Annotated in this window: 51 protein-coding genes and 1 pseudogene (1 of these 52 cut by a window edge); 14 read left to right on the top strand and 38 right to left on the bottom strand. The window is 46.3% G+C overall.

Annotated features, from left to right (window positions below; genetic code table 11):
- Positions 1 to 130: the 5' end (the start) of an NADP-dependent isocitrate dehydrogenase gene (locus tag J4N45_RS12730; protein ID WP_252011668.1), read on the bottom strand. Its footprint begins 2,093 nt before the window's first position; the window shows 130 of its 2,223 coding nt (coding positions 1–130); the start codon lies at positions 128 to 130; its stop codon lies beyond the left edge, outside the window.
- A 312-nt stretch (positions 131 to 442) separates the two neighbouring features.
- Here J4N45_RS12730 and J4N45_RS12725 point away from each other — a divergent pair, with 312 nt between their 5' ends.
- Positions 443 to 1,144: a pseudouridine synthase gene (locus J4N45_RS12725; protein ID WP_252011667.1), complete on the top strand. Its 702-nt coding sequence runs from the start codon at positions 443 to 445 to the stop codon at positions 1,142 to 1,144.
- Positions 1,145 to 1,190: 46 nt separating this feature from the next.
- On the opposite strand, the pseudogene J4N45_RS12720 reads toward J4N45_RS12725, so the two are convergent.
- The 7 genes and pseudogenes from J4N45_RS12720 to J4N45_RS12690 all read right to left on the bottom strand — a co-directional run.
- Positions 1,191 to 2,030: pseudogene (locus tag J4N45_RS12720) on the bottom strand (IS3 family transposase); the annotation flags it as partial.
- Positions 2,030 to 2,533 carry a helix-turn-helix domain-containing protein gene (locus tag J4N45_RS12715; RefSeq protein WP_252011666.1) on the bottom strand — a complete coding sequence of 168 codons (504 nt, stop codon included), beginning with the start codon at positions 2,531 to 2,533 and terminating at the stop codon, positions 2,030 to 2,032. The gene J4N45_RS12715 and the pseudogene J4N45_RS12720, both read right to left, overlap by 1 nt.
- Before the next feature lie 71 nt (positions 2,534 to 2,604).
- Positions 2,605 to 3,357, bottom strand: coding sequence for a 3-deoxy-manno-octulosonate cytidylyltransferase (gene kdsB, locus J4N45_RS12710; protein ID WP_234495534.1), 753 nt, complete (start codon positions 3,355 to 3,357; stop codon positions 2,605 to 2,607).
- Positions 3,358 to 3,537, bottom strand: a complete 180-nt coding sequence (locus J4N45_RS12705) for a Trm112 family protein (RefSeq protein WP_006075338.1) — start codon at positions 3,535 to 3,537, stop codon at positions 3,358 to 3,360. It lies immediately after the preceding gene.
- Entirely contained in the window at positions 3,518 to 4,540 is a 1,023-nt protein-coding gene (lpxK, locus tag J4N45_RS12700; protein WP_252011665.1) for a tetraacyldisaccharide 4'-kinase, read from the bottom strand. Before lpxK ends, J4N45_RS12705 begins: the two co-directional genes overlap by 20 nt.
- The gene (gene msbA, locus J4N45_RS12695; protein WP_252011664.1) at positions 4,540 to 6,291 is read right to left on the bottom strand and encodes a lipid A ABC transporter ATP-binding protein/permease MsbA; all 1,752 of its coding nucleotides are present in this window, start codon (positions 6,289 to 6,291) and stop codon (positions 4,540 to 4,542) included. Before msbA ends, lpxK begins: the two co-directional genes overlap by 1 nt.
- Positions 6,292 to 6,322: 31 nt before the next feature.
- Positions 6,323 to 8,602, bottom strand: a complete 2,280-nt coding sequence (locus J4N45_RS12690; protein WP_252011663.1) for a DNA internalization-related competence protein ComEC/Rec2 — start codon at positions 8,600 to 8,602, stop codon at positions 6,323 to 6,325.
- 8 nt (positions 8,603 to 8,610) lie between these two features.
- On the opposite strand from J4N45_RS12690, the gene J4N45_RS12685 reads away from it, so the two are divergent.
- Positions 8,611 to 9,120 (top strand): DUF2062 domain-containing protein, encoded by a 510-nt coding sequence (locus J4N45_RS12685; protein WP_042476794.1) that lies wholly within the window; start codon positions 8,611 to 8,613, stop codon positions 9,118 to 9,120.
- 177 nt (positions 9,121 to 9,297) lie between these two features.
- Here J4N45_RS12685 and lolE read toward each other — a convergent pair whose 3' ends face one another.
- The 3 genes from lolE to lolC are packed head-to-tail and all read right to left on the bottom strand — an operon-like array spanning position 9,298 to position 12,447.
- Complete coding sequence (lolE, locus tag J4N45_RS12680) at positions 9,298 to 10,536, bottom strand: lipoprotein-releasing ABC transporter permease subunit LolE (RefSeq protein WP_286036876.1); 1,239 nt, start codon at positions 10,534 to 10,536, stop codon at positions 9,298 to 9,300.
- A 14-nt stretch (positions 10,537 to 10,550) separates the two neighbouring features.
- On the bottom strand, positions 10,551 to 11,246 hold the full coding sequence (gene lolD, locus J4N45_RS12675) for a lipoprotein-releasing ABC transporter ATP-binding protein LolD (protein WP_042476787.1): 696 nt from the start codon (positions 11,244 to 11,246) through the stop codon (positions 10,551 to 10,553).
- Positions 11,239 to 12,447 carry a lipoprotein-releasing ABC transporter permease subunit LolC gene (gene lolC / locus J4N45_RS12670; RefSeq protein ID WP_252011662.1) on the bottom strand — a complete coding sequence of 403 codons (1,209 nt, stop codon included), beginning with the start codon at positions 12,445 to 12,447 and terminating at the stop codon, positions 11,239 to 11,241. The genes lolD and lolC overlap by 8 nt, the downstream gene beginning before the upstream one ends.
- A gap of 175 nt (positions 12,448 to 12,622) precedes the next feature.
- Between lolC and J4N45_RS12665 the strand changes: the two genes are divergently transcribed.
- The 4 genes from J4N45_RS12665 to J4N45_RS12650 all read left to right on the top strand — a co-directional run bounded on the left by J4N45_RS12665 (position 12,623) and on the right by J4N45_RS12650 (position 18,224).
- Complete coding sequence (locus tag J4N45_RS12665) at positions 12,623 to 13,192, top strand: PilZ domain-containing protein (protein ID WP_252011661.1); 570 nt, start codon at positions 12,623 to 12,625, stop codon at positions 13,190 to 13,192.
- 6 nt (positions 13,193 to 13,198) lie between these two features.
- Positions 13,199 to 16,654: a transcription-repair coupling factor gene (gene mfd, locus J4N45_RS12660; protein ID WP_252011660.1), complete on the top strand. Its 3,456-nt coding sequence runs from the start codon at positions 13,199 to 13,201 to the stop codon at positions 16,652 to 16,654.
- A gap of 127 nt (positions 16,655 to 16,781) precedes the next feature.
- On the top strand, positions 16,782 to 17,594 hold the full coding sequence (locus tag J4N45_RS12655) for a peptidoglycan binding protein CsiV (RefSeq protein ID WP_252011659.1): 813 nt from the start codon (positions 16,782 to 16,784) through the stop codon (positions 17,592 to 17,594).
- Positions 17,595 to 17,669: 75 nt separating this feature from the next.
- A complete protein-coding gene (locus J4N45_RS12650) occupies positions 17,670 to 18,224 on the top strand; it encodes a GNAT family N-acetyltransferase (protein WP_252011658.1) in 555 nt (184 codons plus the stop codon).
- Between the two features lie 92 nt (positions 18,225 to 18,316).
- Here J4N45_RS12650 and ptsG read toward each other — a convergent pair whose 3' ends face one another.
- The 14 genes from ptsG to yceD form a co-directional block, all read right to left on the bottom strand.
- Positions 18,317 to 19,750 carry a PTS glucose transporter subunit IIBC gene (gene ptsG, locus J4N45_RS12645; RefSeq protein ID WP_252011657.1) on the bottom strand — a complete coding sequence of 478 codons (1,434 nt, stop codon included), beginning with the start codon at positions 19,748 to 19,750 and terminating at the stop codon, positions 18,317 to 18,319.
- Between the two features lie 454 nt (positions 19,751 to 20,204).
- Positions 20,205 to 20,972: a TatD family hydrolase gene (locus J4N45_RS12640; protein WP_252011656.1), complete on the bottom strand. Its 768-nt coding sequence runs from the start codon at positions 20,970 to 20,972 to the stop codon at positions 20,205 to 20,207.
- Between the two features lie 114 nt (positions 20,973 to 21,086).
- Positions 21,087 to 22,049, bottom strand: a complete 963-nt coding sequence (gene holB / locus J4N45_RS12635; protein WP_252011655.1) for a DNA polymerase III subunit delta' — start codon at positions 22,047 to 22,049, stop codon at positions 21,087 to 21,089.
- A gap of 8 nt (positions 22,050 to 22,057) precedes the next feature.
- Positions 22,058 to 22,690 carry a dTMP kinase gene (gene tmk, locus J4N45_RS12630; RefSeq protein ID WP_252011654.1) on the bottom strand — a complete coding sequence of 211 codons (633 nt, stop codon included), beginning with the start codon at positions 22,688 to 22,690 and terminating at the stop codon, positions 22,058 to 22,060.
- Entirely contained in the window at positions 22,687 to 23,703 is a 1,017-nt protein-coding gene (gene mltG / locus J4N45_RS12625; RefSeq protein WP_252011653.1) for an endolytic transglycosylase MltG, read from the bottom strand. Before mltG ends, tmk begins: the two co-directional genes overlap by 4 nt.
- Positions 23,697 to 24,503 carry an aminodeoxychorismate lyase gene (pabC, locus tag J4N45_RS12620; protein ID WP_252011652.1) on the bottom strand — a complete coding sequence of 269 codons (807 nt, stop codon included), beginning with the start codon at positions 24,501 to 24,503 and terminating at the stop codon, positions 23,697 to 23,699. The genes mltG and pabC overlap by 7 nt, the downstream gene beginning before the upstream one ends.
- A gap of 82 nt (positions 24,504 to 24,585) precedes the next feature.
- A complete protein-coding gene (gene fabF, locus J4N45_RS12615; RefSeq protein WP_042476763.1) occupies positions 24,586 to 25,827 on the bottom strand; it encodes a beta-ketoacyl-ACP synthase II in 1,242 nt (413 codons plus the stop codon).
- Between the two features lie 95 nt (positions 25,828 to 25,922).
- Complete coding sequence (gene acpP, locus J4N45_RS12610) at positions 25,923 to 26,156, bottom strand: acyl carrier protein (RefSeq protein WP_004406112.1); 234 nt, start codon at positions 26,154 to 26,156, stop codon at positions 25,923 to 25,925.
- 162 nt (positions 26,157 to 26,318) lie between these two features.
- Positions 26,319 to 27,053, bottom strand: a complete 735-nt coding sequence (gene fabG / locus J4N45_RS12605) for a 3-oxoacyl-ACP reductase FabG (protein ID WP_234496057.1) — start codon at positions 27,051 to 27,053, stop codon at positions 26,319 to 26,321.
- A 17-nt stretch (positions 27,054 to 27,070) separates the two neighbouring features.
- Positions 27,071 to 27,994 carry an ACP S-malonyltransferase gene (gene fabD, locus J4N45_RS12600; RefSeq protein WP_128648594.1) on the bottom strand — a complete coding sequence of 308 codons (924 nt, stop codon included), beginning with the start codon at positions 27,992 to 27,994 and terminating at the stop codon, positions 27,071 to 27,073.
- Positions 27,995 to 28,051: 57 nt separating this feature from the next.
- Positions 28,052 to 29,002, bottom strand: a complete 951-nt coding sequence (locus J4N45_RS12595) for a beta-ketoacyl-ACP synthase III (protein WP_042476757.1) — start codon at positions 29,000 to 29,002, stop codon at positions 28,052 to 28,054.
- 5 nt (positions 29,003 to 29,007) lie between these two features.
- On the bottom strand, positions 29,008 to 30,033 hold the full coding sequence (plsX, locus tag J4N45_RS12590) for a phosphate acyltransferase PlsX (protein ID WP_042476754.1): 1,026 nt from the start codon (positions 30,031 to 30,033) through the stop codon (positions 29,008 to 29,010).
- Positions 30,034 to 30,042: 9 nt separating this feature from the next.
- Entirely contained in the window at positions 30,043 to 30,213 is a 171-nt protein-coding gene (rpmF, locus tag J4N45_RS12585; RefSeq protein ID WP_031493499.1) for a 50S ribosomal protein L32, read from the bottom strand.
- 43 nt (positions 30,214 to 30,256) lie between these two features.
- Complete coding sequence (yceD, locus tag J4N45_RS12580) at positions 30,257 to 30,784, bottom strand: 23S rRNA accumulation protein YceD (RefSeq protein ID WP_112460434.1); 528 nt, start codon at positions 30,782 to 30,784, stop codon at positions 30,257 to 30,259.
- Between the two features lie 135 nt (positions 30,785 to 30,919).
- Between yceD and J4N45_RS12575 the strand changes: the two genes are divergently transcribed.
- The gene (locus J4N45_RS12575; protein WP_252011651.1) at positions 30,920 to 31,504 is read left to right on the top strand and encodes a Maf family protein; all 585 of its coding nucleotides are present in this window, start codon (positions 30,920 to 30,922) and stop codon (positions 31,502 to 31,504) included.
- Between the two features lie 73 nt (positions 31,505 to 31,577).
- On the opposite strand, the gene rluC is transcribed toward J4N45_RS12575, so the two are convergent.
- A complete protein-coding gene (rluC, locus tag J4N45_RS12570) occupies positions 31,578 to 32,525 on the bottom strand; it encodes a 23S rRNA pseudouridine(955/2504/2580) synthase RluC (protein WP_252011650.1) in 948 nt (315 codons plus the stop codon).
- 616 nt (positions 32,526 to 33,141) lie between these two features.
- On the opposite strand from rluC, the gene rne reads away from it, so the two are divergent.
- Positions 33,142 to 36,141, top strand: a complete 3,000-nt coding sequence (rne, locus tag J4N45_RS12565) for a ribonuclease E (protein WP_252011649.1) — start codon at positions 33,142 to 33,144, stop codon at positions 36,139 to 36,141.
- A 299-nt stretch (positions 36,142 to 36,440) separates the two neighbouring features.
- The gene (locus tag J4N45_RS12560; RefSeq protein WP_252011648.1) at positions 36,441 to 38,000 is read left to right on the top strand and encodes a SulP family inorganic anion transporter; all 1,560 of its coding nucleotides are present in this window, start codon (positions 36,441 to 36,443) and stop codon (positions 37,998 to 38,000) included.
- 53 nt (positions 38,001 to 38,053) lie between these two features.
- Here J4N45_RS12560 and J4N45_RS12555 read toward each other — a convergent pair whose 3' ends face one another.
- Entirely contained in the window at positions 38,054 to 38,338 is a 285-nt protein-coding gene (locus tag J4N45_RS12555; protein WP_252011647.1) for a YeaC family protein, read from the bottom strand.
- Positions 38,339 to 38,523: 185 nt separating this feature from the next.
- Here J4N45_RS12555 and J4N45_RS12550 point away from each other — a divergent pair, with 185 nt between their 5' ends.
- Complete coding sequence (locus J4N45_RS12550; protein ID WP_252011646.1) at positions 38,524 to 39,336, top strand: DUF2989 domain-containing protein; 813 nt, start codon at positions 38,524 to 38,526, stop codon at positions 39,334 to 39,336.
- A 101-nt stretch (positions 39,337 to 39,437) separates the two neighbouring features.
- On the opposite strand, the gene J4N45_RS12545 is transcribed toward J4N45_RS12550, so the two are convergent.
- The 7 genes from J4N45_RS12545 to hinT form a co-directional block, all read right to left on the bottom strand.
- Positions 39,438 to 40,727, bottom strand: a complete 1,290-nt coding sequence (locus J4N45_RS12545; protein ID WP_252011645.1) for an NAD(P)/FAD-dependent oxidoreductase — start codon at positions 40,725 to 40,727, stop codon at positions 39,438 to 39,440.
- Between the two features lie 411 nt (positions 40,728 to 41,138).
- A complete protein-coding gene (gene ycfP / locus J4N45_RS12540) occupies positions 41,139 to 41,681 on the bottom strand; it encodes an alpha/beta hydrolase YcfP (protein ID WP_252011644.1) in 543 nt (180 codons plus the stop codon).
- 116 nt (positions 41,682 to 41,797) lie between these two features.
- A complete protein-coding gene (locus tag J4N45_RS12535) occupies positions 41,798 to 42,610 on the bottom strand; it encodes a phosphotransferase (RefSeq protein WP_252011643.1) in 813 nt (270 codons plus the stop codon).
- Between the two features lie 52 nt (positions 42,611 to 42,662).
- The gene (gene lpoB, locus J4N45_RS12530; protein WP_042476725.1) at positions 42,663 to 43,253 is read right to left on the bottom strand and encodes a penicillin-binding protein activator LpoB; all 591 of its coding nucleotides are present in this window, start codon (positions 43,251 to 43,253) and stop codon (positions 42,663 to 42,665) included.
- Positions 43,254 to 43,293: 40 nt separating this feature from the next.
- Entirely contained in the window at positions 43,294 to 43,686 is a 393-nt protein-coding gene (locus J4N45_RS12525) for a YcfL family putative periplasmic lipoprotein (protein ID WP_042476720.1), read from the bottom strand.
- The gene (locus J4N45_RS12520; RefSeq protein ID WP_252011642.1) at positions 43,686 to 45,083 is read right to left on the bottom strand and encodes a COG3014 family protein; all 1,398 of its coding nucleotides are present in this window, start codon (positions 45,081 to 45,083) and stop codon (positions 43,686 to 43,688) included. Before J4N45_RS12520 ends, J4N45_RS12525 begins: the two co-directional genes overlap by 1 nt.
- Before the next feature lie 115 nt (positions 45,084 to 45,198).
- Positions 45,199 to 45,549 (bottom strand): purine nucleoside phosphoramidase, encoded by a 351-nt coding sequence (gene hinT, locus J4N45_RS12515; RefSeq protein WP_252011641.1) that lies wholly within the window; start codon positions 45,547 to 45,549, stop codon positions 45,199 to 45,201.
- A gap of 396 nt (positions 45,550 to 45,945) precedes the next feature.
- Between hinT and J4N45_RS12510 the strand changes: the two genes are divergently transcribed.
- Together J4N45_RS12510 and J4N45_RS12505 are read left to right on the top strand one after the other, a co-directional pair.
- The gene (locus J4N45_RS12510; protein WP_252011640.1) at positions 45,946 to 47,937 is read left to right on the top strand and encodes a methyl-accepting chemotaxis protein; all 1,992 of its coding nucleotides are present in this window, start codon (positions 45,946 to 45,948) and stop codon (positions 47,935 to 47,937) included.
- 198 nt (positions 47,938 to 48,135) lie between these two features.
- A complete protein-coding gene (locus J4N45_RS12505; RefSeq protein WP_252011639.1) occupies positions 48,136 to 49,308 on the top strand; it encodes a DUF1887 family protein in 1,173 nt (390 codons plus the stop codon).
- A 67-nt stretch (positions 49,309 to 49,375) separates the two neighbouring features.
- On the opposite strand, the gene J4N45_RS12500 is transcribed toward J4N45_RS12505, so the two are convergent.
- Positions 49,376 to 50,620, bottom strand: coding sequence for an MFS transporter (locus J4N45_RS12500; protein WP_252011638.1), 1,245 nt, complete (start codon positions 50,618 to 50,620; stop codon positions 49,376 to 49,378).
- Between the two features lie 354 nt (positions 50,621 to 50,974).
- Here J4N45_RS12500 and J4N45_RS12495 point away from each other — a divergent pair, with 354 nt between their 5' ends.
- Positions 50,975 to 51,856, top strand: a complete 882-nt coding sequence (locus J4N45_RS12495) for a LysR family transcriptional regulator (RefSeq protein WP_252011637.1) — start codon at positions 50,975 to 50,977, stop codon at positions 51,854 to 51,856.
- A 72-nt stretch (positions 51,857 to 51,928) separates the two neighbouring features.
- Here the strand turns inward: J4N45_RS12495 and J4N45_RS12490 are convergent, their stop codons facing one another.
- From J4N45_RS12490 to J4N45_RS12480, 3 genes are all read right to left on the bottom strand, one after another.
- A complete protein-coding gene (locus J4N45_RS12490; RefSeq protein WP_038229549.1) occupies positions 51,929 to 53,305 on the bottom strand; it encodes an aldehyde dehydrogenase in 1,377 nt (458 codons plus the stop codon).
- 98 nt (positions 53,306 to 53,403) lie between these two features.
- A complete protein-coding gene (gene buk / locus J4N45_RS12485; RefSeq protein WP_234495507.1) occupies positions 53,404 to 54,468 on the bottom strand; it encodes a butyrate kinase in 1,065 nt (354 codons plus the stop codon).
- A 37-nt stretch (positions 54,469 to 54,505) separates the two neighbouring features.
- Positions 54,506 to 55,441: a bifunctional enoyl-CoA hydratase/phosphate acetyltransferase gene (locus J4N45_RS12480; RefSeq protein ID WP_042476694.1), complete on the bottom strand. Its 936-nt coding sequence runs from the start codon at positions 55,439 to 55,441 to the stop codon at positions 54,506 to 54,508.
- A gap of 678 nt (positions 55,442 to 56,119) precedes the next feature.
- On the opposite strand from J4N45_RS12480, the gene J4N45_RS12475 reads away from it, so the two are divergent.
- Positions 56,120 to 57,640, top strand: coding sequence for a diaminopimelate decarboxylase family protein (locus J4N45_RS12475; RefSeq protein ID WP_252011636.1), 1,521 nt, complete (start codon positions 56,120 to 56,122; stop codon positions 57,638 to 57,640).
- Positions 57,641 to 57,671 lie beyond the last annotated feature (31 nt).

The raw sequence follows: 57,671 nt of genomic DNA, 5'->3' as shown, positions 1-57,671 counted from the left end.
TATCTCTTGTTTCAACATCAATACCTGAAGACGCGGTGAATGACTGAATGATCGGTAGCAATGAATATGTTGCCAGCGCTGGCGCTTCATCAGTAATGGTATAGATGATTGTCGGCTTTTCTGTAGGCATGAAATTTCCCTATCGTTCTAATCGGGCTGAGCACCCTTTATCAATTAACGCCTCCATTTGGACGGCGTAAACGTTTTGACTGGACACCAATTCGAAAGCAAACCTAAGGCAACTGCAGATGAAAACTCATCGTTTTGGCGTAGTTTTGTTCAGTCAAACGAAATCCTAAGCACTTATAATTAAACAAAATTGGTCAATTAGTCTATTATCTTGTGCGTTATTCCTGTTTTTGAGCGCGCTCATGATAGCTCAAAACACCCGTAGACAAAACTAAACCACACAGTTCGTTTACATTTTTGCAAGGTAGTTAACATGACGATTAAAACAACGCGTAAGGGTTCCCAGCGAGTTTCGCGTTCTTCATCGAGTCAATTCAAACAAAAAAGTCATGGTCAAAGGGCGAATCAAAAACGTCGTTCAGGCAACCCAAAGCGGACCGAAAAGAAGCGACCTGCCCCGAGTGAAAGAAAAGTGATTCTGTTCAATAAGCCCTACGACACCTTAAGTCAATTTACTGATGGCGAGGGAAGAAAAACGCTCGCAGACTACATCCCGATAAAAGATGTTTACGCCGCAGGCCGGCTTGATCGCGATAGCGAAGGTTTAATGGTGCTGACCAACGATGGCGTCTTGCAGGCAAGACTGACGCAACCTCAATCAAAGTCTGAAAAGACCTATTGGGTGCAAGTCGACGGTGATCCATCCGAAACAGAGTTAGACAAGCTAAGAAGTGGCGTGACGCTGAAAGATGGGCCGACACTTCCTGCCAAAGTCGAGCGCATGGACGCCCCTATGGTTTGGGAGCGACACCCTCCTGTGCGTTTTCGCGCTAATATCCCAACGACTTGGCTAAGTGTCACTATCATTGAAGGGCGAAATCGTCAGGTGCGCCGTATGACCGCACATATTGGTTTCCCGACTCTTAGATTAATTCGCGCGAAAATGGGGCGGTTCAGCCTAGATGAGTTGCAACCTGGCGAATGGAAAGAGATCCCAGTTACGCAGCTAGACTAAAAAAACGCCGCTGATTTGAACTGACCCCATAAAGTTGGACTCATTTCTAAGCGGCTGCTAAGGCTTGATTTCGATATGCTATCGGACTCAGGCCTTTTAACTTCAGCTTAATTCGTTCGTTATTGTAATAGTCTATGTATTCTCTAATTCTTTCAATCAGTTCATCTGCACTTTTAAAGACTTCGTTATGATACATCTCTGTCTTGAGTATTCCGAAGAAGTTCTCAGCAACCGCATTGTCTAAGCAATTCCCTTTTCTAGACATACTTTGAGCGAGCCCTTTCTTCTTGAGATGGTTTTGATACGCCTTATTTTGATACTGCCAGCCTTGGTCTGAATGCACGATGGGATTCTCATGCTTTTTAAGTGTCTTTATCGCCTTTTTTATCATGTCAGTGACCAAGGGTAATGCTGCTGACTTACGCACCTCATAACTCACGACTTCTTGGTTGAATAAGTCGATAACGGGTGACAGATAAACCTTCTGACCATCGACTTTAAACTCGGTCACATCCGTTACCCACTTTTGGTTCGGTTTGTTGGCATTGAATTCTCTTTTTAATAAGTCCGAAGCGATCCGCCCAACTTCGCCTTTGTATGATTTGTATCTCTTGGGCCTGACCTTGGACCTAAGACCAAGCTCAATCATAAGACGTTGAACTCGTTTATGGTTAATCACCATGCCTGCCTTCCTCAAGGTGCATGTGATTCTGCGATATCCATAGCGCCCTTTGTGTTGCTGATAGATATCACGTATTTGCCTTTTTAAACTCGATTCAGAGTATGACTCCTGTGTTGTATTACGATGATAGTAATACACACTTCGGGCTAACCCAGTAGCTTTGAGTAAATGGTGCAAGCGGTACTTTGCCTTGAGCTCATCGACTACGAGTGTCTTTGCTTTGCTTTTTTCTTTTTGGCTTGAGCCAAGGCCTCTAACTTTTTTAGGACAGCATTCTCTGCACGTAAATACTCAAGTTCCTCTCTTAGTTCTTTCTCTGTCATCTGCTCAGATGGCTTAGGTTTAAGAGAGTGGTTTGTCATGCAAGGTCTGCCTTTTTTCTGTGGTTTAAGCCGGGATATACCCTGCTGAGCATAAAGCTTTTGCCATTGAAATAGTATCCCTGGAGACGATAAATCAAAGTAAGCACTGGTATATCTTAAGGACCAGTTATTAATACGCATAGTCTTTAGAACTTCTAGTTTAAAGTCTTGACTATAGGGAGCTTGCTCGTGACGAAAGCTATTTTCCCCATGAATTTGATAAACCGACACCCAATAACGAATTTGGTCTGACGATACTCCGAATTTAAGGGCAAGAGCTCTTGACCCCTCGTGTTGTGCATACTTAGCCAATTTTAGCTTGAATGCTCTGTGGTGTTTGGACATAAAAAGACCCCCAGTAATTGGAATGTCCAACTATTGGGGGTCAGTTCAGATTCCAGCGGCGTTTTCAAACATTACTTCGACAAAAGTGCTCGCACTTTATCAAGATCTTCTGGCGTATCGACACCTGCAGGGGGCGCCTCTTTTGCCAGTTCGACGTGAATACGCTCACCATACCAAAGCACACGGAGCTGCTCTAGAGATTCAATCTTCTCAAGCGCACTTGGCGCCCAATTGATGTAGGTGTTGATAAAGCCTGCTCGATACGCATAAATGCCAATATGGCGCATTAGAGGGCTTGCCGCAGTTGACTTCGGCTCTGAGGCATACGCGTCTCGATCCCAGGGAATCGTGGCACGGCTGAAATAAAGGGCGAAGCCATTTTGGTCGGTGACAACCTTTACAGCATTGGGGTTGAAAACCTCTTCCTCATCCTCAATCGTCACTCCTAGCGTCGCCATCGGCGCCTGGCTCGATTGCAGATTGTCCGCGACCTGCTTAATGATACTCGCTGGTATTAACGGCTCATCACCTTGAACGTTGACGATTGTGTGCTCAGGCTCAATGCCCATTAACTCAACCACTTCCGCTAGGCGCTCAGTACCCGATTGATGATCTGGGGAGGTCATACAGACTTCTCCACCAAATGCCTGGACCGCCGATTCAATTCTCACATCGTCAGTGGCAACAATGACTCGGTCAGCACCCGACTCAACAGCACGCTCATAAACGTGCTGCACCATTGGTTTGCCGCAAATGTCTGCCAAAGGCTTACCCGGCAGACGCGAGGAGCTATATCGAGCTGGAATGATAACCGTGAATGCCATCTATCGACCCTCTTCCATACTCATCTGTCTCGCTTCAGGTTCAAGCAACACTGGAATCCCTTCTTTGATCGGGTAAGCCAATCGGTCAAGCTTACAGATAAGCTCCTGTTTATCTTTGTCGAATGTTAGCTTCCCTTTGCATACTGGGCATGCCACGATCTCAAGCAGTCTGTGATCCATAACTTTCTATTACCTTATTGATTTCTAGAAGTATTTGCTGGCTATCTTGCTCGGTAAATTGAGCTGACACTGGCAAATACCACCAATTGTCCTTTGAAAACGAGCGGCATTTCACCGCATCTTTCTCTGTCATAATGACATTATCGACACCCACACTGAGTTCGGCGAGCTTCTGGGCATCAAACGCTTGATGATCGGCAAAGCCTTGTGTTTTGGCCAAGCTTGCGCCCAACTTTTCTAAGGTGTCAAAAAAACGTGGAGGGTGTCCGATGCCAGCGAATGCGGCTAACGAACCCAACTCAGAAATGGATGCGGTTTTTCCCGTCACTAGATTCACGGCTGTGTCCGGACAAAGGACAAAACGCTTTTCTGAGTTTATTTGTAGTTGCTGCGAATTCGGTCCGCCGTTGACGACTTTAAGGTCAACCTCATCTAGCCTAGAAAGCGACTCTCTCATCGGCCCCAACGGGATGGCTTGCTGGTTGCCAAAGCGCCTTACCCCATCGATTACGATGATTTCAAAAGCGCGGTCGAGTGCGTAATGCTGGAGCCCATCATCGGTGATAATGACATCGACACCCAATGACTCAAGCTGTTTCGTTGCATTCACTCTAACGGGGTCGACACAAACGGGGACTTGAGTGCGCTCGAAAATTAGCTTTGGTTCATCGCCACACTCTGAGGGTAGCGTCTCAGCGCTCACCATTAATGGATAATGCGCTGCTTTACCACCATAGCCTCGAGAGACGACACCTGGGCGCTTGCCTTGGCGTACCAAGTGCTCAACAAGCCAAACAACCATGGGGGTTTTTCCATTGCCGCCGGCAGTAATATTACCCACAACGATAACAGGAACCTTAGCTTTGTAGCGAGGTTTACTCCCTGATTCGTAAGCGCGACGTCGACGAGTACTCACCAACAAGTACAGTTGGCTTAGTGGCCACAGCAGCGGCCACAATATAAAGCGAAGTGGATGATTACCGAACCACAGTTTGTCTATCACTAGTGATCACCAAACTGGATTTTGTGTAATTGCGCGTACGCACCTTGATGCTCAATTAGGGTCTTGTGGTCGCCTCGCTCGATAATTTCACCTTCGTCAACGACAAGAATTTCATCCGCTTCTTCAATAGTGGATAGACGGTGCGCAATCACCAGCACTGTTTTATCTTTCTGAAGCTCATCAAGAGCAGACTGTATGGCTCGCTCAGATTCAGTATCGAGCGCCGATGTTGCCTCATCCAAAATAAGGACAGGCGCATCTCGAAGCAAGGCACGCGCGATAGCGATACGTTGACGCTGACCGCCCGAAAGGCTTGCACCGTTCTCGCCTATCACGGTATCTAAACCGTCATCGAGGTTATTAATGAACTCCATAGCATGGGCCAGAGTTGCGGCATGCTCAATTTGCTCACGAGAGTACTGACCATCTGTCGCGTACGCAATATTATTGGCAATCGTATCGTTGAACAGGTGAACGTTTTGCGAAACCAGCGCAAAGTGCTGACGGAGATTGGTTAGCTTAAGATCTTCGATATTGTGACCGTCCAGCTCGATAGTGCCGCTATCGACATCGTAGAAACGAGTAAATAGGTTAGCAATAGTACTCTTACCAGAGCCCGAACGACCGACCAGTGCAAGCGTCTTACCAGCAGGTAAATCAAAGCTTACATTGCGCAGGGCAGGCTTTTCGCTGCCTTCATAGGTGAAGGTCACATCTTTAACCGACAGTTCACCCTTAGCTCGTGTGATTTCTTTGGTGCCATTATCGCGCTCAGTGTCCAAATCCATGAGATTGAACAAAGTTTGGCTCGCAGCCATACCACGTTGGAAATCAGCCGTCACACCGGTTAGAGCTTTCAGAGGACGCATCAATGAGAACATTGCTGAGAAAATAACAGTAAAGGTACCCGCCGTAAGCTGCTCACGAACTTCATCAAAGCTAGCTAGGAAAAGAACGGCAACTAACGCTAATGAGGCGATCATTTGAATTACAGGGTTAGCAATCGCCGATGCGGCAACCATTTTCATGGTCTGCTGACGCATTTGATTACTCATTTCATCAAAACGCGTTTTCTCGATTTGTTGACCACCGTAACTCAGAACAACCTTGTGTCCCTTCAGCATCTGCTCTGCCGAAGTCGTCATATGACCCATTGAGGTCTGCATATTGACGGAGATCTTGCGAAAACGTTTGGAAACCACTTGAATCGCCCACGCAACAACTGGCGCGACGACGAGCAACACGAGCGATAACTGCCAACTGCTCCAAAACATCAAGACTAGCAGGCCGATGATACTCGCACCCTCACGAACGATACTAACCAGCGAGCTACTCGTCGCCCCTGCCACCTGTTCTGAATCATAAGTTATGCGAGACAGCAAACCACCCGTTGACTCCTTGTCGAAAAAGGAGACTGGCATATGCATAAAGTGATTAAATATCCCTCTTCTGAGGTGCATAACCACCTTGCCAGAGACCCAACTTAAGCAGTACGTCGAGACAAAACCAGATAGTCCGCGGATAAACATCATGCCGAGAATAATCAGAGGTAGAATCTTCAAGAAGTTGGACTCTACATCGCCAAAGCCTTCATCCAAAAGCGGCTTTAAAAGCGATATCATGTACGTATCTGCTACCGCATTGATAATTAGTGCGACAACCGCAACGGCTAGACCCGTTTTATACTCACGAATGTAAGTCCACAAACGCTTAAACGTCTGCAGCGTTGTTTCATCTTGATTTTGCGACATAATTCTTTATCGATTTACTTTATCTATCCTCTCATTCTACTCTGCTTCGTAACATCTGCCTATACCAAGGCGCTAGGTAATCTGACCTCGCGGTGGAAACGATGATTTCTTGACCAACAAACTGGAATGTGACTTGTCCGGTTCGCCCAGTTTCATACCAAATACTGCCATTGTTTTGATATTGTTCTCGAACGACTGGACTGGGCAATTGCCACCTTGAATCAAACTGGTTCGATGCCACTGCATAGTCAGCATTTATCGTTTGATGGAGATATCTTGAGGAAGAGGTCTTGCTGCCATGGTGAGGCACGCTCATCACATCAATAGATAGAGGTTCAAGTTCACGAGAAAGAAGGATTTCACTCACCTTCTCTATATCGCCTGTCAGCAGCAAACGGTATGTTCGATCTGTTTCTTGATACGTGACTAAGATTACACAGGAATGAGGATTGTAAGCGCGTGTCACTTTTGCAGGAGGCCACAACACCTCAAAGTCAACGGCGCCCCATTTCCATCGTTCACCTCTGATACAAGAGTTGACCTGACTATTGCCTTCTGGACGACGTATCCACCTAGGGGGCATGTTCTGTTTTAGGTCAGCTTCACCACCCGCATGGTCATTGTCGGCGTGGCTCAAGATCAAGCCTTCCAGTCTCTTTACTCCTAACGCCCTAAGATTTGGAATCAGCACTGCTTCAGCCATCGAAAAGGTAGGGGTCGCCCTTCCTGTATCATAAACGACCGCTTCGTCACCCTGAACAATCGCTACTGACAATCCATGGCCCACATCGAGAAAGTGAACACTGACTTTCTCTTCTCGATGCATCATAGAATATTGAACTGCGGACACTAAAAACACTACCGTAATCATCGAAGTAGAAAGCCACTTGAAACACAGAACGCTCACCAACAAGACAACCACGAACATCAAGTCATTGTGAACTATCGGGGTCCAAAACGAGGACGCATAGGGAAGTAATAAATCTAAGGGTAGCAGCGCTTGATCGAGTAAAAACCACAAACAATCTGAACTGAAACCCATCATATTGATGGCAGCCGCTAATAGGGTGAGCGGGACAATACAAAAACTAAACCAAGGTACAAACACAAAGTTGTATGCAGCACTGAGTAGTGGTATACCATGAAACAGGAAACCGATTAATGGGATAAAAAGCCCCGACAACACCAAGTGTAGGCTTACAATCGCTATCACACCTCGCGTTTTACCTAGTAGGGTTAGCGTCAGTAGCAATGCGCCGACTGCAAAAAAAGAGAGCCAAAAGCTCATGCTCGCAGCGGAAAAAGGAACCAATGTCAGGACGACAGCTGCGCTAACCAACAGCACCATGAGTCGATGAATTCGCACTTGCGTTAATAGTAGTAGCGATAAAATTCCAAGCATTATCAAGGCGCGAACCGTTGAGATTGCGAAAAAGCCGAGTGCGCAGTACCAGTACGCGAATAGCAAACCAATACTCAATGACCAAAATTGGCCACTGTGAACCAGATTTGAACCGAGCTTATAGGGCAGAACCAACTTGAGAAACGATATAAGCGACTTCGCTACCCAATACCCCATTCCGAAAATGACGCCAATGTGCAAACCAGATATTGCAATTAGGTGCGAGAGACCACTTTGCTGTAACGACTTTCTTTGCTCTATTGGTAGCATGCTTCGATCACCGAACACCAGCGCGAGATACAAACCTTGAAAAGGACTGTTTTCTGTTGCCACTTTCACGGCGTCATGAGCCTTTGCTCGCCAGTGATATTTAGAAACAGAAAAACTATGCTTTTTATTGGCTAAAGTAGCAATACCGACTATACCTTGAGAAAAAGCATGTTTCTCGCGGTCAAATCCTACTTGATTAAGGACGCCAGATAGGCGCTTAAGCTGAATAGGTCCAAAGAACGTGGCCCCTGCTTCTAATGCAAAAGGCGTTCTGAGGCGAACTTTAGGTGCCTTAAATGAAGGGATTGGGTGTCCGTTAATGGCCGTTATGGTTGCATGTACTTCATAGCCATGACTTATTTTTTTAAAATAGCTGTCAACTTGTGCTTTTATGGTAATATCTGTGCCAAATCGGAAAAGTACCTCGGATTGGTACTTGAAAAGATTCCCTTGTATCAAAGCCACGGACATTGCGGCGAATACTGCTGACAGCACCCAGCGACGCTTTAGCAAACAGGCGATGCATGTACAGCATGTAGGAATTAACCAGAAAATACTCGGCATCTCAGGCCACCATACAGCGCTAATCATCACTAACGAGTAGCTGAGTGGGACTGCGATACCTGTTAACAGAGCCATATTTCCCTATGCCAAGAAAGTTCATTAAACGTTTCATGCCTGATCACGAGATGATCAAAAAACAAAAGGCATTGAAAGTGTTCGGCAACCTCCTTTACAACCCGAACTTATGGTGTCTAAACCGTCGCTCTGCGGCAGGCGCTTTTGCTGTCGGTCTTTTTATGGCTTTCGTACCACTTCCTAGCCAAATGATCATGGCCGCCGGACTCGCTATTCTTTTCGGCGTCAACCTGCCGCTATCGGTCGCCTTAGTGTGGATCAGTAATCCTGTTACCATGCCGGTATTATTTTACTTTGCCTATAAGGTGGGCGCGTTCTGCATGAACACTCCGCCACAACCGTTTCACTTTGAACTATCGTGGCAATATCTATCAGACCAGATGAGCACTATTGGTCCCCCTTTCCTGCTGGGCTGTGCGATCTGTGGCACCGTGGCCGCCATAGCCGGTTACTTTGGAATACGAGGACTTTGGCGATATTCAGTGGTTCGTAGCTGGCAACAACGCTCAACACGTTAAGCGTATCCACGTTAAACGTATCTTGGTGGCATAACAAAACACTCGAGCCGTTATGCGATGAACCACCAACTCGGCTGAAACTGATAAGTTTGCAAGCATTAAAAAAGGACCACATCAAGTGGTCCTTTTTGCTATCTGGACAAGGGGAAATCACTACCTCGTCGTTTCGTCTAATCTCTACTTGGCACTCAGGACTGTGGCTGGATTAAGCTGACTCGCTTTCATCGCAGGGTACCAGGTTGCTATCAAGCTGAGTAATGTTGCAGTCCCAGAAACCAAGAGCACGTCATTCCAAATCAATTGTGACGGCAGAAAATCGACAAAGTAGATGTCTCCAGACAAGAACTGATGCCCGAGCAAGTTTTCTAATCCAGATACAATTGGCGTCAAATTAAGTGCAACGAGGCTGCCCAATATGCCTCCAATCACACTACCAACGACGCCAGAGAATACGCCTTGCCAAATAAAGATACGCTTAATCAGGCCATCACTCGCCCCCATAGTACGCAGAATAGCGATTTCGGAAGCGCGATCTTTTACCGCCATCATGAGCGTCGACACAATATTGAAGCACGCGACACCGATAACCAGAACCATCACTAAATACATGATAGTTCGTACTAACTGGATATCGCGATACAGAAATCCATACTTCTGCTTCCAGCTACGAAGGTAAACGTACTCCGTTAGCGTATTACCGATTTCGCGGACAATGAGCGGTGCATCAAACACATTGTCTACCTTTATGGAGACGCCAGTGACGCTTTCTCCAAGCCTCGCATAACCCTGCGCATCCTCAAGTGGGACTATGGCTAGGCTGTGATCGATCTGTCCGTTAAGCTCAAGTAATCCCGTGACTTTTACTCGCACTCGTCTTGGCGACTGAACCTTGCTGGTATCTCCAGTCGTTGGGATCATCAAGGTCACATAATCACCAACAGAGACCCCGACTTGCTGCGCGACGCCCTGCCCTAATATAACTTGCTGCTCGCCCGCTTTAAACGCGTTCCATGACTGCTCTGCAACGAAACTAGGCAACGTCGACACCTGACTTTCTAGCTCAGGTGTCACGCCTCTTAGCTCAACCGCTTTGAGTTGACTCCCCTTTTCAACGAGAGCCGTTAGTCTGACATAGGGCGCAGCGCCTTCAACACGTTTGTGGTTGAGCGAGGCATCGACGACGTTTTGCCAGTTTTGAATCGGTGCATTCACACCTTCAAACTCACCATGGGCGATAACCGATAATACTCGGTTTTTAAGTTCACGCTCAAAACCGTTCATGGCAGATAGGCCAATCACAATAACCGCCACACCAACTGCAATGCCGACGATTGAAGACATGGAGATGAACGACACCATTTTGTTGCGCTGCTTGGCTTTGCTAAATCGCTTACCAATGAAAAACGATAGTGACACGATTGCTCCTCGTCTTACGCGCTGACTGTCGCTGCATCCACCAGCAGACCGTCTTGCATATGTAGTTGTTTGTCCATTTTCGAAGCGAGCTCATTATCGTGTGTGACAACAAGAAACGCAGTGCCATACTCGCGATTCAGAGTTCTCATAAGGTCATAAATAGACAGCGCCGTTGCATGATCCAAGTTACCAGTCGGCTCATCTGCAAGTACGAGATCGGGTTTGTTGACCAAGGCTCTCGCAATTGCCACACGTTGACGCTCACCACCAGACAACTCTGACGGTCTATGGTCGAGTCGATGTTGTAACCCTACTCTTTCAAGAAGCTCTCTGGCTTCTTGTTTCGCACTGCTCACTTTGGCACCACCGATAAGCAGTGGCATTGCAACATTCTCCACAGCGGTAAAGTCACTTAAAAGATGATGGAACTGATAGACAAACCCTAGATGCTGATTGCGAAGCTTAGCTTGCTGATTACTTCCCATATCTAAAAGAGACTGCCCTTGGAATTCAACACTGCCTTCTGTTGCCTCATCCAATGCACCTAATACATGAAGTAGAGTTGATTTACCCGAACCGGACGAGCCAATAATGGACACCAGTTCACCACTAGCGATGTCAAAGCTCACCCCTTTCAATACCTCAGTATCAACAGCGCCGTCGTGGTAGGTTTTGCGAATATTACGACACGCGATTAACGGATTACTCATATCTAAGGGCCTCTGCGGGTTTCACTGACGATGCTCGGTAAGAAGGGAATAACGTCGCGGCTAAGCTGAGCAACACGGCACACACCACGACGACAATAATTTGATAAGGGTTGATGACCACTGGCAGCTGACCGCCAAAACTAAACAGTGCGACGCCCATTGCATCAAGCAAGCTATTTAGATTGCTTGCCAAAATCACACCTAACACGCCACCGACAATCGCACCAACTGCGCCACTGCTGGCGCCTTGAACCATAAAGATACACAGCACTTGTCTGTCACTCATTCCTTGGGTCTTAAGAATGGCAACCTCTGACTGCTTCTCCATGACGACCATAATGAGCGCTGAAATAATATTAAATGCGGCAACTCCGATGATAAGCCCCAACATCAGTCCCATCATGTTTTTCTCCATGCGCACCGCTTGGAACAGTTCTCCGCGCTGCTCGCGCCAATCACTCCAACTCCACCCTTCTGGTAGTGGTTGTTCACTGAGCTGGGAAACCACAAACGGGTCATCGAAAAACAATCTCCAGCCACTCGCTTGATTCGACTTATAGCGCATCAGCTTGGCAGCATCAGAAATATGCGTCACAACCAACTGACTATCGACATCCGAACCAGTACTGTATAAACCCGCTACCGTAAACATACGCTGACTCGGTATTCTTCCCAGTGGCGTATACTGGCTCGCGCTTGTGACCATCAAACGGACTTTGTCACCCACTCGCACATCCAGTTCACGCGCAAGGCTATGACCCAACAACACCTGGTATTTACCCGCAGCTAAGCGCTCGACACTGCCGCTGACAATTCTCGAACGAATAGGGTCGTTGCTGTTAGGCTCAATACCAATCATGAGTGCAGCAGAGAGCCCTTGATGACTCTGCAGTACAGCCTCACTGCGTACAATAGGAACTGCCGGTTGGCTGGATGGATAAGCGGACAGTAGCTCCGTCGGCTTGTTATCAAGATCAACACGACCCGACTCATGACTGATCACCGCTTGAGGCAATACACCTAAAATGCGACCTTTGAGTTGGGCTTCAAACCCGTTCATCACTGATAGCACAGTCACAAGCGATAAAACACCAATGGTGATACCGGCGGTGGACATATAGGAAACAAATCGACTGAATCGGTCGCCAGAACGACCTCTGAGGTAACGCAGTCCAATAAATATTGGCAAGGGGTGAAACATAGTGTTCGCCATAGAAAGAAATCTACCAGTTAATGTAACCAGAAAAGTGTCAGGGTTGTAGCCCTGGATGTCATTTTCCTTTTAAATTACTGACTTTTGCGGAATTCATCTGCCCTTTTCTTGATAACTCACGTATACCCAGAGATAATTAATGGATGTTAATTAGGGAAAAATTATGCAGCAAGACGACTTCTTCACCGTAAATGGACCGCTTAAGGCGAACATTGAGCCACTCAAAGTAGGCTCTGCACTCCCTGAATTGACGGACTATATTGCCGAGATTCCCGCTTCTTTTGTCGCATCGAGTGAGTTTAGTCAACTAGACCAAAAAACAGATGCCGCGCAGCACGAACTCAACCAACACAATTTAAAACACGTCGCAGAGTTGATCGAGCAGCAAAACAATAAGCTGAATCTGTTACTCAATTACATGATTGCTCAACAAGATGAGCCTGCGCTAAGGCACATTACGAAAAGCTTCGGTGCCAGTCAGTTGACTTACATTAGTCGCGATGAACTACAACTAGGACAGTACACTAGACTCAAACTGTTTCTCGATCATCCACCTTCAGGTGTCTACTGCTACGGTGAAGTGACCAACATAGAACATCAAGATGAAGGTTATCTCGTGACACTTTCATTCGTTCGAATTCTTGAAGAACACCAAGATCTACTCATAAAGGCAGCCTTACACCAGCAACAAAAACTGCTGCGTCAACGCTCGCTAGACAGAGAAAAAAACTAATACGTTATGAGCTATTCTCCCCTACTTCCACTTAATGCCCCACAAGGCAAAGGTGACAAAAAACACTTAGGTAACCTAATAGGTGGCGCACTTGCGCTATCGATTGGTGAACACGCCAGTGCGCATGAGCAGCACACCCTTTTGGTTGTCCCCGATCCACAAATGGCATTAAAGCTTCAAGGTGAGCTCGAACAGTTCTACTGTGGCGATGTGGCGCTATTTCCCGACTGGGAAACGCTCCCTTACGACAACTTCTCGCCCCACCAAGATATTATCTCTGATCGTATCGCTCGCTTGTATTCCCTCCCTCAGCAGAGCGCGGGCATTACGATAGTTCCGGTCAGCACCTTGCTACAAAGACAGAGTCCAAGAGACTTTTTATTGCAACACACACTCATGGTAAAAACGGGCGATCTATTCTCTCTCGATAAGCTAAGAGTGCAGCTTGAAAACTCTGGATATCGCCATGTTGACCAAGTCTTTGGACCAGGTGAATATGCCAGCCGAGGTTCGATTCTCGACCTTTTCCCGATGGGAAGTTCAGCGCCGTATCGTATCGACTTTTTCGATGATGAAATCGACACGATTCGAACATTTGATCCTGAAAATCAGCGCTCCATCGAGGATATTGAAGAGATCCGTCTTCTTCCGGCACATGAGTTTCCAACAACCAAAGATGCCATTGAAGAGTTTCGTACCCGCTGGCGTCAGCAATTTGATGCGAGACGTGAGCCAGAGTCTGTGTATATGCAGGTCAGTAAAGGCACGTGGCCTGCAGGTATTGAGTATTGGCAACCACTGTTTTTTGACCATACCGAGACCTTGTTCGACTATATCAGCGAAGAATCTCAGATCGTCATGGTGGGTGATATTGAAAGTGCTGTCGATCACTTTTTGGCTGATGTCGATACGCGTTTCGAACAAAGAAAAGTCGACCCACTGCGCCCGCTACTCGAACCTAAGGCGCTGTGGCTCGAAAAAGACGAGTTCTTTGCTCAGCTAAAACAATACCCTCAACTCCAATGCCATATCGAAGAAGTTGAACAAAAGGCAGGACGTGACAATACGCCAGTTCAAGCTCTTCCTGACATCACGGTTCAACATCAGTTAAAAGAGCCGATGGCGCAAATTCGTCAGTTCACTGAGCAGTTTACGGGCAAGGTCATCTTCTCTGTTGAGTCAGAAGGCCGACGTGAGGCGCTTTTAGAACTGTTGCACAGAATCAAGCTTCGTCCTGTAGAGCAATCAAGCTTGCACGATGCACTAAAACGCAATGAGCGTTTTGCCCTGGTTATCGGACAGTGTGAACACGGATTCAGCTTCCAAGATAAGTTCGCATTCATCTGTGAGAGTGACATGCTTGGCGATCGCGTTATTCAGCGTCGCAAAAAAGAAAAGCGCTCTATAAACAGTGACACTGTCATACGTAACCTCGCTGAGCTCAAACCGGGACAGCCGGTGGTACACATCGACCACGGCATCGGTCGCTACGTGGGCTTACAAACTCTAGAAGCCGGTGGCATGACAACGGAGTACGTGACGTTAGAATACCAAAACGACGCTAAGCTCTACGTACCTGTGGCCTCTCTGAACCTTATTGGACGTTATTCAGGTGGCGCTGAAGAGTCCGCACCGCTCCACAAACTCGGTGGTGAAGCTTGGGCGAAGGCTCGCCGCAAAGCCGCGGAGAAAGTTCGAGACGTCGCTGCAGAGCTACTTGACGTCTATGCTAAGCGAGAGCTTAAGCCTGGCTACAAGTTTAAACTGGATCGCGACCAGTACGCGACATTCAAGGCTGGATTCCCGTTTGAGGAAACCGATGACCAAGCACAGGCAATCAATGCGGTCATGTCAGATATGTGCCAACCAAAGGCAATGGACCGACTCGTCTGTGGTGATGTTGGTTTTGGTAAAACAGAAGTCGCCATGCGTGCAGCATTCGTATCAACTGACAATGGTAAGCAGGTAGCGGTATTGGTCCCAACGACACTGCTTGCACAACAACACTTTGAAAACTTCCGCGATCGATTCGCAAACCTGCCTATTCGGGTCGAGGTACTGTCACGCTTTAAGTCGGCGAAAGAACAAAAAGCCATTCTTCAAGATGTGGCTGACGGCAAAGTCGACATTGTGGTCGGCACGCACAAGCTATTATCAAGCGACATCCAGTTTAAAGATCTTGGGCTACTGATCGTCGATGAAGAGCACCGCTTTGGCGTTCGTCAGAAAGAAAAAGTGAAAGCCATGCGTGCGGATGTGGACATCCTTACTCTCACCGCGACACCGATTCCGAGAACACTCAATATGGCCATGAGTGGAATGCGTGATCTTTCAATCATTGCCACCCCGCCGGCTCGCCGTCTTGCTATAAAGACCTTTGTTCGACAAAGCGAAGACAGTGTAGTGCGAGAAGCGATACTGCGTGAGATCATGCGTGGTGGTCAGGTTTACTTCCTTCATAATCAAGTGGAAACCATAGAAAAAGTCGCAGCCGATCTTGAAAAGTTGGTCCCAGAAGCACGAGTAACCGTTGCACATGGCCAAATGCGTGAACGCGAACTTGAGCGCGTTATGAATGACTTCTATCACCAGCGCTTCAACCTGCTAGTCTGTACGACGATCATTGAAACGGGTATCGACGTTCCAACCGCGAACACGATTATCATGGACCGCGCAGACCACCTAGGTCTGGCCCAGCTTCATCAGCTTCGTGGACGAGTGGGTCGCTCCCATCATCAGGCCTACGCCTACCTTCTGACGCCACATCCAAAAGCCATGACCAAAGACGCAGTGAAGCGTCTCGATGCCATTGCTTCATTGGAAGATCTTGGCGCTGGATTCACCCTCGCGACTCACGATTTAGAGATCCGCGGCGCAGGTGAACTGTTGGGTGACGAGCAAAGTGGTCAGATTCAATCCGTTGGTTTCTCACTTTACATGGAGATGCTAGAGCAAGCAGTAGAGGCGTTAAAAGAAGGCAAAGAACCATCATTGGATGATCTCCTACGCGAACAGACCGAAGTTGAACTTCGTATTCCAGCTTTGCTCCCTGATGATTATATTCCTGACATCAACACGCGTCTGTCAATGTACAAGCGTATTGCCAGCGTGGGTAATGAAGATGAACTGAATGAACTCAAGGTGGAGCTTATCGATCGATTTGGTCTTCTTCCGGAAGCCGCCAAACACTTGCTTGAAGTCGCTAAAATGAAACTTCGTGGTGGTGACCTTAAAGTGAAGAAAGTAGAAGCCCATGAGAAAGGCGGCTATATTGAGTTTTATCCAGACGCTGACATTAACCCAGCCTTCTTGGTTAAACTACTTCAAGCGCAACCAACCAAGTTTGCAATGGAAGGACCAACGAAATTCAAGTTTATCGAAACGTTGACCGACCGCCGTAAGCGTTTGAACTACCTAAACAGCATGCTGGATGAATTTGAAGCGAATCGAATACCAGCTTAATTTTATGACTAGGTAGAGACTTGCCGAAACATAATGAAGGCGAATGCCACTAATTGTTTCGGCAACACTTTGTATTAATTGATATACTGGGTCCCACTCATCGACAGTGGCCATCTATGGAGAAACAATGAAAAAGCTGATCCCACTGCTAATGCTATTGGTTTCGATGCCAAGTTTGGCACAGAGACAATTTGACATAGAAGTGATCGTTTTTAAGCGCGCCGTCAATCCGGAAAAGGTCAATGAGTCATGGCCAAATGATATGCCAGACATCGACTTTAGTCGCGCTGGTTCCCTAAATGATTCAAGCTACCGTGCGTCTAAGGGGGTCCAAGCACTTCCGTCGGCTTCTTACCAGCTAAATGATGAAGTGGCTAAGCTACGTAATCACGCGGGTTACACCGTTCTAATGCACAAAGCATGGCGTCAGGGTGATAATGGCAAAGGCTCTGCTCCGGTTTTCCGATTCCGCGCAGGCAAAGATTTTTCCACTCAGTTTTATCCAGATGGCTCTGAAAAGGGAAGCAGCAGTAACACCTCTTCACCTGTAGATGGTGTAACGGAAGTCGCTATTGATAAGCCATTGTACGAGCTAGATGGCAAGCTACAAATCTACGTGCAGCATTACCTGTATGCCGAAGCTCAGCTTGATCTGAAATCTCCAAGTACCAAGCAGGTTATCGTCTCCGCGCCTATCGATGAAACACCAGCTGATGCAATAGAGTCTAACGATTTATCAGAGAACACAGCATCTGACGATGTTCAAGACAGCAATGTTATCGCTGGTAACTTAGCCTCTATCGAGCCGCAACGCGAGACACTTACTTTCTTAAAAGATTACCGCCTCGACCAAAAGCGTCGCATGCGCAGTAGTGAAACACACTACCTAGATCATCCACTGATGGGGATGATCATTCAGGTGAGACGCGTACAAAACTAACGCCAACTCACAGTTAAAGGGCTCGCTAACGCGGGCCTTTTTTATATGCGCATGACTTAGGTTTATACTTTAGCTATGAACACCAATTACACCATCTACACCAAACGGCTTTGCCTGCGCCTTCTGACGCCAGATGAAGCACCTATACTTGCAGACACCATATGCGCCTCTCCATCACTTCATCAATGGATAGATTGGTGTCATTCAGAATTTACTGAGTCCGAAGCACTCGACTTTATCGGAGCAACACGCCTTAACTGGGTTAAAGCTAACGCCTTTGGCTTTGCCATTTTCACAAGAAGCGACAATGAATTTCTAGGAATGGTCGCGCTCAACGAGTTCTACCACACCTTCAACATGGGCAGTCTTGGTTATTGGATGAAAGACAAAGCTCAGCAGAAAGGATACGCGGTAGAGGCTATGGAGGCTCTAGTGGAGTTCGCTTTTGCCCACCTGTTACTCACGCGCTTAGAGATCGTCTGCGACCCAGCCAATGAACCAAGTTATCGATTTGCCGAAAAGCTTGGCGCCACCTTCGAGTGCCTTGCAAAAAATCGTTATATCTTTAACGGTAAACCGCATGAAGGAATGGTGTTTTCACTATTGCCATCTGAGTGGAATCGTACATAGCGCTAACTTGAAGTGACGAGTGTCTATAGACATTCATTCAGACGAAAAAAAGGGAAGCCTAAGCTTCCCTTTTCTAACTTTGGATTGAGGAATTAGCCGTGGTTACGAATCCACTCATCCATATCTGTTTTCAGGTTGTCTGACTTAGTACCGAAGATAGCTTGAACACCACCAGATACTACAACTACACCTGCTGCACCAAGTTGCTTAAGCTTGTCTTGGTCAACGATTTCAGTGTCAGCTACTGCAACACGTAGACGTGTGATACATGCATCTAGACCTGTGATGTTAGCTTTGCCACCGAATGCTGCTACTAGTTCACCAGCCATTTCGTTGCCAGATACTGCTGCGCCTGCTTCTTCAGTCTCGTCTTCACGACCAGGAGTCTTAAGGTCCATCGCAGTGATTACAGCGCGGAATACGAAGTAGTAGATTGCAGCGTATACTAGACCAACACCGATCATCAGACCAATCTTCTGAGAGTTACCAGACAGAACTAGGAAGTCGATTAGACCGTGTGAGAATGAAGTACCGTGTACAAAACCTAGAGTGTTCGCAACAACGTATGCAGAACCAGCTAGTAGAGCGTGAATTCCGTATAGTACCGGAGCAACGAATAGGAATGAGAATTCGATTGGCTCAGTGATACCTGTTAGGAACGATGTTAGAGCAGCAGAAGCCATGATACCCATAACCTTCGCGCGGTTCTCTGGCTTAGCACAGTGTGCAATAGCGATTGCAGCAGCTGGTAGACCGAACATCTTGAACATGTAACCACCCGCTAGCTGACCGAAGCCATTACCAGCAGCACGAGACGCTTCGTCTGCAACTAGGTAACAAGTTAGTACGCCGTTTTGAGTTTCGCCTGCAGCGTTAACACAAGTACCTGCTTCGAAGAAGAATGGTACGTTCCAAACGTGGTGTAGACCGAATGGGATTAGAGAACGCTCAACAACACCGTAGATACCGAATGCTAGTTGTGGGTTTTGCTCAGCTGCCCAGTGAGAGAATGCACCGATTGCAGAACCGATTGGTGGCCATACGATAGACAGTACGATACCAAGTGCGATTGCAGTGAAACCAGTAATGATTGGCACAGCACGCTTACCAGCGAAGAAGCCAAGGTATTCTGGAAGTTGAATCTTGAAGAAACGGTTGAATGCCCAAGCAGCCACACCACCGACAAGGATACCACCTAGTACACCTGTATCGATTTTTTCAACGCCCATAACACCAGCCATTACGCTAAGCGTAGCAGTCATGATGCCGTAACCAACGATAGCTGCAAGACCTGCAACACCGTCGTTGTTAGTAAAGCCTAGTGCAACACCTACAGCAAATAGCAGTGCCATTTGGCCGAATACTGAACCACCAGCTTGTTCCATTAGGTTTGAAACCACCTCTGGAATGAAGCCTAGGTTAGCAGCACCTACCCCAAGTAGAATACCTGCAACTGGTAGTACCGATACTGGTAGCATCAGAGACTTACCAACTTTTTGCAGGTTAGCAAAAAGGTTCTTAAACATGTTTATGCTCCTGATAAAGTTATTAGTATTATGGGCTCTAACGGCACACCCCCGTAGCCTAAATGTTAGCACCCATAGAAAATGTAACCACGATTCGAATTATATTTTCTGCCTCTAAATATATCTTGATGACCCTCAAGGTTTCTACACACTTACGAAATTTAGTTTCAAAACTACGCATGGATCACGTTTCAAACGGGCTTGTGTAATGGTTTTCAGAACTAATAAGTCATTGAAATTAATGCAATAAATAATTACATCAATTAATTTTACGGGGTGAATAAAATACACTCTTAAGTTATTTTACGTAACATAATTACAGTTTGTGCTGAATCACTTCTTTTTTCTCAACAGATTTCGTTAACGTTAAATTAATTTGATATTTTCAAATTTTTTCGACAAAAAAGGCGCAAACTGCGCCTTTTCTAATCGGTTGTATCTGAGTTGTTATTTCCTAACGCAAAAAAAGATCCTGATAGTTTTTGCTGGTTTTTTCTCCAACTTCCGACAGCGATACCCCTTTTAGCTGAGCAATATAGGCAGCAACCTCCACTACGTAGGCCGGTTGATTCTCTTTGCCACGATGCGGAATTGGTGCGAGATAAGGAGAGTCTGTTTCAATAAGCAGCCTTTCAAGCGGTAATTGTTTCACGACCTCTTTAAGCTCTTTGGCTTGTCTGAAAGTGACAATGCCTGAAATGGAGATATAGAACCCGAGATCCATGGCTGCTTCAGCAAAAGGCAGATCCTCGGTAAAACAGTGGATCACACCACCACACTTGTCCGCCCCGCCATTACGAAGAATGGATAACGTGTCTTCGCGCGCGTTTCTAGTATGGATAATTAGCGGTTTATTGACATCCACCGCCACCTCAACTTGCTGCTCAAAACGCTTTTTTTGCAGCTCAGCCGTTTCTGGTTGATAGTGGTAGTCTAAACCCGTTTCACCGACAGCAACGACCCTGTCATTGGCAACGTACTTCTTAAACTGCTCCAAAGAAAAAGTACTCTCCACATCGAGTGGATGCACACCACAAGATGCCATGATCTCAGGGTATGGCTTGATTAGCTCCATCATATTTGGAAATGAGTCAAGCGTAACGCCGACAGATAAAAGCTTGTCAACGTTAGCGGCTTTTGCTTTTTTAAGTACATCTTCGATGCCATCATGCAGCTCTTCATAGTTCAGCTTATCGAGATGGCAATGGGAATCTACAAACATAAAGTCTTCTTCGTGCGTAAGAATTTAAAGATACTGACAGCCCTATTCGGCTTCAGCAAATGAAAGCTCTCGGCATAATAATGAACAACTATGCCGAGGATAGTGAGCGTTAATTTAAGCGGTTAAGAAAGAGTATAGCCAATTAGTCACGAGTAACTCGGCATTTAGCCCGCTAGACTCGCTAAGTTGCTTTTTGAGCTCTGCCAAGGATTCAGATTGCTTAAACAAACTCTGATAGGAATATAACGATGCTAGTTGAGCAGCTTCAGGAATCATCTCGCCTTGGTCAAGACCTAACGACTGCTTTTGAGCACTAGCCAATACCAACCACAACCATGAAAGCTGTTCATCAAAGGGGACGTCACTTTTCAAGAATACATTCATAAAGGCTGTCACGTCCGCATTGCGATTCGTTACAGCGCTTAAAAATGCCGAGAGCAGTGTATCTAACTCTTTTTCTCTACCCTGTTCCACAAACAACTTTATCGCTAAAGGTTCAGACTGACATAGGTAAGCAATTCGAAGAGAAATACGCTTTCCTAATTGTGCGCTGACCCAGTCAACAGATTGAGCTTGAGACGGAGCAGAAAGATGCCAAACCTCACATCGGCTGCGAATAGTGGGCAGCAAACGCTGGGCATGTTCTGTCGTTAGGATGAACACACAATTGCTAGGTGGTTCCTCTAGAGTCTTAAGTAGTGCATTGGCAGCGGAAACATTCATGCGCTCGGCTTGAGGCAGGATAATCAATCGATATCCACCAAACTGAGACGACTCAAGAGCCCATTTATTCGCTTGTCTAATTTGCTCAACCGATAGGTTCTTTTTATCTTTCTCAGGTTCAACGAAGTGAACGTCAGGGTGAGAATCAGAAGCGATCAGGCTGCAAGCATGACAAAAGCCGCACGGCTCCGAAGCATCGTTCTGACACATTAAACCTGCGACATATCGCTCAACTAGAGCCTCGGGTCCCAAGCCAATCTTAGCTTGGATCAGCATTGCTCCTGGAATATGCTGCCTCTCAAGGTTCCCCTTGAGCTTTTGCCACAGATCAGCCTGCCATGGATAGTCCTGCATACTTGCTCCTACTGCGCGGTCAACCAAGCTTGCACAGCATGGCGAATGTCCGCTTGAACCGATTCCATATCTTGGCTTGCATCGATAATCACAATGCTCGAATCCGAATTTGCCAATTCTAAGTAGCGTTCGCGGGTGCGGTCGAAAAATGAAATATCCATTTTCTCAATTCGGTCTAGCTCACCTCTACCACGCGCTCGCTCAAGGCCGAGTCTTGGGTCAAGATCTAGATACAGGGTGAGGTCTGGCTTAAAGTCGCCAAGTGCGATCTCTTTAAGCGAAGACATAATATGCTTATCGATTTGACGACCACCGCCTTGGTAGGCTTGAGAAGAGAGATCATGTCGATCACCAATAACCCAAGTGCCAGACTCAAGAGCAGGTTTGATCACTGTTTCCACTAATTGAATTCGAGCGGCATACATTAACAGCAACTCAGAGCGATCTTGAAGAATCTCCCCTTCTTGCTCTTCTTTTACCAAGGCACGCATTTTTTCAGCCAAGGCCGTACCACCAGGCTCGCGAGTATTTTCAATAGAATCAATGCCTGCTGCTTCTAACTCAGAGCGTAACACACTGATTGCTGAACTCTTACCTGCGCCTTCTAGGCCCTCGATTACGATAAATTTGCCTTGGTTCATTTTCGACTTCTTAGTTGTTTTAGATACTGTTGGACCGCGCGGTTGTGGTCTCTTAAATTCTTTGAAAAGACATGGCCACCTGTACCGCTAGCCACGAAATATAGATAGTCGCTGTCTTCCGGATTTACTGACGCCATGATAGATGCTTTACCAGGCATTGCAATTGGCGTTGGTGGTAAGCCATTAATGACATAGGTATTGTATGGCGTTGCTTCTCGAAGATCTTTCTTACGAATGTTGCCATCATATCTATCGCCCATGCCGTAGATCACCGTTGGGTCGGTTTGCAGGCGCATACCGATGTTTAGGCGATTAACGAACACAGACGCCACACGTTCGCGCTCTGATGGTACTGAGGTCTCTTTCTCGATAATAGATGCCAAAATCAAGGCTTCGTACTCGTTCTTTAGTGGAAGCTTATCTTGTCGCTGCTCCCAACTTTCCGAAAGTACCTTGTTTAACTTTCTGTTAGCGCGCTTTAAAATATCAAGGTCACTATCACCCACGGAGTAATGATAGGTTTCTGCAAGGAAGAGCCCTTCTAAGCGTTCGTGCTCGATGCCTAGCTCTTGCGCTATCGCTTTTTCGTCCATTTCAAGCGTTTTGTGCTCTAGGTAATCTGCATTAGCAAACTGTTCACGCCATTCTTTAAAGGTAGAGCCTTCAATAAAGGTAATCGCAAGTTGGTACTCTTTACCCTCGATAACCGCGTCAATCGCCTCTTTAAACGTCATAGTCGGCTTCAGTTCGAATGTTCCAACCTTAATTTGCGTGAGCTCTGGATGGAAGCGGCGAACTAATTCGGCAAATGGCGTAGGCTCAATCCATTGATTACCCTCAAATGTCGCCATTAGCGTATTGAGACTGTTGCCGCGCTCTACGGTAATCAGTGTTGGCTCTTCAAGGTTCAGAGGCTGGTTAACAAAATCCTGCACGCTATTTTTAACATGAACAAAGCCGCCTACTGCTACTGCTGCAAGTATGATGACGAGCAATAAAAACTTCTTTAGCACAGACTTAATTTCTCCTGAATCTGTTTTGTTATTGGACCGATAGACAGACCAACTTCCCTAATTTTAGTGATGGGTGCAACCCCCAGAATACAATTGGTAACGAAAACTTCTTCGGCCGCAAGGAGATCTTCAAGTTCGAAGTGCCCAACGTTAACTGCAATACCCAGTAACGTCAGCTCCTCAATCACGACCTCACGCATGACACCAGCAACTCCGGCAACACTAAGGTCTGGTGTAAACACTTGATTGTTGTTCACCCAGAATACGTTAGCCATTGTGGTTTCAATCACTTTGCCGTTAAAGTCGAGCACAATGCCATCAAGATGACCACTAGATTCAACATTTTCCTTAGCTAAAATCTGTTCCAGTCTATTATTGTGCTTGAGTCCAGCCAGCAAAGGATTATGCCCAAGTCGTACATCCGAGATTGATAGTTCCAAGCCATTTTCACGAATTTCATGGTAGTTCGGTGGAAAATCGAAGCTACTTACCGTAACAAAAGGACCTTTAGTTACCTTAGTACTGTAACCGCGGCCACCTTGGCCGCGACTTACATGCAGTTTTATGCCAGCTTCACTTGCATCAGACGCATGTGACTCGATCTCCAACCGCAGAGCATGCCAGTCTACCGGCGCGATCTTAAGACACATCAGCGCCTTTTCCATACGAGTGACGTGACGTTCCCACAACTGAAGTTTGCCATATCGCGTCAATATGGTTGTAAAGCAACCGTCACCGTATTGAAAACTTCTATCCGTGACCGCAACATGGTCAATCTTCTGGCCATTTCGCCAAAACATGTTGATTCCTTTAAATAACAAAACGGCTCAATGCTAAGCATCAAGCCGTTCGAATACAAGTCTCTTATGCGATTACCGCGGTTTACATCTTCTTGAAGATAAGCGAACCGTTAGTACCACCAAAACCAAATGAGTTACAAAGTGCATATTCCATATCCACTTTACGTGCGGTAAATGGCACTAAGTCAACATCACATTCAGGATCAGGGTTATCTAGGTTAATCGTTGGTGGAACAATTTGGTCAACCAAAGACATGATGGTAATGATAGCTTCAGCCGAGCCCGCAGCACCCAATAGGTGACCTGTCATAGACTTGGTAGAAGAAACCAGTACTTTCTTCGCGCCTTCCTCACCAAGTGCACGTTTAATGCCCTTGATTTCCGCCACATCACCTGCAGGAGTTGATGTACCGTGTGCGTTAACATAACCAATCTGTTCGCCAGTGATACCAGCGTCACGCAGTGCTGCTTCCATTGCAAGCGCACCACCAGAGCCATCTTCGCTTGGAGACGTCATGTGGTAAGCGTCACCGCTCATACCAAAGCCAACAAGCTCTGCATAGATTTTAGCGCCACGTGCTTTTGCGTGTTCGTACTCTTCTAGTACTAACATACCTGCACCATCACCTAGCACGAAGCCGTCACGATCAACATCCCATGGACGAGATGCTTTTTGAGGCTCATCATTGCGAGTTGATAGCGCCTTCGCTGCGCCAAAGCCCGCCATGCCGAGTGGTGTAGATGCTTTTTCAGAACCACCAGCAACCATTGCTTCTGCATCACCATAAGCGATCATACGAGCAGCGTGGCCGATGTTATGTAGGCCTGTTGTACATGCTGTAGAGATAGCAATGTTAGGACCACGTAATCCAGCAAGAATAGAAAGTTGGCCAGCAACCATGTTTACAATAGTCGAAGGGACAAAGAAAGGACTTACACGACGAGGGCCTTTCGATACCAACGCTTGATGTCCCGCTTCAATTAGGTCAAGACCACCGATACCAGAACCGATAGCCACACCGACACGGTGTTGGTTTTCTGGAGTGACTTCAAGACCAGAGTCTTTGAGTGCGTGCATACCTGCTACGATGCCGTACTGGATAAACAAATCCATTTTCTTAGCATCTTTTTTAGACACGTATTCACTACCGTCAAAGTCTTTAACTAAGCCAGCGAAACGAGTAGAGAAATCGGTTGTATCGAAATGTTCAATATTTACGATACCACTCTTGCCTTCAAGAAGGGCTTTCCATGAAGATTCTACGCTGTTGCCTACCGGCGACAACATACCCATGCCAGTGACAACAACACGACGCTTGGACACGATTTTTTCTCCGGGATATTTATGATTCTATATGAAAGGATAGAAGACGTTTTAAAAAAACACAGGCGGCCAAGGAGGCCGCCTAGAAAGAGATATTACTGAGCGCTGTTTACGTAGTCGATAGCAGCTTGAACAGTAGTGATCTTCTCAGCTTCTTCATCAGGAATCTCAGTGTCGAATTCCTCTTCTAGAGCCATTACTAGCTCAACTGTGTCTAGAGAGTCAGCACCTAGATCGTCAACGAAAGAAGCTTCGTTTTTAACTTCTGCTTCGTCCACACCTAGCTGTTCAACAATGATTTTCTTTACGCGTTCTTCGATGTTGCTCATTTTAATTTTCCTTTACAGATTTCGCTCTATGCGATGTTTCCGTAGTTTATTCGAACTGTTGAAAGTTGCAAGGGGGTCCTTGCTGGTCAAACCACAATTTTAGCGAATTTAACCGAAATTCAGTACATTTTTGACTTAAATCATGCACAAATGTTGCACAGATCAAACCATGTACATGCCACCATTTACGTGAAGTGTTTCACCTGTGATGTATGCCGCTTCTGGCGATGCAAGAAATGCAACAGCTGAAGCGATTTCACGTGGGTCACCTAAACGACCAGCAGGCACGTTGGCTAGTGTAGCAGCTCGTTGCTCATCATTCAGTGCTTTTGTCATATCTGTTTCGATAAAACCTGGTGCAACTGTGTTCACCGTCACACCGCGTGAAGCAACTTCACGAGCCATAGACTTGGTGAAACCGATTACGCCTGCTTTTGCAGCAGCATAGTTGGTTTGACCAGCGTTACCCATTGTACCAACGACAGAACCCACGTTGATGATGCGACCCTGACGCTTCTTCATCATACCGCGCAACACAGCTTTAGATAGGCGGAAGATAGACGTTAGGTTAGTGTCCATGATATCTGTCCACTCATCGTCCTTCATACGCATTAATAGGTTATCGCGAGTGATACCAGCGTTGTTAACAAGAATGTCGATCGCGCCAAATTCATCGTTGATTTGCTTAAGAACAGCTTCGATCGAGTCAGTATCTGTCACGTTTAGCGCTAGGCCTTTGCCATTTTCACCTAAGTACTCGCTGATAGCAGCTGCACCGTTATCTGATGTCGCCGTACCAATTACTGTTGCACCGCGCTCTACCAGTAGCTCTGCAATTGAGCGACCAATACCACGGCTTGCACCTGTTACTAAGGCAATCTTGCCTTCAAGGTTCATCATTATTGGATTCCTTATTATTTTGCAGCTTCGAGTGACGCAGCGTCATTTACCGCAGCCGCACTCAATGTCTTAACAATGCGTTTTGTTAGGCCAGTTAACACTTTACCTGGACCAAGTTCCAACAGTTTCTCAACACCTTGCTCGCTCATTTTCTCAACGCCTTCAGTCCAACGAACTGGGCTATGAAGCTGGCGAACTAGCGCGTCTTTAATTTTTGCTGGGTCGGTTTCTGTTTCAACATCAACGTTGTTGATGACTGGAACCGAAGGTGCGTTGAACTCAATCGCTTCAAGCGCAACCGCGAGCTTTTCTGCTGCTGGTTTCATCAGCGCGCAGTGAGAAGGTACCGACACTGGCAATGGTAGCGCGCGCTTCGCACCCGCTTCTTTACATAGTGCGCCAGCTCGCTCTACTGCTGCTTTGTTACCAGCAATAACAACCTGACCTGGTGAGTTAAAGTTCACTGGGGAAACCACTTCACCTTGTGCGGCTTCTTCACATGCTTTAGCAATCGACTCATCATCTAGACCGATGATGGCATACATCGCGCCAACGCCAGCAGGAACGGCTTCTTGCATCAATTGACCGCGAAGTTCAACAAGTTTGATTGCTTCTTTGAAGTCAATGACACCAGCACACACTAGCGCTGAATACTCACCTAGGCTGTGACCCGCTACGAGTTTAGGCTGAGCAAGACCCTGCTCTTGCCATACACGCCAAATAGCTACAGAAGAAGCTAATAGCGCAGGCTGCGTGCGATGTGTTTGATTTAAATCTTCTGCTGGGCCGTTTTGAACCAATGCCCATAGGTCGTAACCAAGTGCTTCAGATGCTTCCGCAAATGTCGCTTTTACGATCTCATGTTGCTCGCCTAGCTCTGCTAGCATGCCAACTGTTTGTGAACCCTGACCTGGGAACACGATTGCAAAATTACTCATCGTTATTTCCTTAAACAACGCAATCTATGACTTTTATATCGTTCGGTGTTCGTGAGGTTAGAAGCGAACTAACGCTGACCCCCAGGTAAAACCACCACCAAACGCTTCTAATAGAAGGTTCTGTCCACGCTTAATGCGACCATCGCGAACCGCCTCATCTAAGGCCGTTGGTACGGTTGCTGCCGAAGTATTACCGTGGCGATCAAGTGTTAGGACGACTTGATCCATCGACATACCCAGTTTTTTCGCGGTTGCCGAAATGATGCGATAGTTCGCTTGATGAGGAACCAACCAATCGAGGTCCTCTTTGCTCATATCGTTCGCGCTTAGTGTATCTTTAACTAGTTTCGATAGCTGAGTAACGGCAACTTTGAATACTTCGTTACCCGACATGTTCAGCCACTTATCGAGTTCACCGCCACGTACAGGCATTTCAAGACTGAGAAGATCTCCAAAACGACCATCTGCATATAAATGCGTCGAAATGATGCCTGGCTCTTCACTAGCACCCAAAACCACAGCACCGGCTGCATCACCGAATAGGATGATGGTTGAGCGATCAATTTCTTCGACCGTTTTAGATAGACAATCTGAGCCAATCACCAATACGTTTTTACACATTCCTGAACGGATATGTTGATCAGCAACTGACAGCGCGTATACAAAACCTGTACATGCTGCAGCCATATCAAAAGCAGGGCAACCTTGAATGCCAAGTTTTGCTTGAACTTGACAAGCCGACGAAGGAAAAGCGTGGCTACTACTTGTTGTTGCAACAATAATTAGATCGATATCATTCTTATCGATGCCCGCCATCTCAATGGCTTTCAGGGAAGCTTCGTAGCCCATGTCTGCAACGGTTTCGTCCTCTGCAGCGATTCTACGTTCTTTAATACCTGTGCGAGTAACGATCCATTCATCTGTCGTATCTACCATTTTCTCTAGATCTGCATTGGTGCGGATCTGAGACGGCAGGTAGCTGCCTGTACCTAAAATTTTGCTATACATGAAGACTAATACTGCCTCTCGAGTAACACTGCTTCTAGACGATCGCTTATTTGGTTTGGCACTTGGCGTTTAACCTCGTGAACCGCTTCGCCTATCGCATTAACAAGCGCTGAAACATCAGCACTTCCGTGGCTTTTTATGACAATGCCGCGCAATCCTAACAAACTTGCCCCGTTATACTGGTCGGGGTTCAGTGCTTTAACTTCGTTTAATACATCAGAAAACAGCAATCTAGCCAACCAACCCTTGATTGTAGAGGTGGATAATTTGGCTTTAAGTTTGTTGATAATAAATTGCGCAGTTCCTTCGCAAGCTTTCAATGTTGTGTTACCAACAAAGCCATCGCAGACAATGACATCTGCGCTGTCGCTGAGTAACTCATTTCCTTCAACGAATCCAATATAGTTAATAGATCGGCATTGTGTCAGCATTTCTGAGCAACGTTTGACGAGATCGTTACCTTTTATTTCTTCTGCACCGATATTCAATATTGCGACTCTAGGGCTTCGTCCAAGATGTTGCTCGGCAAGTGCGCTTCCCATTACAGCAAACTGAAATAGAGAATCGGCATCGACAGACGCATTTGCCCCAAGATCTAACATCCAGGTTTTTCTGCCTTGTGCAGTAGGTAGAGCGGAGACTAACGCAGGTCTATCTATACCAGGGAGGAGCTTAAGACGGAATCTTGATAGTGCCATTAGCGCACCGGTATTACCGCCGCTTACACACGCGTCAGCCTGCTCGGATTCAACTAAATCAATCGCTATACGCATAGACGTATCTTGACTGTTTCTAAGGGCGAAGGAAGGCTTTTCGGAATTCGAAATGACTCGGTCACTATGCATGACCGTAAGACGGTTACTGTTTTGGTAACCTAGGTGTTTGAGTTGCGTGTTTATTGACGGCTCGTCGCCAACAAGCACCACTTTTAGCTCTGGGAAAAGCGACAGTGCCTGCACGGCGGCAGGCACTGTTACGGAAGGACCGAAGTCCCCGCCCATTGCATCAAGTGCAACGGTTATATTATGCAAAGGTCAACCTTACTTGTTGATAACCTTTTTGCCACGGTAGTAACCGTCAGCAGTCACGTTGTGACGTAGGTGAGTTTCACCTGAAGTTGCGTCTACAGATAGTGCAGCTGAAGTTAGCGCATCATGTGAACGACGCATGCCACGCATAGAACGTGACTTCTTGCTTTTTTGTACGGCCATGGACCCTACTCCTATGTTAGTAATTTAAACGTCAGTAACTCTGTTACTCACGCTTTAAGCTCTTTAAAACATCAAATGGATTTGGCTTTTCTTCTGGAACCTCTTCCGGAATATCTCCAAACACCATGTTGTTTGAGTCAACGCTACAATCTGCTATATCGTGCATTGCGACTTGAGGCAGGTTTAAGATGAACTCGTCTTCAACTAGTTGTATGAGATCGACCTCACCGTACTCATTAAGATCTACCAAATCGTAATCTTCCGGTGCTTCCTCTTCACTCTTCTCACTATAGTAAGGAGTATAAGTGAATTGGACTTCACACAGGTGTGTGAAAATCTCATTACAACGCTGACATTCCAAATCAACTTCGATGTTAGCTTTACCAGAGATAACAACAAGTCGCTGTTCATCATGCCCAAAGGACAATGTCACTTCAGCATCGCGTTTTACGCTACTAACTGACTCGTGCAAACGCTTAAAAAGGCTGACTTGGATGATGCCATCATAGTCGAGTCTTTTTTGTGCCGTCTTACCCGGGTCAACACTTCGCGGTATTTTTACCTTTTGCATAGGGCGCGAATATTATCTTCCAAAACGGATTTAGTCAAAGAAAAAGGCGAAAAAGTTGTACTTTTTTTGCCTACAGATTAAGAATCTAACAATATGTCCAGAAACTGCAATTATGATAAGAAAACTGAGCCCAAAATGAAATCCACAAGACTCATTTTAGCGTCCACTTCTCCCTTCCGTGCTGAGCTTTTGAACAAATTGGCACTAGAGTTTGAAGCGAAGGCACCCAATGTAGATGAAAAAGCCCACTCAAGCGAGTCTGCAGAGCAGTTAGTACAGCGTCTTGCACTTGAAAAAGCGCAAGCCCTCAGAGCGGAGCCCGATGCTATCGTTATTGGAAGCGATCAAGTGTGCGTCATCGATGGCCAGATTATCGGTAAACCGCTCAACAGAGAAAATGCCGTAAATCAACTCTCTCAACAGAGCGGTAAAACCATTCGTTTTTATACGGGTCTTGCCGTCTACAATACCGAAACCGGCACCTCAGACGTCACAGTCGACACATTCGATGTCAGCTTCAGAAACCTAACACAAAAGCAGATCGAGCGTTACGTCGATATTGAGCAACCCTTCTACTGTGCTGGCAGCTTTAAAAGTGAAGGGCTTGGTATCACTTTATTTAGTGCGTTAAATGGTAAGGATCCAAACACCCTAGTCGGACTGCCACTGATCGATTTGATCACCATACTAGAAAAGCACGGAATCTCCCCGCTTGCCTAAGCGTTGGCTGACCATTAACAAAAAAGCGAAGCTGTAAAGAGCTTCGCTTTTCTACAAATCGCATCACCGAAAATCATTGCATCGTTTTCAGCTTATCCAGAGCGCGTTGTAGCTTAGGTTCCATCTCAGCGTGGATTTCCATTTTTTCTTCTTTGCCTGGGTGCATGAAAATGATATTTGCAGCGTGTAAGAAGAGTCGATCGAGACCTACCTTTGCGGTATACGCATCAAATCGACGGTCCCCGTATCGATCATCCCAAGCTATCGGGTGTCCAGTATATTGCGTGTGGACGCGAATCTGATGCGTTCGACCGGTGATAGGGCTTGCCTGAATCAAGGTTGCCTGCTCGTAAGACGAAAGAACTTTGAAACGAGTTTCCGATGCTTTTCCGTTCGGGTTCACTCTAACAATACTGTTCACTTCATTTTTCAGAAGTGGCGCTTTCACCACCTTACAGCTCGGCTTCCATGTGCCCATCACCAACGCATAGTAGTATTTCTGAACCGTCTTCTCACGGAATTGGGCTTGCAGGTGACGAAGCGCAGAGCGCTTTTTCGCGACCAGCAGAATACCTGAGGTATCTCTGTCTATACGATGCACCAACTCAAGAAATCGAGCTTGCGGTCTTAGCGCACGCAGTGCTTCGATTGCACCGAACTTAAGACCACTCCCGCCATGCACAGCTAACCCTGATGGCTTGTTCAACACCAAAATGTGATCATCTTCATAGATGATCTGGGATTCAAGCTGCGCCACCTTGTTGAGATTGGTGTTGAGCGGTGCTTCAGGCTCTTTCTCTTCTATAGTTACAGGTGGAATACGAACCAAATCGCCTGCTTGCAATTTATATTCTGCCTTCACTCGCTTTTTATTTACGCGCACTTCTCCCTTGCGCACAATTCGGTACACAACACTCTTTGGGATGTTTTTTAGTTGGTTACGCAGAAAGTTATCTATGCGTTGGCCAGCCATATCGTCATCGATGTCGACGAATTGGACTTTTGTTCTTATTTCACTCATTTCGTCATTATAACACTCAAACTCTCAAGAAAAGAACGCTTTCTAAATGTTGATTGCCTAAGGTTTGGTAGAGAAAACCTGTCAAAGTTGTCGGAATGAAACCTTTTGGACAAGTTGTGGATAGTTTTTAACCACCCAAGGACGAGGTTTCCCCCGCCCACATTTTTGCCCATTTAAATCAGTACATTATCCGTACAGACACGATAAAAGCTTGGTTTTTTTCTGTGGTTTAGACTAAAGCTGATTGCTGATATTTGGTTGCGCTGCTATAGTTCACAGCTGCAATGGATAATTAGATTCGATTTTCTATTTGTCGCTATTATCTTTGAGCAATTAAATGTTGAGTAGACCGCTTAGTATTGAAACGCAGCAACTGGCATAAGACGTTGATAGCTAGGCCTTCCTTGTCACCTACTCACGTACTCGTGTTTGAGTAATACCGCCACAGACGCGGATCACACAGCCTCAGTCCTGTGTGATGACTGTAGTGCCCACGAGCATCCCTTCCAGCCGGGAGGCTGCATTAAATAAAGCCATGGGATCAGGCACCGCGAGTTACGAAACCTGTGACAAGAGCAATGATGAAAACAAAGAAAATACAACGAGAATTTCTGTAATGAAAAGAATGTTAATCAACGCAACTCAAAAAGAAGAGTTGCGTGTTGCTTTGGTTGACGGTCAGAAACTGTTCGATCTTGATATCGAAAGCCCTGGCCATGAGTCAAAGAAAGCAAATATCTACAAAGGACGTATCACTCGAGTTGAGCCTAGCCTAGAGGCCGCATTCGTTGACTACGGTGCCGAACGCCACGGTTTCCTCCCTCTTAAAGAAATTGCAAAAGAATACTTCCCACAAGGTTATACCTACCAAGGTCGTCCAAGCATCAAAGATGTATTGAGCGAAGGCCAGGAAGTCATCGTGCAAGTTGAAAAAGAGGAGCGTGGTAGCAAAGGTGCTGCACTGACAACGTATATCTCTCTAGCAGGTAGCTACTTAGTTCTTATGCCTAACAACCCTCGTGCTGGCGGTATTTCTCGTCGTATCGAAGGTGAAGAGCGCACTGAACTTAAAGCAGCACTGAGCACACTTGAACTACCTCAAGGTATGGGTCTAATCGTCCGTACTGCAGGCGTAGGTAAGAGTGCCGAAGAGCTCGAGTGGGATTTACGTTTCCTTCTAAACAACTGGGAAAATATTAAGGGCGCAGCGGACCAAAACCCTGCTCCGTTCCTAATTCACCAAGAAAGTAACGTTATCGTCCGCGCACTGCGTGACTATCTACGTCGCGACATAGGTGAAATCCTTATTGATAGCAACACGATTTACGAGCGCGCGCGCCAACATATTCAATTGGTACGCCCAGACTTCGTAAACCGCGTTAAGAAGTACGACAACGAAGTACCGCTATTTAGTCACTACCAAATCGAAAGCCAGATCGAATCTGCCTTCCAACGTGAAGTTCGCCTACCTTCTGGTGGCTCTATTGTTATCGACCCAACAGAGGCGCTTACCTCTATCGATATCAACTCTGCACGTGCAACAAAAGGTAGTGATATCGAAGAGACAGCTCTCAACACTAACTTAGAAGCGGCAGATGAGATTGCTCGTCAATTGCGTCTTCGTGACCTTGGTGGTTTGGTTGTTATCGACTTTATTGATATGACGCCAGTTCGTCACCAACGTGAAGTTGAAAACCGTCTGAGAGAAGCGGTTCGTATCGACCGTGCTCGCGTACAAATCGGTCGTATTTCTCGCTTCGGTCTTCTTGAGATGTCTCGCCAACGCTTGAGCCCGTCTCTTGCAGAAGCAAGCCACCACATCTGTCCACGTTGTAGTGGTACTGGTGTTGTACGTGATAACGAATCTCTCGCACTTTCTGTACTTCGTTTGATCGAAGAAGAAGCACTAAAAGACAACACATCGCAGGCTTTAGCGATTGTTCCTGTGCCTATCGCTTCTTACCTATTGAACGAAAAACGTCGCTCGATCAACCATATTGAGCGCGTTCAAGAAGTGAAGATCACCATCGTTCCAGATTCAGACATGGAAACGCCGCATTTTGAGGTTATCCGTGTACGTGAAGGCGAAGAGCAAGATCTCCTGTCTTACCTGCTACCTAAGAAGCTAGAAGCGCTGCGTGAAGCTGAAGCTAAAGAAGCCGGTGAATCAGAAGTGAAGCCGCGTAAGGTTGAGCAACCAGCCCTTCAAGGCTTTGCAACTCCAACGCAAACTGCGCCAACACCAGCGCCAAAAGCGCCTGAGAAGAAACCAGCTGCTGAGCCTAAAGCTGAGAAGCCAGGCCTATTCTCTCGTATTCTTTCTGCAATCGGTTCTCTATTCGCTTCACCTGAAGCAGAGAAGAAAGAGCCAGAGAAGAAAGAAGAAACAAACAAAAACCGCAACAATCGTTCGCGCCGTAACCGCAACAACGATCAACGCCGTCGCAACAACAAAGAGTCTCGTGACAACGATCGCAACAAGAATCGTCGTAACAAGCCTAACCGTGACCGCGATGAAGAGAAAGAGACGCAAAGCAACGCTCAACAAGAGCCACGCAAATCTCAGAACCGTCGTAACAAGCAGCAAGACCGCCGCAATAAGAAGCGAGACGAAGCCGCTAACAAATCGAAGGTTGAAGAGCAAGGTAAGCAAATCGCTGCTGACGTACAAGCAGAGAAGAAGAGCCCTCGTTCAGAAGATAAGCGCTCAGAAGAGAAAACTGCCAAAGTTAAAGAGCGTCGTCAACGTCGCAAACTGACTAAGCAAGTTCGCGTTAAAGACCAGAATGCCAAACAGGAAGAGTTAGCAGAGCAACAAAATGTCGCAGCTGTAACTCAAGCGCCTGTTGAAAAACCACAAGCGCCAGAAGCGTCTAACGAAGCTGGGGCAAAAGAGGAAGGTAAGCAGCGTCGCAACCGTCGTTCTCCACGTCACCTACGTGCAAGTGGTCAACGTCGTCGTCGTGGTCGTGATCGCCGCCCTAACCCATTCCGTCTTCGCAAAGGTGGCGTTGCTTCACCAGAAATGGCAATGGGTAAAGTGATGCCAAGTTACGGTATTACCAAGCCTAAGGCGAAAACAAAACCTGAAGCGGAAGTGAAAGAAGTTACTGTCAACGTAACTGGTATGGCGATGCCAGAGATGGCAATGGGTAAAGTCATTGTTATGCGCAAACCAGAGCCAGTCGCGACGCCAGAAGTTGCTGCTGACGTCGTTGAGACGCCGGTGGTTACCGAAGCACCTAAAGCCGTTGAGACTCCAGTTGTTGAAGCTCCTGTGGTTGAAGCACCTGTTGCTGACACACCAGTAACTGAATCTACGACTACACCTGACTCTAACGTTTCAGAAGAAGTCGTAGAGGTTGTTGCTGAAGCGCCGAAAGCACAAGAGCAAGCTCCAGTCGAAGCTAAGTCAGCTGAACCAGAAGTCACTGCAAAAGCAAGCTTCAAAGGCCATGCTAGTGCGCCAATGGCGAAAGCAGAAGGCAAGCAAGAGCTGGGTGAAATCATCATTAACGCTGCACCAGTAAAAACTGAACGTTACCAGCAGAAAGGTGCTGGTAGCCAAGTCGCTACAAATGCTGCATCAGCGGCGATGACAAAACCTAACTATTAATTGCTAGTCAGTTAGACTAACTAAACGATAAGGGCTGCTATATTGCAGCCCTTATTTTTATCTACAGAAATTTCCGTCACATTTTCTTTCAATATTGAACTTCTCGGTACAATTCTGTAGCATGCCCGACTTTGACTGTTTCATTAGCAATGCATCTTGTCTATAACCATCGAGATATAGATAGCGACGGTAAATTAGTCCTTTTTTGCTCACTGTTAATACGGTTGACACATTTTGAATGTCGAATGTGTGCTGGATGAAATGGATGTTAAACCAACAACATAAGTACGATTAATTTCATGTTTGAATTCCCACAGTTTTCTAAGCACTCAGTAAAGAATGACGTATTGTCAGGTCTGACTGTTGCTCTTGCGCTTGTTCCTGAGGCGGTTGCTTTTGCGTTCGTTGCAGGCGTTGACCCTATGGTTGGCTTGTACGCTGCCTTTATCGTCGGTTTGGTTACCTCTATCTTCGGTGGACGCCCAGGCATGATCTCTGGTGCGACAGGCGCAATGGCCGTTGTTATGGTTAGCCTTGTAGCTACTCACGGCGTTCAGTACTTGTTTGCCGCTATTATGTTAGCGGGTCTGTTTCAGATCAGTGCTGGCATCTTTAAGCTCGGCAAATTTATCCGTATCGTACCGCATCCGGTAATGATCGGCTTTGTGAACGGCCTCGCTATCGTTATTTTCCTAGCACAGCTCGGCCAGTTTAAAGCACCAGACTTATCCGGAGCCCTCACGTGGCTGCCTCAAGATCAAATGATGCTGATGCTGGGTCTTGTTGCACTAACCATGGCGATCATCCACTTTTTACCAAAGATCACGACAGCAGTACCCTCTTCTCTTGTCGCGATTGTCACTGTGACACTATTGGTACAAGGTCTGGGTCTTGATACTCGTACGGTTGTCGACTTCTTGCGCTCAATGTCCGGCGACGATGCTGCGACGTTAGCGGGTTCTCTACCAACTTTCTCTATCCCCGCGGTTCCACTAACGTGGGAAACGCTGCAGATCATCCTACCTTATGCCATCATTTTGGCGGCAATTGGTCTGATTGAGTCTCTACTAACACTCACAGTCTTAGATGAGATGACGAACACACGCGGCCAATCTAACCGTGAATGTGTGGGTCAAGGTCTAGCAAACGTGACCTGTTCTGTATTCGGTGCAATGGGTGGCTGTGCGATGATTGGTCAGTCGATGATCAACGTCAACTCAGGTGGTCGCGGTCGTCTGTCTGGTATCGTTGCCGCGGTTGCATTATTGATGTTTATTCTATTTGCAGCAGCACTTATTGAGATGATCCCACTAGCAGCGCTTGTTGGTGTCATGTTCATGGTGGTTATTGGTACGTTTGAATGGGCAACCTTCAAGCTGGCTCGCCGAGTACCTAAGAAAGATTTCTTTGTCATCGTGTTGGTAACAGCTGTAACCGTAATGACAGACCTTGCTGTTGCCGTAGCGGTTGGTGTTGTTGCTTCTGCTCTGATGTTCGCATGGGAACACGCCAAGCATATCTATGCTAGCAGCCACATCAATGAAGAAGGTTCGAAAGAATACATGGTTAACGGTCCAATTTTCTTTGGTTCTGCGGCCAACTTCCTTGAGCTATTTGACGCACAAAATGATCCACAAGATGTGATTGTTGATTTTGCGAACTCTCGCGTTACCGATCACTCTGCGATTGAGGCTATTGAAACCTTGGCCGAGCGTTATGCGACGGTAGGTAAAACCCTACACTTGCGCCACCTCAGCCCAGACTGCCGTAAGCTTCTAGACAAAGCGGGCAGCTTAGTTGAAATTAATGTTAAAGAAGACCCAAGCTACAAAGTCGCAACCGACGTATTAGCTGGTTAATCGACAAATACTAAAAAGGGGTGGCAACACCCCTTTTTGTTTACTCTGATTGACTAATCTTGTGAAACCTTCACTCTAGCTATCTCGTTCGAGTTATCTGTAAACTGGTTTTTCAGCTCTGCTTTACTCTTGAATGTAATGTCTCCACCAGCGGCAACCGACATATGCTGTGGCTCAACATTGTGCTTCGACTGATAAAGCATTACAGCCTGCATGCAAGAGTCTCTTTGTTCTGGTGATAATCGACTGCCCTCTGGCCATCGCCCAGTTTCTGTCGCATAAAGCAGTCTTTCATACACATCTGGTGTCATTGCTTCTAATAATTGTTCTACATCCATAATGAACCTTCTTGTCGTCACACTATTTATTTTCAACCGTCTCACTGTCTGGATAGCACTGCCTTGATAGCAGCACCGCTATTTTGTGGTTCTGAGAGGTTAATTCATTACTCGAACCTTAACCTGATGATACACTGAGTCAAGTTGAGCTAGATAAATCAGTGTATTCGATCACAAGTAGTAAAATGAAATTACCCCATGCTTTGCTTGTTCTTTTAAGCGCGTCAATGTTAGCCGGCTGTTTTGAGGCTCGCAAAAACACAGACCAGCTTTGCGAACAAGAACCCTCTCTTAATTGCGCAGTTCTCAATACGTCTGACGGACAATGTCGGATCCCTAGAACTAATCTTATTTGGCATCGATACGAGATGATGAAAGCCCCTAGCGAGGCAAACACCATTGAAGAGTATTATCTGTTGAAAGAGTACAGAAAATGTCTTGAACTCGCCTCGCAAATACAACCCATCGAGCAAGCTGATCTAAAAGCGAGACGCTTTGATGCTTTGATGTATTCCATTAACGAACAAGAACGGGTCACGAATTCATTGAGTGGCTCGACGTCACCAGAAACCCTCTATTTTCTTTGGAGTGAAACTGGCGACCATAACGCGCGCCGACGCTTTCTAGAGATGGAAGGCTCTCCTCAGTTGGATACCGCGGAGCTGCAGTACGCGCTTGCCACTTACTATATCTCGAGAGATAAGAATAAAACCTACCAACTATTGAACCGTTCTCTTGAACTTTCAAGTGGCGGTAAAACAGTAAACAAGGACGTCATCAAGGCTTTGGCGAGCGTAACGCAAAGCTTAAACCAACCACAACAATCGTTTCTCTGGGCTATGGTCGCGAAACAGTTCGATATTCCTATCGCTTCCGATAACGAGCTGAGGTTGATGTTTAACTTAAACGACATTGAATACGATCAGTTAAAAAGTCAGGCCAATACCGTTGCCAAGGCAATAAAAAATGGTAGTTACTCGCCAACTCTATCTCGCTAAGCACGGAAATCACGAGACTACTACGTTTTAACTGAAACGAAAAAGCCCCAAGCAAATCAATGGTTGGGGCTTTTTTTATTTTGATTAGTTTAACTTAACGATTAGTGAAGCTTTAGGTTAGGACGAAGTACTCGGTTAATTCGACCAACCAGCATCATCAGACCTGTCTTTAGCATGCCATGAAGCGCCATTTGGTGCATACGGTATAAAGAGATATACACCACACGTGCAATACGACCTTCTACCATCATCGAGCCTTTAGTTAGGTTGCCCATTAGACTACCTACTGTTGAGAAACGGCTCAAAGAAACAAGTGAACCATGATCGTTATAAACATAAGGCTTCAACTCGCGGTTGTTCAGCTTAGCCACGATATTACCAAACGCGCGTGTCGCCATCTGGTGCGCAGCCTGAGCGCGAGGTGGGACAAACTTGCCGTCCGCCTGCGTACATTGTGCTAAATCGCCAATGACAAAAATGTCATCGTCGCGTGTAGTTTGCAGCGTATCTTTAACCACTAACTGGTTAATACGGTTAGTCTCTAACCCTGCAATGTCCTTCATGAAATCAGGCGCTTTAATACCTGCAGCCCAAACCATGATCTGTGCCGGGATGTGCTCGCCGTCTTTTGTTGTCAAACCTGATTCGTCTGCTTGCGTGACCATAGTCGCAGTACGTACTGTCACACCAAGCTTAGTCAGCTCAGAATGCGCAGCACCAGAAATGCGTGGAGGAAGAGCCGGTAGGATTCGCTCACCCGCTTCAATCAAGTTTACGTTCAGCTTGCTCGAGTCTAGATCACCAAAACCGTAAGTACGTAGCTCTTTTACTGCGTTGTGCAGCTCTGCAGAAAGTTCAACACCCGTTGCGCCCGCACCCACAATAGCGATATCAACAGTACCTTGACCATTTTTCGCATGTAGCTTCAAGAACTCGTTGTTCATTTCTGTACGGAAGCGATGCGCCTGCTCTGGGCTGTCCAAGAAAATACAGTTATCGCGCACACCATGTGTGTTGAAGTCATTAGACGTAGAACCGATGGCAAGTACGAGCACATCATAATCGATTGTGCGACTTGGCATCAGCAACTCACCCTGCTCGTCTTTCAACTCACTAAGTGTAATGTGCTTGTTCTCGCGATCGATATCTTGAAGGCTACCCATTTGGAAATCAAAATGATGGTTTTTCGCGTGTGCACGGTAGCTTAATGCATCGACGCCTTCATCCAATGAGCCTGTTGCTACTTCATGCAGCAATGGCTTCCATAAGTGGCTAGCTTTACGGTCTACAAGCGTAATATTGGCGCGCCCTTTACGTCCTAGTGTTCGGCCTAACTTGGTTGCAAGCTCTAGTCCGCCTGCCCCACCACCTACAACGACAATATTAGTCACAATGGCTCTCCTAAAAAGTGAAATTTGAAAATTGAAAATCAAACGTGCCTCGATGTTATCCAAGCACAAAAATTCTTGTCATTATGCGTAAACCTTGGTCACTACACGGTGCCCCTTACGCGTTACATTTACAGTTTCACTTCACATATCGGTGCAAAATCGTCACTTTTTGCGCATTTTGGGCAAGTTCTCTTCTTGCTCTCAATTTTTTTTGATATTTATCAACTATTGTGGAACGGTTTTATTATATAGAGCAAATCAATGTCCGCAACTATTCAATGGGATTATTTTTTCACACCGAATTAAATGACTATTTCTCAAACGATTTTTCTATCAATAAAAAACGGCCCTACTAAGAGAGCCGCTGTCTTTACCATAGAGCACGCATAAATGTCGCATGCTATTGTTTGTTTATTGAGCTAACTTGAATGCCTTCATCGCTTGTAAGTGCTGAGATATCTTCTTGAATTTGTGAGTCTGGGTTTCATCCCACGTCACATCGTAGTAATCACTTAGTTCGTCAGCGGTCTCTTGGTTGTCACGAATCTCGTCTTCACGAGATAAAACAACCATACACTGTTTTGCGTTCTTGGTACGGAACTTCTCTACACACTTGGTCGCGATATCTTCGTACTCTTCAGGACGGTCGATGCGCCCTTGCATATTTTCTTCTGGGTGAAGGTTCGGGTTGAAGATAACCTGTTTAATCCCACACAAGAAGCCGATACGCTCAGACCAATAGCCACCTAGACCAACACCACAAATGAGCGGATTCGAGTCGGAAGACTCCTGAACTAACTTATTAACCTCTTTGAGCAAAAACTGCATGTCGTGCTTTGGATGAAGAGTGCTGTAGTTGACGAAGCGAACATCTTCATCAATGAATTGCAACTGAAGAACCTTTTCATGGTTGCCTGGGCTTGTTGAGTCAAAGCCGTGAAGATAGATAATCATAGTACCTCTCGATCAGTCCTGTAATGGTACGCTTTCCTTAAATCTAACATGAAAGCCATAACTTCAAAGGGGTTAAAGCCCATTTAGGATAAAAGAACTAATAAACAGTGATCCATTCAACAATTTCGTTGATAAATTTGTTCTGCCGTGGTGTAAAAATCGCCACTCTCCCAAACTTGCGCGGCCAACACATACCAAAGCATTGCCATAAGGTCGATATGAGGTTTCCAGTCCATCATGTCAGCATACCAATCCTCGGGGCGCTCTACTGCGTGATACTTCTGATAGAGCGTTAAGCCATCTTTGAAGTCCAGCCCTAACATATCTAACGTCATCGCTAAGTCCAACGTTGGTGATGCGATGGCGGCGTACTCCCAGTCAATCACAGCGATATCACCTTGAGATTTGAGTAAGTTATGAAAGCCAAAATCAAAGTGGCAGATCGCACTCATCGAGGTTCTAAGGTTTGGTGGCGCTCGAAATGCTTGGTAGAAAGAGTTATAGCGCGCTTTTAAGTCACTATCGTGAATGTGAGACCAATAGTGGTCTACCTTTGTTTGAAAATCGAACTGACGAATCGACGTATCAGGTGCAAGGCTATGAATGCGGGCTAATAGTGCAATAGCCGGTTCTGGATCGGGCTGTTGATATGGGTGTCCTTCTATCCATGAGACCAAGAGACCTTGCTCATTTTTTTTGAGGACTTGATAGGTTGGTATCGAAGGCGAAACCGCATTGATGACCTTTGCTTCATTACGACGACAGATATCGAATATCTGACTGTGCAAGGCATTTGCACGCCATACTACCCACCCAAGGCTTGGAGTGAGTATGCGCCAACTTCGGTTAGTTAATCCACCAGAAAGCGGAAGTGCCCCGAGGGGCACTTCATTGATAAGAGGAGGAATGGCAGCTAGGTCTGGTGACAACTGCAACGCCTCTTCCCAACTATAGCCTGTTGGCGAAAAGCGACTAGTCAGCTTACAGACCTAGTACAGAGCGAGACTCTTGCTTACGAATTTCGGTCTCATCTGCCCATTCGATCAGACCTGTTTCTAGGTCCATTAGGCGCATTGTCATTTTATAGTATACGTCTTTATCGCTACCCGCTTCCTTCACGATGCTGCTCAGGTTGCCATATAGCATGTACTGAGCACCCACCATTTGACCAAACTGAATCGCAGTGCTTTGATTCACAAGCTCATCATTGTTTTGGAAGTTAAGTTGCTCACGAACAGATTCTACTCGGTCCATGTCGACAAAGCGGAACTTACCTGAATTCAACATCTTGGTACTGATAGTGTCGGTGATAGATTCAGTATCAATATGCTCTGTGGTTTTGTTCTTGATGCGCTCTACGAACACGATTGGTCGGCTATCGCGGGTAATTGCCGCAACCGAACCCGACATCAACATACTGTCAACCATGTCACCAGCGATCTTTTGCAGATCCGTTGATCCAAAGTCGATGGTTGTTGTTTCTGTTGCTTGTGCGTCGCCATAGCTGACTTTGTTTGAACAACCGCCAAGAATGACAGCCAAACCTAACAAAGCAATAATACTCTTTTTCATTTTGTTTCCTTAGTCTTGCTTACGTTTCCACATGTGGAAATTAATCATCAGCTCCGCGCAACTGCACACGGAAATCTTTACCATTTGGATTTACAGACACCTCTGACAGGGTAATAGTTTCATCACCCCTCAAAATCGCACGCTTCCAAGGTGCCTGCTTAGTGTTTACTTCCAACCCTTGTTCATCGTACCAATAAAAACGGTACTGAATAATTTGGTCAACAGAGGTTGTGTTAGAAAGTTTAACGACCGCTCTTGGGTGTCCATTAGTATCAACCGTAGAAATGTCATCAACAGAGAACTTGTCTCCCATCCTCTCGTCACCGTACAGTACGGTTTGAGTTTGACCTTCTATCTTAATACCCGCTGTTTTGTTAGATGCACAACCAATTAACGAGAGAAGTACACCTATTGCTACTAACCACTTTTTCATCACATCCTTCCTAATTGCTTATGCCAGATTGTGGCACTTCCACCTTGCCTAGATACCCATACGAGGGCGGTCTGACGGTCTCTTACTTCAAAAGTATAGTCCTGACCATCAACAGAAACGGTATGCTCACCCGCTTTTACGATTTTACTCGCCGCATTCACATTGCCAGGAAGCGTTTGCCAACTTCTTGTGTCAGGCTGCTCTGTTAAGGTGTTCCATACATTGAAAAGAAGATTCCCTACATCGTCGTCCTTTGCGGTGCTCTTACGAATTTGGTCTTTGGCGTAGACCCGCAGCGCCTGTCTTAGCAAGATGGTTGGCATATTTTCCGTTAGTTGCTGCTGTGCCATCAGATTAACGTCAACCAGTTCATCTGTTTTCACCGATGCACTATCCAATGTCAAAGGTGGTAGCTTGGGTGAGACGCTTGGAACATAATATGGCAGCGCAACAGTATAAAGTGCCGTATTGCCTTGACTGTCATAAACAGGCAAAGTCAGATTCCAAGACTGCATTGCAGATACAACACCTCGCTCCTCTAGGATAATCACTCGACCTTGCCCTTCGGAAATGCCCGGTCTATCCCCGTACTGTTTCTTCAGCTTCGCAAGGTCTTGATTTCTACCTGAGCGTTTTGCAACGCGAATGGCAGCCTCAATCACCGCTTCATTGTCAGGGGCGACAGCAAGCGCTCTGGTGTAGTCAATATAGGCACCATTCAGATCATTAGACGCTTCATACAATAAGCCCGATAAATACAGCAGATAGCCATTTTGTACTGCTTTTAGCTTATTTCCAGCATCTGGATAGCGCGATAACACAGATCCAAGGTTAGGCGACAAACCCTTTTGCTTTAATTCGTTCTCGGCGGACTGCAGGTCTTTCTCTCTGGCTTGCCTCGCACGCTCTTGAACCCGATTTGCTCGTCGAACTTCGACCAACGCGCCATCTAAATCGTTTTTCTGAACATAGTTGAGACCTAGGTAAAGATGCAAAAAACCAAGCTCATAGTCAGGCGGCACGTATTCGGTAATATTGTCGTTAACCGCTAAAGCACCAACGCTCGTTGCGGTATCACTTATCGATATCAGGGCCTTGTCTTGCTGGACACGAACGGCTTTATCACTAACCTCTAACGCAGACTTACTCTCTGGGTAGTCTGCATTAAGAAAATCGACCCGCCCTCGCTCAAAGTTATCCAAAATATCTCCCGCCACCACGTCTTGTGGTAATGCGGCTTGCGCTTTTTCATACTGACCAGATTTAACAGACTGATAAACGATAGTATTTTGCTGAGTATAATGACTAAACAAGTTACCGGCAGAGAGCCCTGCACAAGCCGTCAAGGTCGCAGTAAGTGCAATAGTTATAGTATGTTTTACGCAACGTTTTAGCATGAGTGATAAATAGAATTGACTCAGATTATAGTGAAGCTATGACAACAACGATCCATAATGGTTGCAAATGGCTTTTCGTTTGCCATTGATTTTGCCATTGCCATAGCTAGCAAGATTAGCCCACTAACAGCGGGCCAAGTGGACGACCACCAACTAGGTGCATGTGAATATGGTAAACCTCTTGTCCACCGTAAGAGTTGCAGTTCATGATTAAGCGATAACCATCTTCAGCAATCCCTTCTTCTTTAGCAATCTTCTTTGCCACAGTGAACATACGTCCCATCATGGCTTCGTCTTCCGCTTCAATATCGTTGACTGTTGGGATCAACTTGTTCGGAATGATCAAAACATGACTTGGAGCACGAGGGTTAATATCGCGAAATGCCGTCACCAAATCATCTTGGTACAACACATCAGCAGGAATTTCTTTGCGAATAATTTTGCTAAAAATAGTTTCTTCAGCCATGAAGCACTCCAATTTCCAAATCAAATAGAAAGAACAAGGCGAATTCTCGCCGCATTAACAAAGTATGCACCATGGAATTAGGGATCACAATTGAAAGCAATCTCCAACTAGCTACTTGTTTTTATTATTGTTCAAATCTTCAGCGTGTCGACTTTTTGCTCAAAGCCTCAGCTAACAATTCTTCATAAAACTATCAGTTTTATTGTGTTTTTGATGAGTGCGTCATAAAACGTAGCACTGCTTATTCGTTATATTTCAGTTTTTGCTATTTCTAACGATAAAGAGACACAACGCCAAAAAACTAAGCTCAGACATTGATAGTGCTTAGTTTGGTCTAGATGGTCCAGTTAATTTTTGTATCGTTTTTGTATTGCTGCACTTTATAGGGAGAGATAAATGCAGGGTTCTGTAATCAGAAGAATGTACGCGGGCTTTACGCTTATTGTCGTTCTTTTCGTCATCACCATTGGCATAATGCTCAACGGCATGAGTCAAATTCACGACAACTTTGGCTCAGTATCGAATACCTCTTTGCCTCTAGTGTCGATGTCTAACCAAACCAGCGTGGAGCTGCTATCGGCTGATAAGTCATTCAAAGACTTTCTTACTACGCAGAACGAAGAACGTATGGCACTTCGCCGTGAAGAGTTCTCCGCCTCTATGCAAAGCTTTGGCAGCGCACTCGAAGAACTCGCTCAGGTTAGCCAAGGCTTTCCAGAACTCGAAGCAGCCATTACCGAATTAAGAGACGTTCAAACGCGATACGATCAAGAAGCGCAGGTTGCGATGGATAACTATCAATCCATGTTCGCAGCTCAAGAACAAGTTCAGCAATCAACCCGCCGCTTTCAAAAACTCAATACTGACCTATCTGTCGGCATGAAAGAATATGTGGATGACGCATCGAGCATCTCAGTGAAAGTGATGGCGAAGAGCTATTTCATCAAACTAAAAGATGCTGAGCTCATTACCTCTGATGCACTAGCAAGCAGCGATACAACGTTCGTACAAGACGCAGTTAACAAAAACCGTAAAGCTGTCACGCACCTTAATTACGCGTTTAACGGTCTTGCGACACAGATGCCAGCGCTAAAGAAAGCGTTTGAAGCTTCGGTTCAACAGTTCTCGAAAGATGTGGGCCAAAAAGGCGGCGTGCTTGATCAACACAATAACTATCTGATCGCACGAGCTGCCCTGTATCAGAACATCGAGAACCTCGCGATTGAAGTAGACGGAGCTATGGAGACGTTGAATGGATTCAACGAATTTGCGACCGGTAATTTAAACCAGTCTCTCGCAAATGCTGGCGATATTTATGACCAGGGCGTTATCAAAGCTATCGGTATCGGCCTTGTGGTGACTCTAATTGCTGTGGGTATCGGCTATCATATTGCGCAAAGTGTCCGTCAGCCACTTAACAGCACGCTGAAAACACTTGAAAGCCTCACCGAAGGTGATATGACGCAGCGTATCGAAGTGAAATACAACAACGAGTTCCGTCGTCTTGGCAATCACATCAATACCCTCGCTGACAGTCTGCACAATGTCTTGGTTAAACTGAATGATGCGTCTGACAACCTAACAGAAACGGCAAGTAGCAACCAAGCGACATCGGCAAGTGCCCAGCAACAACTTAGTGCGCAAAGAGAGCAGACCGCTAACGTTGCAACCGCAATGACAGAAATGTCACATTCGGTGCAAGAGGTCGCTAACAGCGCGCAAAGCTCACTAAGCAAAGTGCATCAGGTAGAGTCTGCTTCTGAGTCTGGTCGACAAATCATGAGCACCAATATCAGCACCATCAATCAGCTTGAAACTCGCCTAAACGAATCAGTAGAAGCGGTTGGTGAACTTCAGAGAATGAGTAGCCAGATTGGCAGCATCTTGGATGTTATCCGCAACATCGCAGAGCAAACTAACCTTCTTGCACTTAATGCTGCCATTGAAGCCGCACGTGCTGGTGAGCAAGGACGCGGGTTTGCAGTCGTGGCTGATGAAGTTCGTGTACTGGCTCAGAAAACGACCGAGTCGACCACTGAAATTGAAACCATGATCGGCAACTTGCAGTCGAGCTCGAAAAGCGCAGGTCAAGTTATCGAAAGCTGTATGAAAGACATGGAGCTTTCTGTTGAGCAGGCATCGAGCGCAAATGGTGCGATGGAAGAGATTCAAGCCCTGATCATCGAAATTAGCCAGATGAGTACTCATATCTCGCAGGCAGCAGGTGAGCAAAGTGAGACCACTGCAGACATCGCTAAGAATATCGAAGAGATTAACCATATCGCAGATGATAGTTATCAAGCTATGTCAGAAATTGCCTCTACCAGCCAGAGCTTAACCAGCCTTGCCAACCAGCAAAGTGAGCTAGTTCATCGCTTCAAGCTGTAAGGCTAAATAACACATTAACAGGTCAACTCACTGTTAATAATTCATCAAGAGCGGGATTCCTTTGAACCCGCTCTTGTTTTTTCCCTTCCGTGCCATTATATCTTGAGTATGGCTTGCTTTACTTTTTAAGGACCTAGCGCTTATCGCGCGACGTCGTCTTCCATTTTCTTCGGCAAGCCAAATGTTGAAGGAAACCCTATGGCCGTTCATGTAGGCATTATCGACCAAGATCCGATCCGCTTGGTCACTCCGTTACTTGATGATCGCACCGTCAGTCGTCACATCATTTTCATTGGTGACGAATCTCAATTTGGTATGTATGAGCGTCTCAACGCTGTTCTCGCTGAGCGTGAAATCACGTCTGAGTTTTTCGAAATCCCAAATATCGTCAACACGTCTGCGATCAAGCAATCTATCCTGAAGCTAGCAAACACACTGAAAGAGAAAAATCTGGAAGTGAAACTTAATGCTAGCTGTGGCCTTCGTCACCGCCTACTTTCTGTTTACGAAGTATTCCGCACCTTCCATTGGCCAATCTTTGTCGTCGAACCAAACAGTGACAGGATGTGCTGGCTTTATCCTGAGGGCGCGCAAGATGCGCAGGTCCAAGACCATATTACTATCGGTGACTACCTCACTATCTTCGGTGCAAGAGGTGAGTTTACCGATTACGACCTGCCTCCTCAGCTGGACAAAAAACTTTACGACCTTGGAGAGAAATGGGCAAGTAATGCGCTTGAACTTGGTCCGGGTCTTGCGACGCTGAACTATCTCGCGACCACGTGCCGCAAAGAGCAAAAACTAGATGTAGCTCTATCTGAAAAGCAGCAAGGCTATCGTGAGCTAAACATGCTAATCAGCGACTTGGTTGAATCCCAAATTGCCAGCTACGACAATGGCGTGCTGACGTTTATCAGTGAAGATGCGAGACGCTTCTCTAATGGCGAGTGGCTGGAGAATCTGGTTCATAGCACGGTTAAACAGATCCGCGAGGACGTTCCGACGATTCAAGACCATTCACTCAATGTTCAAGTATACCGCCAGCTTGGTGAGCGCGAGGTTCGCAATGAACTCGATGTTGCCTCTGTGGTCAACAACAAACTTCACATCATCGAGTGCAAAACAAAAGGTATGCGAGATGATGGTGACGACACACTCTACAAACTTGAATCACTTCGCGATCTTTTAGGCGGCTTGCAAGCGCGCGCCATGTTGGTGAGCTTCAGACCACTGCGTCATAACGATATTACTCGTGCTGAAGATCTTGGTCTCGCGCTTATTGGCCCTGATGAGCTGAAAGACCTCAAGCGTCACCTGACTATTTGGTTCCAAGGCGCAGGTGGTATCGACGAGCGCTCACGTCTGAGTTAATCACAGACTTCGGACACAAAAAAGGCTTGGCAATGATTGCCAAGCCTTTTTAATGCATCAAAGTTCGTTATGCCGACTTCATTTGCTCACGCTTTACTGCCGCTATGTGCTTCATACCAACAATCAACACACAGACATAAGCCGCGATCGTCAGACCTAGAATCGCGAACGGAAGTGCTGCCCAGCCAAAACCATCAACAGCAATACCACTGATCACGCTACCCATACCGAAGCCTAGCGAAATAAAGAACATCATCAGACCTTGCGTCAGGCCACCACCCACAAAAGTGAGACGCGCCGCGATAGCTGGCGAAATCATATCCGTCACCGTGATACCTTGCAGGTAAACAAGGAACAGTGCGAGTGGGATGATGTAATGCAAAGACATACCTGCCTCAGCAATCACATACGCGATACCAATCACCACGATAGACGCCACTGCAGATAGTTTGAATAGACTTAGGTTACCGTAGCGAGCCACAAACTTTTCAGCCGCAACCAACACAATAAGACCGAGCACTGACGCAACAGATAAGTTTGCCGCTGACAGAGACTGAGCAACGCCATATCCATTTTCTAGGAGGTTAGGATACTGAGCCTGGAACGCACCTTGACCTGCACAAAGCAAGCCTACTGCGAGCAGGAACAGTCCAAAGTTAGAGAATACTACCTTGGCAATACCTACTTTTGGTGCATCTTCTTCCGCCGCAGCCGCAGCGATAGCCTCGGCATTATCGAGAATACGCTGTGCAGGCTTTTTGTTGGTCAGCATAGTTATCACAGCGAGAACAGCAACAATTGCCATCATCCCCATAAAGCGCATCTCATAAGACCAACCTAGGTCCGTGACATAAGCGAGTGCAATACCAGAAAGCAGCGAGCCAATGATAAGAACCTGCGCCATTCGACCCAGTTTGGAGGCTTCAGTTTTTGCATCGTAGCCAGCAAAAGTGATGAATACTGGGTTAAGCATGAGAAGGATCGCCGAGCCTGTGCCGAAGAAAATCGAGCCGATAGCCATCAGCGTAAAGTTATCTCCAGCTAAAAGGAAACTCGTGCCAGCCAATAGATAAGCGATCATGCCAAATAGCTGAGCTAAACGGTGCGCTTTGTATTTGTCAGCAAGCATGCCGATTACAGGAGCAGCAAGACCCGCAAGACCAAATAGGCCCATTGCTAGGCCAGCATCGGTTGGACTGCCAGTACGAGCAAGGATGAATGAAGGCACCATCATAGGAACGAAAACAATTTGGACGATGCCATAAGCAAAGTGAGCCGAGAACCAGCCTTCTAAGCCGAGTTTTTTCAACATGTTGCAGACCTCTTAAGGAAGATATCCATAGGGTTATTTGATTTAGGGATTAGCACAGCGTTAAGGCATCCTTCCTTTACCCAGACTAATAATAACTCCCTCAACAGGCGGTAATAAGTAACATACTGGTACCCTTCAACGGCTTTCATCTGTTACTCTATGCGCCCTGCATTTCGGAGAGCTTTTGAAGGCCGCAATCATAGCAAGCTCCCCTTTCCCCTGTAATAGTGTGGACTTCCCACTGTCAACATAACACTTCACTGGGCGTCAGAAATGCTATACTCTACCCATCATAACAATAAACTCATTAGCGACAGGTTTTGACGCTAATCCTATAGCTGGAAGTTTCCCCCTATGAACCTTACAAAACTGCGTGTCTTCGCCCTGACAGCTGAGCACGGATCGCTAACAAAAGTTGCCAACATCATGGGTAAAACCAGAACGTCTCTGAGCATGGCGCTATCAAGTTTGGAAGACGAGCTGGGGGTGGAGCTGTTTGAACGCACTCGTAACCGCTTAGTAATCAATGAAGCTGGCACTGCACTGCTGCCCGATTGTCGAAATATCCTTAAAATGGCCGAAAGCCTCTACTCAAAGGCTGAGCAATTTCGTCAAGGGGACAGCGATAAAATCCGCATTGCTTATGACGACACCCTCCCATCGAACTTCTGGCGTCGCCAGCTAGTTGGACTCGCCGACGAGTTCCCACATATTTCGTTAACGGCAATCAAAGCCTCAAGCGCCGATATCCCTACTTTGGTTAAAGAGAACCACGTCGATCTTGGCTATGGGCTGGTGTTCAGCTCTGGTGACGATCCGATGATCAAGGTTCGTGCACTGCAAAGAATCCGCATGATGGCCGTTTGTTCACCTGAGCACGCATTAGCCAAGCTTACCAATGTCACCAGCACCGATATCACGGCACACCGTCAAATTGTACTTTCTCACCTTTTTGACGAAATTCACCAAGATTTTCGACCAATTTCGAGCAGTACCATGAGTTTCTCCAACTACCAAGAGGTGTTGGAAGCTGTGGTTGATAACTTGGGTTGGGGCATTATTCCAGAGACATTAGTTAAGCAAGAACTGCGCAAAGAGCACTTGGTCGTGGTGAAACACCCTAATGGGATGTACTACGAGAGCTTTGGTGAGATGTCGAGACCAAATGACCATACCGTTGAGACGCGTCAGGCGTTAATTGATGGGATTGAAGAAGGGATCTACGATTTGTTCTAGGGGGAAGCCCATCAAAGCAAAAAGCCGAAGCAATAGCTTCGGCTTTTTCGTCTCAATCAGTCAAACAACCAATTAAACGATACGCAGACCGCCTTGAGCGATTGCGAAACGACGTGCGCGAGTGAACGAGTACGCGTTTGTGATACCTTCACCAGTTGGACCAGCGATTGTGAACGTTGAAGTACCTTCAGCGTTGTAACCTACACCAGATAGTGTTGGACCGTTGTGAGCGAAGATAGTTGTGTTGATAGCACGACCGAACTTAGTTACGTTCTCGATGTTACCAGAGTAGATACATGCAGAGTGCTTGTTACCACGCTCTGCAGCAACTGCGCGCTCGATAGCTTCGTCGATGTTCGCACAACGAACAACTGGAAGTACTGGCATCATTTGCTCAACGTGTACTAGTGGGTGATCGTTCTCAACAACCATAACCGCTAGACGAGTCTCAGACTCAACGCCGATAGACTTAAGGATTTCACCTGCGTCTTGACCAACGTGTTGCTTAACTGGGTGCCATACGCGTGCAATTTCTTGCGCAGTACATGGCTTAGCACCGTCGATTTCGTCCATAGTTAGGATTTGTGCAGTTAGCTTCTCAGCTTCTTCTGCAGAAAGCACGTAAGCGCCAGTTGCTTCTAGTTTAGCTAGGAACTCATCCGCTACTGAATCTTCAACGAAGACTTCTTTCTCACCGATACATAGTAGGTTGTTATCGAAAGATGCACCGCCGTAAACGCCAGCCGCAGCTAGGTCTAGGTTAGCAGAAGCGTCTACGATTACAGGTGGGTTACCAGCGCCAGCGCCTACACCTTTCTTACCAGATTGTAGGATTGCTTTAACTAGACCTGGACCACCAGTACCAACTAGCATGTTTACTAGTGGAGACTTAGCGATTTCGTTTAACGTTTCTAGCGTTGGCTCTTTAACCATAGTAACTAGGTTAGCTGGGCCGCCTGCTTCAACGATAGTTTTGTTGATCATGTCGATCATTACCGCAGAAACAACTTTAGAAGATGGGTGAACGTTGAACGTTACCGCGTTACCAGACGCTAGCATAGAGATAGCGTTGTTAACGATAGTTTCAGTTGGGTTAGTTACAGGAGTAACCGCACCGATAACACCATAAGGTGCACGCTCTTCTAGAGAGATACCGTTGTCGCCAGACCATACTTTAGTTTCTAGAACTTCAGTACCTGGAGTTTTAGCAGCTGTTAGCTGGTGCTTAGCGATCTTGTCTTCAACACGACCTAGCTTAGTTTCTTCACGAACCATTTTCGCGAAGTCTTCAGCTTTAGCTAGTACAGCGCCACGGATAGCAGTTAGGATTGCTTCACGGCCTTCTTTAGTAGAGTTAGCGTAGAATTCTACTTGTGCTTTGTGAGTTGCTTCGATTGCAGCTTCAACAGTTTCGAAAACGCCTTGTGCGTTGTTGATATCGAATGACATTATAATTACCTTCTGTAAAGTATTCAGTGGCAAGCCACTTTTAAAGAGCAAGCGCTTAACCTGCTCCTAATCTTTATTCAATTAAGCGAGGCTACGAATTAAGCGTAAACTTGAGCCGCTTCTTCGCCGTTCACTACGCGCAGCGTACCTAGTACTAGTGCTTCTAGCTCAACTTCACCTGGGAACTTAGTTACAGGAGCGATGAACTCAACGCGCTTAGTGATTTCAGCTGTGATGTACTTGCTGTATGCGATACCACCCGTTAGTAGGATGCCGTCAACTTTTTCACCGCCGAATACGGCGCCCATAGCAGCGATCTGCTTAGAAACTTGGTAAGCCATAGCGTCTGTTACTAGTTTGAACTCAGCGTCGCCAGCTTCCGCTTTCTCTTCGATTTCACGCATGTCGATGCTACCTGTGTAGCTGAATGCGCCGCCTTTACCTTGGATGAATGCTTTCATCTCAGCGTGCGTGTACTCACCGCTGAAGCAGATGTCGATTAGCTCGCGAGTTGGTAGGTCACCAGAACGCTCTGGAGTGAATGGACCTTCAGAAACTGCGTCGTTTACGTCAACAGTTTGGCCGCCCATGTGAGCACCGACAGTGATACCGCCACCCATGTGACAAACGATAACGTTCACGTCTTCGTACTTCTTACCTTGCTCTTCAGCGAATTTACGCGCGATAGCTTTTTGGTTAAGAGCGTGGAAACGACCTTTACGCTTGATAGCTTTGTGACCAGAGAAAGCCGCTAGCTCAGATAGCTCGTAAGTTACTGGAGCGTCAGTGAAGAATGCTTCGATGCCGTTCTCATCAGCGATTTCTTTGCCGATGATGCCTGCAAGGCTAGCTGGGTGCTGGATTTGCGCTTCTAGAAGGTCTGCGATTACTGCATCGTCAACCTTGTAAGTGCCACCAGCGATTGGCTTAAGAACACCACCGCGACAAGCAACAGCGTTTAGCTCAGAAGCTTTAACGCCCGCTTCTTCTAGAGCCGCTAGGATTGCTTCTTTACGGAATGCTTTTTGGTTTGCAACAACTGCACCGAATGGCGCTAGCTCTTCAGCGCTGTGACGTAGAGTTTTCTCGAACAGTTCAGTTGTACCTTCGAAAAGACCGATTTTTGTAGACGTAGAGCCTGGGTTGATAGCTAGAATTTTCATCACTTATAAACCTAAATTAAGTTATTGCTAGTTATAATTAAGCAGACGCGTCTGCTGCTTCTTTCTGCTGGCTCATAGCCGCTACAGAACATGCAAGCGCGATAGATACTGTCTTCTCAGCTTCGCCGTCAGCGCGAGAAACTAGAACAACAGGAATACGTGCACCAAGTAGAACACCCGCCATGCTGAAGCCAGCCATGTACTGAAGTGCTTTAGCAAATACGTTGCCTACTTCGATGTTTGGAACCATTAGGATATCGGCGTTGCCCGCTACAGGAGACTCGTAGCCTTTTAGGTTTGCAGCGTACTGAGATACCGCGATATCTAGAGAGATAGGACCAGAAACGATACAACCTTCGATTTCACCGTTTTGGTTCATTTTTTGAAGTTCTGCCGCGTCCATCGTCGCTGGCATCTTGTCGTATGGCTTCTCTTTCGCACACAGGTTAGCTACTTTAGGCTCTTCGATGCCTACAGAGTGCGCTAGGCTCACTGCGTTCTTGATGATGCCCGCTTTTTGCTCAAGCGTTGGCATGATGTTCATCGCTGCGTCAGTGAATACGTGGAAGCTGTCGCCGCCTTCTTTAAATAGAACGCCTGCGTGGCTAAGAACGTTACCAGTACGCAGACCGTGCTCTTTCTTAAGCACTTCTTTTAGTAGAACTGAAGTGTCGATTAGACCCTTCATTAGTAGGTCGCCTTTACCTTCAGCAATTGCAGATACCGCTGCAGTTGCGATTGCTTCTAGACCATCAGCTTCGATAATGTCGAAGTTCGCTAGATCAACGTTTGCTTTTGCTGCTGCTTCGTTGATTAGCGCGCGCTCACCAACAAGAATCACGTCTGCCATGCCTTCTTGGAATGCGTTGTTTGCTGCGTCTAGCGTTGCATCATCATGCGCTGCTGCAACAACCATGCGTTGCTTCTTACCGAACTTTTTAGCTTGCTGAATAAAGAAGTCTTTATTGTACATAGGGGCGATACCTTATATTTAAGAAGAGAGCCACTCGCCCTCTTTCTATTATCGATAAACACTTATCTCTAAAAACAATCCGTCACTGTGGAGCAATTGAAGCGGATTATTTTTTGGACCCTCGTGAAAGGTTGAGTTGAATTTATCGTAGGTATTGTCGGAATTAACGTCACTCAGTGTCAGTTTTTTTGACCGATTTACGGTAACAACTATTTGACCATGAATGGATTAACGCCTCTCACATCACTCTGAGCAATAAGAGCAGATCGTGATCACATAATTGGTGTATTTTGAGAGGGAATTTGACCGCTACATGACAAAGCAAAGCCCTGGCAGAACTAAGTAACACACCAGTTATATCAGGTATGTTACCTAGTATTTGTTAGGTAACATGGCATGGTAATAACGCAAATTCACCGCGATTATCTATTTACCTTTTCCAATAAAAAAACGAAAAAAGTCTCATACCAAACCCAATCATTCAGGCCGTGAATAATGCTTTTCAATTTGTAAAGTACAACAACGACACTAGAGTAAGTTTTTTTGACGCTGAGTGAAGTGCCTCAATCAAAGACCTTCCCCTATACTCGACCTCAGCAAATAACAGTGATTCGGAACGCTTAAGTTTATGAATCACAAAATAGATATTACATTGACTACCATAAGTAAGGGTCGACGATGACAATCCAAAATCGCCTAGAAGAAAGTGTTAAAAACCTAAACACTGTATTAGAAGAGCAAAAGCAACTTCTTGCTGAGCACAAAGCGAACCAAAACTACGCTGAACGCCTACAAAACCTGCTTACTCCAACAGATGAACTAAGCACTAAAGGTGATGACCTATACATCGGTGGCTGCAAAGCGACTGATCTCATTGAACAGTACGGTAGCCCGCTATTCGTACTAAGCGAAGACACACTACGTGGTAACCTACGCCGTGTTAAAAACGCGTTCGGCTCAAACTGGCCAAAGCCAGTGAACGTAATGTTCGCAATCAAATCAAACACTAACTACGCTGTTCGTGCTATTTGTAACGAAGAAGGCGTAGGTGGTGACTGTTTCGGTCCGGGTGAAGTTGAAGCAACTTACATTGCAGGTGCGGATCCAAAAACTATCGCACTCAACGGTACAGTGAAGCCTGAGCTAGCTATCCGTAAAGCGATTGAGTACGGCTACGCAATTCACCTAGACTCTTACGAAGAAATTGAAATCGTAGAGCGCATCGCTGCTGAAGTTAAGCCAAAAGAAAAAGTACGCATCGCAGTACGTCTAAAAGTTATCCCAGAAGATTTCTTCAACGACTTCGAACCAGATGCATACCCGTTCCCTAACTTCATCGGCGCGATGAAATGGATCAAATTCGGTCTACTAAAAGAAGAAGCGAAGAAAATCGTTAACCGCGTTAAAGAAATCGATGCATTCGAATTCTACGGTTTCCACACTCACCTAGGTCGCTTCTCTAAGCAACCAGAAGGTTGGGATGCGCTATACCGTGAGTACGCACGCAACGTTATCGAGATCTCTCGTGAGTGTGGCGTTCAACCATTCCAAATCGACCTAGGCGGCGGTTGGCCACGTGAGCGTGAGCCAGAGTGTCGTAGCGTTGAGCACATGATGAACCGCAACACTATCGAAGACTACGCTGCTATCGTATGTAAAGGCATGCTAGAAGAATTCAACAAAGAAGGCTTCGAGATCCCACAACTATGGCTAGAACCAGGTCGTTACATCGCGGGTAACATCGGTACACTACTAACGTCTGTATACGTAGTGAAAGATGACCAAGAGATGGACTACACCTACACAATGGTTGACGCGTCTACTTACCTAGCAACGCTAGTTGAGTCTCAAGAGTCTAAGAACCCAGTTCTACCAGCGAACAAGATGACTCAGCCTCTTCAAGAGAAGACGACTGAAGTAGCGGGTCCAATCTGCATCCCATCAATCTGGGAAAGCGGTGCACGCATGCCAGCTCTAGAGCCAAAAGACGTTCTAGCTATCATGGATGTAGGTCACTACGCAGAGTCTCAAGCGAGCCAATTCAACTCACTACCTCGTCCTGCAACTGTACTAGTTAAAGACGGTGAAGCTGAGCTAATCAAGCGCGCTGAAACGGTTGAAGACGTATTTGCTACGCAAATCCTTCCAGAGCGTTTCAAAAAAGCAAAAGCAGAACTTGAGAAGCAGCGTAAAGCATAATTCTTAAGTCTTCTGGACGGACAAAAGCCTC

Source organism: Vibrio sp. SCSIO 43140 (assembly GCF_023716585.1).
Classification (GTDB): domain Bacteria; phylum Pseudomonadota; class Gammaproteobacteria; order Enterobacterales; family Vibrionaceae; genus Vibrio; species Vibrio maritimus_B.
Note: the sequence above shows the minus strand (reverse complement) of the source record. Positions and strands in the feature narration are given on the sequence as shown.

Bases quoted from the DNA above. Each gene is read 5' to 3' on its own strand.
- hinT (WP_252011641.1), bottom strand. From the start codon at position 45,549: ATGGCTGAAGAAACTATTTTTAGCAAAATTATTCGCAAAGAAATTCCT.
- J4N45_RS12550 (WP_252011646.1), top strand. From the start codon at position 38,524: ATGAAATTACCCCATGCTTTGCTTGTTCTTTTAAGCGCGTCAATGTTA.
- J4N45_RS12525 (WP_042476720.1), bottom strand. From the start codon at position 43,686: ATGAAAAAGTGGTTAGTAGCAATAGGTGTACTTCTCTCGTTAATTGGT.
- J4N45_RS12640 (WP_252011656.1), bottom strand. From the start codon at position 20,972: ATGTTTGTAGATTCCCATTGCCATCTCGATAAGCTGAACTATGAAGAG.
- J4N45_RS12490 (WP_038229549.1), bottom strand. From the start codon at position 53,305: ATGTCATTCGATATCAACAACGCACAAGGCGTTTTCGAAACTGTTGAA.
- J4N45_RS12475 (WP_252011636.1), top strand. From the start codon at position 56,120: ATGACAATCCAAAATCGCCTAGAAGAAAGTGTTAAAAACCTAAACACT.
- msbA (WP_252011664.1), bottom strand. From the start codon at position 6,291: ATGTCGCAAAATCAAGATGAAACAACGCTGCAGACGTTTAAGCGTTTG.
- fabG (WP_234496057.1), bottom strand. From the start codon at position 27,053: ATGAACCTTGAAGGCAAGATTGCCTTAGTAACAGGTGCAAGCCGTGGT.
- ycfP (WP_252011644.1), bottom strand. From the start codon at position 41,681: ATGATTATCTATCTTCACGGCTTTGACTCAACAAGCCCAGGCAACCAT.
- J4N45_RS12690 (WP_252011663.1), bottom strand. From the start codon at position 8,602: ATGGCTCTGTTAACAGGTATCGCAGTCCCACTCAGCTACTCGTTAGTG.
- kdsB (WP_234495534.1), bottom strand. From the start codon at position 3,357: ATGGCATTCACGGTTATCATTCCAGCTCGATATAGCTCCTCGCGTCTG.
- J4N45_RS12520 (WP_252011642.1), bottom strand. From the start codon at position 45,083: ATGCTAAAACGTTGCGTAAAACATACTATAACTATTGCACTTACTGCG.
- acpP (WP_004406112.1), bottom strand. From the start codon at position 26,156: ATGAGCAACATCGAAGAACGCGTAAAGAAAATCATTGTTGAACAGCTA.
- J4N45_RS12705 (WP_006075338.1), bottom strand. From the start codon at position 3,537: ATGGATCACAGACTGCTTGAGATCGTGGCATGCCCAGTATGCAAAGGG.
- J4N45_RS12480 (WP_042476694.1), bottom strand. From the start codon at position 55,441: ATGTACAATAAAGACTTCTTTATTCAGCAAGCTAAAAAGTTCGGTAAG.
- J4N45_RS12685 (WP_042476794.1), top strand. From the start codon at position 8,611: ATGCCAAGAAAGTTCATTAAACGTTTCATGCCTGATCACGAGATGATC.
- J4N45_RS12555 (WP_252011647.1), bottom strand. From the start codon at position 38,338: ATGGATGTAGAACAATTATTAGAAGCAATGACACCAGATGTGTATGAA.
- tmk (WP_252011654.1), bottom strand. From the start codon at position 22,690: ATGAACCAAGGCAAATTTATCGTAATCGAGGGCCTAGAAGGCGCAGGT.
- J4N45_RS12725 (WP_252011667.1), top strand. From the start codon at position 443: ATGACGATTAAAACAACGCGTAAGGGTTCCCAGCGAGTTTCGCGTTCT.
- J4N45_RS12575 (WP_252011651.1), top strand. From the start codon at position 30,920: ATGAAATCCACAAGACTCATTTTAGCGTCCACTTCTCCCTTCCGTGCT.
- J4N45_RS12560 (WP_252011648.1), top strand. From the start codon at position 36,441: ATGTTTGAATTCCCACAGTTTTCTAAGCACTCAGTAAAGAATGACGTA.
- J4N45_RS12505 (WP_252011639.1), top strand. From the start codon at position 48,136: ATGGCCGTTCATGTAGGCATTATCGACCAAGATCCGATCCGCTTGGTC.
- J4N45_RS12595 (WP_042476757.1), bottom strand. From the start codon at position 29,002: ATGTATAGCAAAATTTTAGGTACAGGCAGCTACCTGCCGTCTCAGATC.
- J4N45_RS12650 (WP_252011658.1), top strand. From the start codon at position 17,670: ATGAACACCAATTACACCATCTACACCAAACGGCTTTGCCTGCGCCTT.
- mfd (WP_252011660.1), top strand. From the start codon at position 13,199: ATGAGCTATTCTCCCCTACTTCCACTTAATGCCCCACAAGGCAAAGGT.
- J4N45_RS12495 (WP_252011637.1), top strand. From the start codon at position 50,975: ATGAACCTTACAAAACTGCGTGTCTTCGCCCTGACAGCTGAGCACGGA.
- J4N45_RS12510 (WP_252011640.1), top strand. From the start codon at position 45,946: ATGCAGGGTTCTGTAATCAGAAGAATGTACGCGGGCTTTACGCTTATT.
- ptsG (WP_252011657.1), bottom strand. From the start codon at position 19,750: ATGTTTAAGAACCTTTTTGCTAACCTGCAAAAAGTTGGTAAGTCTCTG.
- J4N45_RS12715 (WP_252011666.1), bottom strand. From the start codon at position 2,533: ATGTCCAAACACCACAGAGCATTCAAGCTAAAATTGGCTAAGTATGCA.
- yceD (WP_112460434.1), bottom strand. From the start codon at position 30,784: ATGCAAAAGGTAAAAATACCGCGAAGTGTTGACCCGGGTAAGACGGCA.
- rpmF (WP_031493499.1), bottom strand. From the start codon at position 30,213: ATGGCCGTACAAAAAAGCAAGAAGTCACGTTCTATGCGTGGCATGCGT.
- lolC (WP_252011662.1), bottom strand. From the start codon at position 12,447: ATGTTTCACCCCTTGCCAATATTTATTGGACTGCGTTACCTCAGAGGT.
- rne (WP_252011649.1), top strand. From the start codon at position 33,142: ATGAAAAGAATGTTAATCAACGCAACTCAAAAAGAAGAGTTGCGTGTT.
- J4N45_RS12665 (WP_252011661.1), top strand. From the start codon at position 12,623: ATGCAGCAAGACGACTTCTTCACCGTAAATGGACCGCTTAAGGCGAAC.
- J4N45_RS12655 (WP_252011659.1), top strand. From the start codon at position 16,782: ATGAAAAAGCTGATCCCACTGCTAATGCTATTGGTTTCGATGCCAAGT.
- fabD (WP_128648594.1), bottom strand. From the start codon at position 27,994: ATGAGTAATTTTGCAATCGTGTTCCCAGGTCAGGGTTCACAAACAGTT.
- J4N45_RS12500 (WP_252011638.1), bottom strand. From the start codon at position 50,620: ATGTTGAAAAAACTCGGCTTAGAAGGCTGGTTCTCGGCTCACTTTGCT.
- holB (WP_252011655.1), bottom strand. From the start codon at position 22,049: ATGCAGGACTATCCATGGCAGGCTGATCTGTGGCAAAAGCTCAAGGGG.
- buk (WP_234495507.1), bottom strand. From the start codon at position 54,468: ATGAAAATTCTAGCTATCAACCCAGGCTCTACGTCTACAAAAATCGGT.
- lolD (WP_042476787.1), bottom strand. From the start codon at position 11,246: ATGAGTAATCCGTTAATCGCGTGTCGTAATATTCGCAAAACCTACCAC.
- lpoB (WP_042476725.1), bottom strand. From the start codon at position 43,253: ATGAAAAAGAGTATTATTGCTTTGTTAGGTTTGGCTGTCATTCTTGGC.
- rluC (WP_252011650.1), bottom strand. From the start codon at position 32,525: ATGAGTGAAATAAGAACAAAAGTCCAATTCGTCGACATCGATGACGAT.
- pabC (WP_252011652.1), bottom strand. From the start codon at position 24,503: ATGTTTTGGCGAAATGGCCAGAAGATTGACCATGTTGCGGTCACGGAT.